Raw genomic sequence first — 55,234 nt, 5'->3', positions numbered from 1 at the left:
GCTACGCCGCGGCTGCTGTGCTCGCTGGTGCACAAGTTCGGCCGCAAGGACGTGGACGACTTCGAGGCCTTCATCAAGGAGCTGCAAGCCCAGCCCAGCCAGACGGTGGGCGAGGTGTTCGTGTTCGTCGACGAATGCCACCGCACGCAAAGCGGCCGCCTGCATCGGGTCATGAAGGCGATGATGCCCAACGCGGTGTTCATCGGCTTCACCGGCACGCCGCTGCTGAAGAAGGACAAGCAGACCAGCCTGGAAGTGTTCGGCGGCTACATCCACACCTACAAGTTCAGCGAGGCGGTGGAGGACGAGGTGGTGCTGGATCTGGTCTACGAGGCCCGGGACATCGACCAGCGGCTGACATCTCAAAAGAGCGTGGACGAGTGGTTTGAGCTTGTGTCCAAGGAGTTGAACGACTGGCAGAAGGACGAGCTGAAGAAGACCTGGGGCACGATGCAGCGCGTACTCAGCAGCGAGTCGCGGATGCGAAAGGTGGTTCAGGACATCGTGCTGGATTTTCGCAAGCGTCGCCGGCTCAATGATGGCCGTGGCAACGCGATCCTGGTGGCCTCGAGCATCTTCGATGCCTGCAAGTACTTCACCTTGTTCCAGCAGACCCCATTCAAGGGCCGCTGCGCGGTGGTGACGTCCTACAACCCGCAGGCGAAGGACATCACCAAGGAAGAGGTCGGCGCCAACAGCGAGACCGACAAGCAGTTCATCTACAACACCTACACCGAATTGCTGGCCGACGTGGACCCCTTGCCCGGGATGGGCAAGACCGAGACCTACGAGGAGCGCGCCAAGAAGCTGTTTGCCGACGAGCCGGCCAACATGAAGCTGCTGGTGGTGGTCGACAAGCTGCTGACCGGCTTCGATGCACCGCCCTGCACCTACCTGTATATCGACAAGTCGATGCAGGACCACGGCCTGTTCCAGGCAATCTGCCGGACCAACCGGCTCGATGGCGAGGACAAGGACTTCGGCTACATCGTCGACTACAAGGACCTGTTCAAGAAGCTGATCAACGACAAGGGCACCGGTGCCTTGCAGGTGTATTCGTCCGAGCTGGACCACAGCGCCGGTGGCGCCGACCCGGAGGTTCTGTTGCAGGACCGCATGAAGAAGGGGCGGGAGCGGCTGGACCAGGCGCTGGAGCAGTTGTCATTGCTGTGCGAGCCGGTCGAGCCGCCGCGGTCTGAGCTGCAGTTCATCCACTATTTTTGTGGCAACACCGAGATCCCGTCGGACCTCAAGGCGCGCGAGCCGCAGCGGGTGGCCTTGTACAAGGCGGTCGTGTCGCTGGTGCGTGCCTGGGCCAATATCGCCGACGAGCTGGAGTTGGCCGGCTATGACGCGGCCGACACGACGCGGATCAAGGCCGACATGGATCGATACATCGCCTTGCGCGAGACGATCCGTCGGGCCAGCGGCGAGTCGCTCGACCTGAAGCCGTTCGAAGCGGACATGCGCCACTTGCTGGACACCTACATCACCGCCGACGAGCCGCGGAAGATTTCGCCGTTCGAGGATGTCGGGCTGCTGGAATTGATCGGCCGGATGGGCATCATCGACGCAACGGCGACGTTGCCGGATGCGATCAAGGGCAACAAGGACGCGGTCGCCGAAACCATCGAGAACAACGTCCGCAGCCGGATCATCCAGGAACACCTCAACAATCCGGCGTTCTATGAGCGGATGTCGGCGTTGCTGGACGAGATCATTGCCGCACGCCGGGCCAAGGCGATCGAGTACGAGGAGTACCTGAAGAGGATTGGCGAGGTGGTTGGCAAGGTCAGGGCGGGGCATGACAGCAACGTTCCCGAGGCACTTCGCCGCAGTCCGGGATTGCGCGCGTTGTACGACAACCTGGGCGTTGACTCGTCCATGGCCGACGGCGCTCACCAGGGCGACACGCCCGCGAGCTATCCGGACACTCGGCTGGAACTGGCCTTGAACATCGACGAGACCATCAAACAGGTTCGCCACGCCAACTGGCGCGGCAATACCCCCAAGGAAAACGCGATCAAGCGTGCGCTGTGGGAAATGCTGGGCAACGATGAAGACGAGGTCGAACGGCTCTTCCGCATCATCGAACAGCAACCGGAGTACTGATGGCCGCGGGGTTCCAGCTCGGCGATATCCACGTGGCCGTGGTCCGCAAGGACATCAAGAACGTTCACCTGAGCGTTTATCCGCCATCGGGCGCCGTCCGCATCGCCGCACCCGAATGGATGACGATGGATGCCATCCGACTGTTTGCGATCAACAAGCTCGGCTGGATCAAACGGCAGCAGCAGAAGCTCCGTGGCCAGCCGCGCGAGACACCCCGCGAATATTTGGAGCGCGAGAGTCACTACGTTTGGGGACGGCGCTACCTGCTGCGCGTCATCGAAAAAGACACTGCTCCTCGCATCGAGTTGAAGTCGCGGCGTCTTGAACTACAGGTTCGACCGGGGACCGATCGGGCTCGGCGAGACGAACTGTTGGCCGATTGGTACCGCGCCAGTGTGAAACAGGCGCTGCCGGCGTTGCTCGAACAGTGGGAGCCACGGGTGGGCGTCCGGGCAAATCGGGTCTACATCCAGCGAATGAAGACCAAGTGGGGTAGCTGCAATCCGGTCGCTCGCAATATCCGGATCAATACCGAGTTGGCCAAAAAGCCCCCGGAGTGCCTCGAGTACATCGTGGTCCACGAACTGGTGCATCTGAAGCACCCCACGCACGACGCGAAGTTCCAGGCGCTCATGACGATGCTGTTGCCGCATTGGAGAGATTGCCGCGACATGCTCAATGAACTGCCGGTGCGCAGTGAAGACTGGGATACGGGGTTAGGTAGTCGCAGAGGAAGTTGAGTGTGACGTGTCGTTACTCCGCCCGCACGGGAGACCCTTCACGCGCCGCCACCTGCGCCAACAACTCCGCCAACCGGCTCCCATCCACCGGCTTGACGAAGTAAAGATCGAACCCCGCCGCCATCGCGGCGGCACGATCATGGTCCCGCCCGTACCCCGTGACCGCGACCAGCGTGGCGGTCGCGGTTTCCGGCTGCGCGCGCAGCCGGCGGGCGAGTTCGGTGCCGTCGATGTCGGGCAGGCCGAGGTCGAGCAGGCAGACCTCCGGCTTCTCCACGCGGGCGCGCTCCAGCGCGCTGAGCGGCGTGTGTTCGACCAGCGCGGCATGGCCGAGGGTCTGGATGAGCATCACCAGCATTTCCGCGGCGTCGTGGTTGTCGTCGACCACTAGCACCTTCAGGACGTTTTCGCCCGCAGCCTGGAAGTGGGGTGGCGCGTGCTCCTGGGCCGTGTCGGTCCCCGCGTCGACGCGGGGCAGACACAGCGTGAACCGGCTGCCGCGGCCCGGGCCGTCGCTGGCCGCCGAGACGCTGCCGTCGTGCAGTTTCACCAGCCGCTCCACCAGCGCCAAGCCGATGCCGAGCCCGCCCTGCGAGCGGTCGGCGGTCCGTTCGGCCTGCGAGAACAACTTGAACGCGTTCTCGACCAGGTCGGTGGTCATGCCGATGCCGGTGTCGTTCACCTCGACCTTCACGTGCTCCGGGTCGAGCGCGATGTCGACGGTGATGTCGCCGCCCGTGGGGGTGTACTTGGCCGCGTTGGTGAGCAGGTTGGCCACCACTTGCACGAGGCGCTTGCGGTCGCCGCGGACGATCGCCGGCCCGGGCGGCGTACGCACCAGGAGGCGATGGCCGCGCGCTTCGATCACCGGGCGGGTCTGCTCGAGCGCTTCTGCCACGACGCGCTTGAGGTCGAGGCGTTCGAGCTCAAGCCGGATGAGGCCGCGGGTCACGCGCGAGACGTCCAACAGGTCGTCGATGAGGCCGGTCATGTGCTTCACTTGGCGGGCGATGATGCTGCTGGTCTGCTGGACGCGCGCGGGATCGGACAGCCCCAGGGCGAGCAGGTCCGCGGCGGCGCCGATCGGCGCGAGCGGGTTGCGCAGCTCGTGCGCGAGCATGGCGAGGAATTCATCCTTGCGCCGGTCCGCCTGCCGCAGGCCTTCCTCCGCCTTCACCCGGTCGGTGATGTCCAGCTGCGCGACCACGACGCCGAAGATGCGGTGCTCGGCGTCGCGCACCGCCGCGGCGGACGAGAGGACGGTGCGGCGCGGACGCGAGTGATCGAACGGTTCGATCTCGATGATGGCGCGCGGGGCCGGTTCGCCCAGCAACGCCCGTGCGGCGGGCCAGTCGGCAGGCTCGACCGGTTGGCCCTGGCGTTCCGAACCGTCTGCCCAGCGACCGCTCCACTCCCGGTAGTCCGCCACGCTGTCGGGGTACGGGTGCTGCTCACCCCACAGTTCGCGGTGGGCGCTGTTGGTGAGCAGGATACGGCCCTGCGCATCGCTCAAGATCATGCCCACCGGCACCGCATCGACCACCGCCTCGAGGCGCCGGCGCTCCGCCTCGGCCTGCCGTGCCGCTTCGCGCGCTTCCTGTTCGCTGCGCCGCAGCGCCGTCTCGGCCTGGACCTGGCGGGTGATGTCGTTGGTGGTGTGGAAAATACAGACCAGGCGGTCTTCGCGATCGAAGATTGGCGTGTTGACCGCGTCCCAGAAGCGCTCCTCGAAATACGTATGGCCGTCGGGATGCCGTTTCTCGATGGGATAGCGTTGCGCCGGTAGGCGTTGCGGCGTGCGGGTCTCGATGACCCGGACGATCGCGCTGCGCAACATCGATTCGCCGTCGTCGGCCGGGTCATCGGGGTCGGCGGGAAATACCTCGAACAGGCTGCGCCCGACCATTTCCTCGCGCGTGCGGCCGGTGTTCTGCAGGAAAATGTCGTTGACCGCGAGCACTACGGCATCGGGGGTCGGCGTCAGCACGTACGCCCCGATTGGCGCTCGCAGGAAGATGGATTCAAACAGTGCCGGATCGAACATTTGCGGTCAGGCCTGCAGCCGGGCTTCGGGGTACCGGGCGGTCGCTTCGTCCCGCAGCGCCTCCACGATTCGCTGGATGCGACCGATGTCCGCCGGTTTGGCCAGGTGGTGGTCGAACCCGGCGGCGTGGCTGCGCTCGAGATCGCGCGGGTGGCTCCATCCGGTGATGGCCACCAGGACAGGCTGCCCGTAGCCGGGATCGCCGCGGATCCGACGGGCGACTTCGTAGCCGTCCATGCCCGGCATGCCGATGTCGAGCAGGACCAGTTGCGGGTGGTGCAACCCGGCCAGTTCCAGGGCTTCGGCGCCGCTGTGGGCGATGTACGGGTCCAGCCCGAGCGATTGGAGCACCATGACCAGCGAGGCGGCCGCGTCGACGTTGTCGTCCACCACCAGGGTGACGACACTGCCGGCGCGCGCGGTGCTGCGGGGCGGGTCGCAGGTGTCGGTGGCCGCGGCCGATGCTTCCCGGGCCAGGGGCAGTCGGACGGTGAAGCAGGCGCCGAGGTCCTTGCCATCGCTGCGCGCCTCGACGGTACCGCCGTGCAACTCCACCAGGTTGCGTACCAGCGCCAGGCCGATGCCGAGGCCCTCGCGGATGGCGCCCTGGGTGCGTTCGCCCTGGGTGAAAAGTTCGAACAAGTGCGGCAACAGTCCGGATTCGATGCCCTGGCCGTCATCGCTGACCTCGACCACCGCGTCGTCGCCGTCGGTGCGGGCGACGATCCGGATGTGGCCGCGGGCGTTGCCGTACTTGGCCGCGTTGTTGAGCAGGTTGCCGAACACCTGGGCGATGCGCACCGGGTCCGCGTCGATCTCGAGCGGGGCATCGGGCAGGTCCATCTCGACGTTGCAACGGGATTTCTGCAGTTGCGGCCGGCTCAACTCGACCGCCCCGCGCAGCGCGGCGCGCAGGTCGATGCGCTCGCTGTGCAGGGTGATCATGCCGCGCGACAGCCGCGAGGCTTCCAGCAAATCGTCGACCAGCCGGACCATGTGGGTGACCTGGCGCGCCATCATTTCCCGCAGATGCTTGCGGCGGGCGGGGTCGCTGTCGTCGATGGCGAGCACGTGCAGGGCGTTGTTGATCGGCGCCAGCGGGTTGCGCAGCTCGTGCGCGAGCATCGCCAGGAACTCGTCCTTGCGCTGCAACGCCAGCACCTCGGCGTCGTGAGCCTGCTCGAGCTTCCGCATCTGCGCGCGGATCTCGTACTGGCGGTTGCGTGCGCGCAGGGCGGTGCGCACCGCGCTGAGCAACGCCGCCACGCGCAGCGGACGCTCCAGCAGCGTCACGTTGCTGAGCATGGCGACCGCATCGCCGACCGCAGTGGAGTCGGCGCCGCCGTGGGTCAGCAGCAGCACCGGCAGATCGGACCAGGAGGGCTGCGCCTCCAGCGCCCGTGCGAGCATCGGCTGCACCCCGGCCGGGCCGAGGCTTTCCTCCGCCAGCATCACCGCGCCTGCCCCGGCCGCGATCTCGCGGCCCAACTCGGCGGTGTCGGCGCACACGTGGCCGACGATGTCGTGGCGCGCGAGCATGTCGCGGGTCAGGCCGGCGTCGCGGGCGGTCGGCAGCAGCAGCAGGAGCCGCTGCGGCAGCGCCTCCTGGTCGGGAGTGGTCACGACGTCGCCGGGCTGAACGCCGGTTGCCGGGCGGCGGAAGCCGGGTCGGACCCGCTGGCGCCGGTGTCCTCGGTTTCGTGCGGGACGCCGGTGAGCACGCCGCGGAACCGGCGCAGCGGCTCGCCGACCTTGAGCCCGTCGGCGCCGAGGGTGAGTTCGCGGATGGTGTGCTCGTGCGCGCCGGTGCGCTTCTTCAGGACCGACATCGCCTGGCGCACTTCGCCGCGGGTCTCGAAGTAGCGCAGCAGGACCACGGTATCGGCCAGGTAGCTGACGTCGATGCTGCTGGACATGTGGCCGATCAGGCCCTGCTGGGCATTGATCAGCAGGGTCACCACGCCGAGCTGGCCGAGGTAGGCCAGCAGCTCGTGCAGCTGGATCATCACGAAGTGCTCTTCCGGCATCGCATTGATGTAGCCGTTGAGGCTGTCGATGACGATCACCCGCGCGTTGTCGTGCTCGACGGCGTGGCGGATGCGCTGGATGAACTCGCCCGGCGAGAGCTCGGCCGGATCGATCGGATGGACCGCGACCGTGCCGGCCGCCGCGCAGCCCTCGATGTCCAGTCCGATGCCGTGCGATCGGGTGAACAGCGCGCGCGGGCTCTCGTCGAACAGGAACATCGCCGAACGTTCGCCGCGTTTGGCGGCGGCGATCACGAAGTGCGAGGCGAGCGAGGACTTGCCGGTGCCGGCCGCGCCGATCAGCAGGGTGCTGGTGCCGCGGTCCAGGCCGCCGCCGAGCAGCGCGTCCAGCGCCGGCAGGTCGCTGCCCACCAGTTCGTTGGCGCCGTCGCGGCGGAAGTTCGCCGCCACCAGCCGGGGATAGACCTGCACCCCTCCGGTGACGATGACATAGTCGTGGTTGCCGCTGCGGAACGGCCGGCCGCGCAGTTTGGTCACCCGCAGCCGGCGCCGGTCGCCGCCGTACTCCGGGCGCATCTGGTCGAGTTCGATCGAGCCGTGGACGATGGTGTGCACCGGCAGGCCGTGCTCGACGCCCTGGCGGTCGTCGAGCAGCAGCACCGTGGTGCCGCGGCCGGCGAAGTACTGCTTCAGCGCCAGCACCTGGCGCCGGAACCGCAGCAGGGTGCCGGCCAGCAGGCGGATCTCGGCCAGAGAGTCGAACACCACCCGGTCAGGCTGCAGCCGCTCCACCTGCTCGAGCATGCGCTGGGTGGTATCGCCGAGCTCCACCTCCGAGGGGTGGAACATCGTGTACTGGGAATCGGGATCGAGCTGGTCGCCCATCGGCAGCAGCTCATGGATGTGGATGCCCTCCAGCGACCAGCCATGCGAGGCGGCGGCTTCGCAGAGTTCAGCGCGCGTTTCCGAGAGGGTCACGTACAACACCGTCTCTCCACGGCGCACACCCTCGAGCAGGAACTGCATGGCCATCGTGGTCTTGCCCGAGCCGGGCACGCCTTCCAGCAGATACAGCCGGTGGGGCGTGTAGCCGCCGTTGAGCACTTCGTCGAGTCCGGCAATGCCACTGCTCACCGTGGCGGAGCCCACTGCGGCTTCTTGCATATCGCGTTCCTGGTCGATGTCACCCGGGCGGAAAGGCGCCCTCCTCAACCAAGCAAGATGTACCAAAAGGCGTGGGAATATCGTGAATCCCGGGCTCTTCACGGCCCCGGTTGCGGCCGCAGCCCCTGATAACGGCGGCCGGGTTGCTATCCTGCCAGCCCTCGTTCCCCCTGTGAGTCGATCCATGGCGGCACCTCCCCCGGCGCCCGAATCGGCGGTACCGACGCTGTCGCTGCGGCGCCTCGCCCTGCTGCTGGGCGGATTGGCGATGTTCGGGCCGTTCTCGATCGACACCATCTTCCCTGCGTTCCCGGCGATGGGCGCGGATTTCGGTGCCGACAAGCTGGCGATGCAGCAGACGATCAGTGTGTACCTGATCGCGTATGCGCTGATGAGCCTGGTGCACGGGCCGCTGTCGGATGCGATCGGGCGGCGGCGGGTGATCCTCGGCGGGCTCGGCGTGTTCACGCTGGCGTCGGTCGGCTGCGCGCTGTCGACCGACCTGGCCACGCTGCTGGCGTTCCGCGCGCTGCAGGGACTGTCGGCCGGCGTCGGCCTGATCGTCGGTCGCGCGGTGATCCGCGACGTGCTGCACGGCGACGACGCGCAACGGTTGATGAGCCAGGTGTCGATGATCTTCGGCGTCGCGCCGGCGATCGCGCCGATCATCGGCGGCTGGATCCTCGGCTGGAGCCAGTGGCCGGCGATCTTCTGGTTCCTGGTCGGGTTCTCGCTGGTGTTGCTGGCGGCGACCTGGCTTCTGTTGCCCGAGACCCATCCGCCCGAGGCGCGGATGGAGGTCGTGCCCCAGCGGCTGCTGCGCGATTATTTCGCGATCTTCCTCAATCCCCGGTTCCAGCGGCTGGCGGCGGCGAGCACGTTCAATTTCGCCGCGTTGTTCCTGTACATCGCCTCGGCGCCGGCGTTCGTGCTCGATCTCCTGCGGATCAACGGCCGCGCGCTGGGCGAGGCCGACTTCGGCTGGTTCTTCGTGCCGACGATCGGCGGCATGGTGCTGGGCGCGTTCGTCTCGGGGCGTGCGGCCGGGCGCATCAGCGGCGAGAAGCTGGTCGCGATCGGGTTCGGCTGCTCGGCGGTCGCGATGGCGCTCAACCTCGGCTACAACAGCTGGACCGACGTGCCGCAGGTGCCGTGGGCGGTGCTGCCGATCAGCCTCAATGCATTCGGGATCGCGCTGGTGTTCCCGATCGTGACCCTGGCGATCCTCGACATGTATCCGCGCCAGCGCGGCGCGGCGTCGTCGTTGCAGGCGTTCACCAGCCTGGTGGTGTGCGCGCTGATCGCCGGCGTGGTGTCGCCATGGCTGAGCGGCAGCGCGATGGCGCTGGCGGTCGGGGCGACGGTGCTGGTTGCGCTGGGGTGGCTATTCTGGCGCTGGGAGCTGGGGGTGTCGACGAACGGCCGCCGACATGGGGACAGCGCGAGCCCGCGCGTGCCGGGGGAGTCGATCTAGGCGCGCCGGCGTCCGGTTTCCCGTCGCCACTCCGGGCTTTTGTTGGAGCGGCTTCAGCCGCGATCGGATGTCGGATCGCCCGCGCCGATTCGGCGATCGCGGCTGAAGCCACTCCTATAGTCCGGGACAAGCGTTCAGCCCCGAACAGGCGTCAGAGCGCCGACTGCATCAATCGCCGCGGTAGGCGTCGCGCAGCAGCTCGTGGAAGTGGTGCACGGCGTTCTCGCGCAGCGGGTTGAGCCGGCCGGGTTGGTATGAGCCGGATGCCAGTCCACGCTGGACGTCTTCACAGATGGTCAGGTCCTCGACCTGCACTTCGTCGCTGAAGGCAAGGTCGGCCTCGCGACGCGCGCGGGCTTCGCCGGACTCGTCGGCGGTGTAGTAGAAGTCGAACTCGACCCGGCAACGGTCGACGCCGAGCGGCACCACGCGGTTGGTCTGCAGGCGACCGGGCAGGATGTTGAGCATGGTGTTCGGCCACAGCCAGTAGTACAGCGCGTCGCCGTCGCCATACAGGCCGTCGCCGCTTTCGAGTGGACTCCACTGGTACGAATACCACCGCGCGGTCTCGGTGATGTAGCTGCGATAGTCGAGCAGCTTGTTGAGGCCAGGGTGGATGTGGGGGACGTGGTAGCCCTCCAGGTAGTTGTCGACGTAGACCTTCCAGTTGCAGGCGACGTCGTAGCCGACCCGGTGGTGGTGGCCGTAATGCGCCAGCCCGCGGTCGGGGCCGAGGCGGGCGTCGATGCCGTCGATGAAGGCATCGAAATCCGGCGTGCGAGCCGCGTCGACGCAGGCGAACACCAGGCCCTGCCACACGCGTACCGCGAGTTGCGGCAGGCGCACGTCGGCGACGTTGAAGTCCGGCGCGGTGCCCATCTCGGGCGCCGACTTCAGTACGCCGTCGAGGCCGTAGGTCCAGCCGTGGTAGCGGCATCGCAGCGACTTGGCCGCGAGGCCGTCGCAACTGGCGATCGGCCCGGCGCGGTGGCGGCAGACGTTGTGGAAGACGCGGATGTCCTCCGGTGCGTCGCTACCGCCATTGCCGCGTACCGCGATCACCGGCAGGCCGGCGAAGTCGGAGATCACGTGGTCGCCGGGCGCGGCGAGCTGGCAGACGTGGGCGATCAGTTGCCAGCCGGGGTCGAAGGCGACGCGACGGTCGAGCGCGGCCATGGCCGAGTCTGTGTAGAAGCGCGCCGGCAGGGCGGTGGCGTGGTCGCGTGGTTGTGGTGCGAGGTCGGTGGCGGTGTCCATGGCGGCAGTATGCCGCCGGTGCATGGACACCGCATCCGCGCAAAACCTGTAGGAGCGGCTTCAGCCGCGATCTGAAACCGGCGCGTGCGCCCGATCCAGATCGCGGCTGAAGCCGCTCCTACAAAGGGCGGTCAGCCTTGGTTGGGGATCGGCTTCCCGGCCGGCTCTTCAGCAGTCGGCTCTTCAGCCGGCGCGGCCGCGGTCGCACTCGGCTGCCAGCCGCAGGTCTGGCCTTCGTTCTGCTGCACCAGCCACTCCTGCAACGGGCCGAAATATTCCAGCACCGCGCTGGCGTCCATCTTCTCGCCGCCGGTCAGTTCCTTCAGCGTGGCCTGCCACGGCTGGCTCGCGCCCTTGCTCAGCATCGCCTGCAGCTTCGCGCCTGCGGCCTTGTTGCCGTAGAAGCTGCACTGGTGCAGCGGGCCGGTGTAGCCGGCGGCGTCGCACAGCGATTTGTAGAACTGGAACTGCAGCACGTGGGCGAGGAAGTAGCGGGTGTACGGGGTGTTGCCCGGCACGTGGTACTTCGAACCCGGATCGAAGAACTCCTCGCCGCGCGCTTCCACCGGCGCCACGCCTTGGTACTTGGCCTTCAGGTCCCACCAGGCCTGGTTGTATTCGCCCGGCTCGATCGAGCCGTCGAACACGCCCCAGCGCCAGCGGTCGATCATCAGCCCGAACGGCAGGAACGCGATCTTGGCCAGCGCCATCCGCATCTGCGCGTTGATCAGCGCTTCCTCGGACTGCTGCTGGGCGTCGACCAGCTCGATCGACTCCAGGTACTTGGGCGTCATCGCCAGCACGATGGTGTCGCCGATCGCCTCGTGGAAGCCGTCGTGTGCGCCGGCCTGGAACAGCGGCGGCAGGTCGTTGTAGGCCAGGTAGTAATACACGTGGCCGAGCTCGTGGTAGATCGTGGTGAAGTCTTCCTCGTTGGGCTTGATGCACATCTTGGTGCGCACGTCGCCGCGCATGTTCATGTCCCACGCGCTGGCGTGGCAGACCACGTCGCGGTCGCGCGGCTTGATGAACTGGGTGTTCTCCCAGTAGCTGTCGGGCAGCTTGGTCAGGCCCAGCGAGACGTAGAAGTCCTCGGCGCGCTTGGTCATCTGCCGGGCGGCGGCTTCCTGCGCGTCCTGCTCGATCTGCGCCAGCGTCGCGGGGTCGCGGTCGCCGGTGTGCTGGGCCAGTTTCTGCGCATGGATCTGCTGGTAGCGCGACTCCAGCGCGCCGGTGATGTCGAGGCTGCCGGCGCCTTCGTACGGCGCCACCACGTCCCACAGGTTGCCCCAGTCCTGCTGCCACATGTTGCCCAGCAGATGCGCCGGCAGCATGCCGCCGGCGACCTGGGCCTTGTCGCCGTAGCGGGCGGTCAGGCGGGTACGGGTGTAGCAGTGCAACTGCTCGTACAGCGGCTTGACCTGGCTCCACAGCCGGTCGGTCTCGGCGGCGATCTCGACCGGGCTCATGTCGTAGGCCGAGCGCCACATCTCGCCGGCATCGGCGAAGCCCATCTCATCGGCGCCCAGGTTCACCAGCTCGACGAAGCGGGTGTAGTCCTTGCGCATCGGCGGGGAGATCGTGTGCCAGCCGCGCCAGGCTTCCAGTTGGGCGTCGTAGTCGCGATTGTTGCGCAGCACGTCCTCGAGCTCGCCGAGCTGGCGGCAGGTCGACTCGTCGGCGGGGTCGGTGCAGTACGTGCCGGAGCCGTACAGGCCTTCCATGCGGGTCACGATCTGGGTCAGCTCGGCCAGCTTGGCCGGATCGGTCGGCGCCGGCATCGCGGTCGCCAGCTTCAGCAACTGGATCGAGCGCGCGGTCTCGGCCGACATCTGCTGGCCCTCGAAGCGCTTGGACTGCTCGATCCAGCTGTTGAGCTGGGCGAGGTAGCGCTCGTTGGCCTTGGCCGACAGCAACTGGCTGTCGTCATTGATGTAGGTCGAGGACAGCCACTGCGCCGCGGTGAGCTGCGGGTACATCTCCATGAACTCGTCGTTGACCCGGGCGATGAACTGGTCGGCGGTCTCCTCCGCCGTGGCGGTGCCGGTGGCGGTCTCGCGTTCCGTGTCCGGAGTCGGCGACCGGTCGCAGCCGGCCAGGCCGATCACGGCCGCGGTGATGCTGAGCGCAAGAAGTGCGCGGACGGGTTTCATCGGGAAGGACTCCGTGTGTTGGAGCGCGTTCATCGCGCCGAATTCCGAAGGCTAGAGAGGGGGCGGGCGCGGTGCAAGCGAGCGGGGGAGGGCTAGGTACCGGGAGCCATGGCGGCGCGATTCGCGCGGAATCCGCGCATATGACGTCCTGCGTCACTTTTTCGCTGGCGGCGAAAAAGGCGGATCCGCCCGGAGCCCCAGTCAGGAATCCTTCAGGAACCAGCACCAAAACCGCCAAGTCGGTGTGTCCGAAAAGTGAAATCCAGCAAAAATTCGCTTGTTCGACGGGAATTTTCCTCGATCGCGCAGAAACGGCCATCAACGCGCCAAACGCTTGCGGTTGTCATCCTCGGCCGCTATTGGCGGCGGGGTCGTCACAAAACCTTGATTTGACAACACGATAGTCGCTCGAAAAAGTGACGCTCTACGGCAGGTTGTCCCGACCGCCTGCCTTGGCGAAGGACCACGACAATCCATGGGGAACGGCATGAACAAGACGCATCGAATCCTGGCAGTTTCCGCAGTGCTGGCCCTTTCGGCCTCCGGCGGCGCCTTCGCCCAGGAGCGCGTGGTCATCAGCGGCGGCAACTCGCAGACGGTCCACGTCTCGGGAAGCATCACCAACGAGGCCAATTCCGGCGCCACCGCCAAGGTCAACATCGGCTCGGTCAGCGGCGCCAGCGTCGGCAGCAACAGCCAGTCGGTGTCGGTCGACGGTTCGATCCACAACGAGGCCTCCGGCTCCGGCTCCAAGGCCATCATCAATATCGGCTCGGTCAGCGACGAGTAGACCGGCCACGACGAGGCATCCGACTCGCGTGTCCGGCCCGCACGCGAGTGTGCATTTTCCCTTTCGGGCCAGACGACGAGGAACCATCCGATGAAGAAGTCCCCCCTGCTGCTGGTCGCCGCCGCCACCCTGATCCTGTCGGGCACCGCGCTCGCGGAAGTCAAGATCGGCGGCAACAACAACCAGGAAACCACCGTCAACGGCGCCATCGCCAACACCGCGGTCGGCGCGATGACCACGGCGACCCAGAACGTGTCGTCGAACAAGGGCAACGTCGATATCGGTGGCAACAACAACCAGGCCACCACCGTCAACGGCGCGATCGCCAACACCGCGACCGGCGCGATGGCGGAAGCCACCCAGAACGTCTCGTCCAACGAAGGCGAGTAAGCCTTTCCGGAGTCACGGGCGCGCCTGGCGTGCGCCCGTGGCCTCTTGCGAGGCTGCAATGAAGGGGCAAACCGCATGAAGATGCTCGCAACACGCTGGTCCGTACCGGGCTTGTCCGCCGCCGGCGCCCGCATCGCCGGGCTGGCACTGGTCCTCGCGGTGCTGGCGCCGTTGGCGCAGGCGCAGCAGAAGGACGTCACGCCACGCCGCGGGATCGATCCGTGGGATCGCGCCAAAGTCAGCCAGGTCCAGGCCAAGCGCTGGATCGCCGGCGCCACCAGCCAGACCCCGCAGGACACCACCGTCATCGACAGTGGCCCGGGCGGCGGCAAGACCTGCATCACCAATGTCGGCACCACCGCGCAGACGCCGACCACCGTCGGCAGCTTCACCCCGCGTTACGGCCCCAGCCCGCGCGGACAGCAGCAGGAACGCGTGGTGGTGGTCAACGGCAGCGTGATCAACGTCTGCAAGTAACACCGACTGCAGCACTCCAGAGGGTGCCGGACGCGTGTCCGGATGGATGCTGTCGGCCGAAATTCAATCTCATACGGATACACACGACGGATGACCAACCAGCGTAGGCGGGCGTGTTCGGCACGGCTTGGGGTGAAGGGTGAGGGGAACAAGGGCGCGAGGAACAAGAGCGTGGGGATGAAGGTGCTGGCGATCGCGGCGGCGGTCACCGTGCTGGCGGGATGCGGCACGCTGGGCAAGAACGGCACCCGCAAACACGCCGAGTTCTATGACCAGGCCACGGTCGAGAACCGCCCGGTGGTGTGGCCGGTGCGCTCGGTCAGCAGCTTCAACGACTCGCTGGCCTGCATGGACCGGATGCTGCGCGACAACCACATCAACCAGGTCACGATCACCTCCAAGGACATCCCGGACGCGTCGGGCAAGGTGTACGTCTCCGCCACCGACATGCTGATCACGTCGCTGTCGGAAATGTCGCGGCTGAGCAACACCTTCCGCTTCGTCGACTACGAGGTGAACCCGCTCAACCAGGACACGGTCCAGACCCTCAGCGGGCTGATGTTGCAGAGCAACCAGATGCTGATCCAGATGCCGCAGCTGTACGTGTCGGGTGCGATCAGCTTCCTCGACCAGAACGTCATGATCGACCGGCGCGGCTTCGGCGCGGCGTCGGAGGACGCGGAGATCGGCTGGTCGCGCGACCTCGCCGGCAGCGTCATGGGCATGGACTTCCACTTGGGCGACTTCATCACCCGCACGCTGCTTCCGGGCGTGCATTCGGCCAACGAAATCACCATCGCCGCCAAGGGTTCGGGCATCGACATCGGCGGCCGGATCAAGAAGGCCGGCGTGCAGATCGAGGTCGGCGGCGACTATTCGCAGGGCGTCGGCCCGGCGGCGCGCACCCTGATCGACCTGAGCATGATCGAGCTGGTCGGCAAGTGGGCGCGGGTGCCGTACTGGCAGTGCCTCGCGCTCGACCAGGCGCATCCGGAGTTCCAGCGCCAGCTTCGCCAGTGGTTCCTGGAGATGGACGAAGGCGAGCGCGTGGGGTTCATCCAGCGCGGCCTGCGTGCCAAGGGCTACTACGCCGGCGACGCCAGCGCGACGCAGATCACCCCGAAGCTGCGGCTGGCGATCCAGCGGTTCCAACTGGACCAGGGCCTGCTGGCGACCGGCCAATCCGGCTTCGAGACCTACGAGCACTTGGCGCGCGATTACGTCCGCACCGACGGCGACGGCAACTTCGTGCAGGTCGGATGGGGCGAGGCCGGATCGACCGACAGCCGCCTGCCACCGGCGTTGGCCGTCGAGCCGCGCAACGGCAGCCCGGCGCTGGATTCGACCAAGCCGCGCCTGCCGCGAGTCGAGATCACCCTGCCCACCGCCGGCAAGGCACGGCCGCTGGGCGAGTTGCTGTCGTTCAACATCAGCGTCGACCGCACGTCCTACCTGCAGTGCTATTACCGCGATGCCAAGGGCGCGATCGCGCAGGTCTATCCCAACCCGCTGCAGCCGACCGCGCTGGTCGAAGGCAATCGCGCGCTGCTGGTGCCCGATGTCGGCAACCCGCAGAGCTTCGCGATCGCGCTCACCGCGCCCGGCATCGAGGAATTGCGCTGCCTGGCCAGCCCGGTCGATCCGTCGGCGCTGTTGCCGGCGGCCCTGCAGGCACCGGCGCTGACGCCGCTCGACGTGCGTTCGCTGGATGCGCTCGAGCAGGACTATCGCCGCTCGGTGGGCGGTGGTGTCGGCAGGGGCCGGGTCGAGTGGTCGGTGACCCCGTGAGGCGCGGCTGATGCCCTGGCTGGATTCGGGCCGTTCGCTGGCGGTGCGTACCGCGATGCTGGCGGGGTTCGGCCTAGTGGCCGGGTTGTCGACGGTGCCGGTACGGGCGGAGATCGTCCCGATGACGCCGCCAGTGGTGCTGGCACCGGTGCCGGTGCCGGCGCCGGATGGCGGGACCCCGGCAGATTCCGTGTCAGAAGTCGTGCCGGCCGGCGGCGAGGCCGCGGAGATTGTTCCCGCGAAGCCATCGTCGCCAGTCCCGCCGGAGTCCACGCCGACCGGATTGCCCGAGTCGGCCCCCGGTTCTGCCGCCCCCGAACCGCCGACCGGCAACATCCGCTGGCCATCGGTGCCGGCGACCACGCCGGCGGCGACCGGGCAGGTTCCAGCGAGCGATCCCGCTCAGGGCCAGTTGCTCCCCGACGCCGAGGCCGACGCCAACACCGGGGAGGTCGCCCCCGATCCGCTGCAGCGTGGGCTGGAGGCCTACCGCGGCGACGGCGATCCGCGCAGTTATGCCGAGGCCGCGCGCTGGTTCCGGACCGCGGCAGAGGCGGGCGACCGCCGGGCGGCGATGGCGTACGCCTATCTGCAGGGACTGGGCCTGGGCATCGCCCGGGATCCGGTTGCCGCAAGACGGCTGCTGCAACAGCTGAGCGAAGCCGGCTTCGCCCGCGCCGACTATCTGGCCGCGTTGCTGCTGGCGGCCGACCCACGGCCCGGTGCGAGCCGTCGCGAGGGCGAATTCCGCGAGCGTGCCGCGCGCGGCGGCGATGCCGTGGCGCAGAACGCGATGGGCGTCCACTACCAGTTGCAGGGCGACCGGACCACCGCGCAGATGTGGTACCGCCGCGCCGCCGACAGCGGCAGCGCGGCGGCGAAGGGCAACCTCGCCAGCCTCGTGCGCAGCGAGCAGGCGCGTGAGCAGGAAGCCACGCCGGCCATCGCGGCGGACGATGCGGACGCGTTGTTCGAGCAGGCGCGTCGCCACCATCGCGGCGATGGCGTGGCGGTCGACTACGGCAAGGCCTTGCAGCTGTATCGCCGGGCGGCGGCGAATGGCAGCAAGCCGGCCCAGCAGATGCTGGGGCTGATCCAGTCGCGCAGCCTGCCCGGCGGCGGGTTCGATCCTGGATGGATGCGCCAGTTGGCCTTTGCCGCGGTGGGCGACTCCGGCACGAGCCCGGTGTCCAGCGTGGCCGCCGCCGCGCAACCGCAACTGGATGACCCGCTCAGCGGCCTGTCCGCACTAGAACCTTGAACCGCCTGCCGTTGAACCACCCATTCCCTCCCGCGTCACCCATCCCCCACAGGAGCGCGCCATGACCCTTCGCAGATCACGTCTCATGCTTGCCGGCGGCGGCCTGCTGCTCGCCTTTCTGGCGACGCCCGCATTCGCGCAAAGCGTCGATGTCGATGCCAACGGCAACGTCCGCGTCGACAGCGGCAACGGCACCGTCGTCCGCGCCGGCCAGGACGGGGCCGACGTCCACACCAACGGTGCACGGATCGAAGCCGACGGCCGTCAGGATATTTCCTCGCGCAGCGGCGACTACCGCAACGACGGCGACAACGTGCAGCGCGGCCGGGTCGATGTCCGCGCCGACGGCGGCGTGCACGTGACCGGTGCCGACGGCGGTCGCGCGACCACCACCGTGGGCGGGCGCACGATCACCTCCGGTTCCGCCGCCGGCGGCACGCTCAGCTACGTCAACCAGGACCTGGACGAAAGCAATTTCTCGGGCCGGCGGATGGCCGGTGCCGCGTTCGTCAACTCCGAGCTCAATCGCACCGACTTCCGCAACACGATCCTGGTCGGCGCCAACTTCGCCAATGCCGAACTCGTCGACGCCGACTTTCGCGGTGCCAACCTGCGCAATGCGAACCTGGTCAATGCCGAGCTGTCGGGCGCGCGATTCGATGGCGCGACTTGGGTCGATGGCCGCGTCTGCAACAGCGGTTCGGTCGGCGGCTGCCGCTGAGCCGGGGCGCCGCCGAGGTCGCCTCGGCGGCAGAACCACCGCGAATGCTCAATCGTGATCGCTTCGCTGGGCCTCGTTCCGGCGTGCGGCCGGCTTGCGCCCGGCGTGTGCTTCGAGAAACAGGTACAGCATCGCCGCCAGCAGCAGCGGCCCGATATGGAACAGCGCCCGCCAGGTCAGTACCGCGGCGAGCACCTGCGCGGTTCCCAGTTGCGCGCCCAGCAGGGCGACGAACACCGCTTCCATCACCCCGAGGTTGGCGGGGACGCGGATCACCAGGTTGGCCAGCACGCTCAACAGCAGGATGCCGGCAACGGTGACGAAGGCGACGTCCGCAAGCAATAACAGGTAGAGGATGGTCGCGATCGCGAGCCAGCTGGCGCAGGCCAACACCAGTTGCGACAGCGCGATCGCCAGCGATGGCAACTCGATCCGGTGACCGCGGGGCGACCAGCTGCGTCGCGGCGAGAACGCGCACAGGCCCAGCCATGTGGCCAGCGCGGCCAGCATCACCGACCCGGCCACGGGCAATACCCACGGCGCCACCGGCCACTGCGCCGGCAGCGCTACCGGAGCGAACGCCAGGCTCAGCCCACCTAGCAGCAGGAACCCGGACCAGTTGCTGGCAATGGTGAAGGCGACCACGCGAGAGATCGTCGACAACCGCAACCCGGCATGCGAGTACAACCGGTAGCGAAAGCCGATGCCGCCGACCACCGCGCCGAGGTTGAGGTTGAACGCATAGCAGACGAAGGCGATCGCCAGCACCCGTCGCAACCGCAACGCGTGCCCGGTGTAGGCGCGGGCCAGTACGTCGAAGCTGCAATAGCATGAGTACGCCAGCAGCGACGCGGCCGCTGCCAGCGCCAGGCGCGATGCCGGATAACCGGCGATCGCGGCCACGACCTCGTGCCAGTCGACCATTCGCGCATACCGCCACAGCAGGAATGCCGCCACCAGCAGGAACCCGGCGACCAGCGCCCGTCGCAACCACGGCAGTCGCGCCCGCCATTTCATTGCTTTTGCACCGGCGTTGCCCGCCGCGGCCGCAACAATGTGACGTGCGGCGTGTGCGCCGGCCACAACCCGGCCCAGGCGGGAAGATGTCGCACCGTGTGGAATACCAGCAGGCTCCACAAGGTGCGCAGCGGCGTGCGCGGCGGGAGGTCCTGTCGACGCACGCGATGGCAGTGGACGTCCATGAGCTGTTGCAATCGTTCGCGCACCACGGCGTTGAACGCGCGGTCGCGGATCAGCACGTTGGCCTCCAGGTTCAGCGACAGGCTCAGCGGATCCAGGTTGCTCGAGCCCACCGTCGACCAGTTGTCATCGATGACCGCCAGCTTTCCATGCAACGGCCGCTCGCAATATTCGTAGATGTGCACGCCGCCACCGATCAGGTAGGGGTACAGCCGGCGCCCGGCATTGGCCACCATCGGCATGTCAGGTGCGCCCTGGAGGATCAGCGACACGCGCACCCCGCGGCTGGCGGCGCGGTGCAGCGCGTGCAGCAGGCGATAGCCGGGCAGGAAGTAGGCGTTGGCGATCAGGATCTCGTCCTTCGCCGCGCGGATACCCGCTAGGTACTGGTCTTCGATGTCGTTCAGATGTCCGCCGTTGTCGCGGGTGACGAAGCGGACCTCGGCATTGCCCACGGCAGCCGGTGCCTTGTCCGCGGGCCGCGTCCAGTCGCGCGGTGCGGCCGGCGCCAGCAACGCGGCGATCGCGAACGCCCGTATCTCCGCGACCACCGGCCCGTCGATCCGGACCGCGTAGTCCTGCTTGGCGCCGTCGCCATAATCGGCGAGATGGTCGGCCGAGAAGTTGATCCCGCCGACGAATGCGCACTGGCGGTCGACCACCACGATCTTGCGATGCAGACGGCGGAACAGGTTGGTGCGGAAGCCGAACAGGCGCGGCTTCGGATCGAACACGCGCAGGCACACGCCCGCGTCGGTCAGCGCCGAGATGAAGGCCGGCGACAGGTCGGGCGAGCCGTAACCGTCCACGCTAAGTTCCACCCGCACCCCGCGTTGCGCGGCGGCGACCAGGGCGGCATGCAGCCGCTTGCCGACCTTGTCCTCGAACAGGATGAAGGTCTCGATCATGACTTCTTCGCGCGCGCCGTCGATCGCGTCCAGCACCGCCGGGAAGAAGGTCTCGCCGTTCTCCAGCAACCGCACACGATTGCCCTGGCTCCAGGCGCGGCTCATGCGCGGACATCCACCAGCAGCGGCGCGTGGTCGGACAGGTGCGACCACGGCCGCCCCGACAGGATCCGGGCGCGCTCGACCTGCACGTTGCGCGAGTACACCCGGTCCAGCGCCAGCACCGGCCAGCGCGCCGGGAACGTACGCGCCGCCCGCCCGGTCGTCGCCACGAATGCCTCGCGCAGATTGCAGGGGGCGAGGAGGCGGTCCGCGCGCCGGCGCCAGTCGTTGAAATCGCCGGCGACCACCAGTGGCGCGTCGGTCGGGATCTGCTCTTCGATCAGCCGGCACAACGCCTGCAGTTGCCGCTGCCGGTGCGACTCGCGCAGTCCGAGGTGCACGCATACCGTGTGGATCTGTTGGTTCCGGCCCGGCACGTCGAGCACGCACCACAACATGCCGCGTTGCTCGGTGTCGGGGATCGAGACGTCGTGGTTCAGGTAGCGTGCGATCGGGAATTTAGACAGCACCGCGTTGCCATGGTGGCCGTGCGGGTACACCGCATTGCGGCCGTAGGCGAACTCGGGCCAGAGGGTGTCGGCGATGAATTCGTAGTGCGGGGTGGATGGCCAGTCGCCGTGCCGGCGCGACAGCGGCTCGTGGGCGCCGAGCACTTCCTGCAGGCACACCACGTCGGCCGACACCTCATGCACGGCCTCGCGCAATTCGGCCAGGATGAAGCGCCGGTTGAGCGCGCTGAAGCCCTGGTGGATGTTGACCGTGAGCAGGGTGAAGGCGACCATGCGGAAAGGCACTCCGGCGCCGGCGACGGGCCCGACGCAGCACGGCCGACTGTAGGCGCCAATCCGTGCAGGCCACGTCGCCGGTGGGTCACACGAGATCGCGATTTTTGTGCGTCTCGGCGCAGCCGGACTATTGCAGGAGGCGTGTGTCCGGGTCGACCAGCCCGCGTTGCGCCAGCCATTGCCACGCCGCCTCCGCGTCGTGTTCGAAATAGGCTTTTGCCGAACCGAGCCGGAACGTGTAGCCCCACACGTCCATGTCGGCCAGCACCCGCTCGCGACCGACCCCCGGCAGGGCATCGCCGAGCAGCGCCTGCAGCACGCAGACCGCGTCCTCTTCCTCGACCGAATCGGTGGCGTCGGTATGCACCGTCGCGCGGCGCTCCGACGGCAGCACGATCAGGTGGGCAGCTTCGTGCAGCAGCGAGTGCACCGGGGTGTCGGCGCGGGCGTGGACCCGCTCGCCGATCAGGCCGGCTTCGGATTCGCCCCAGTAGCTTCCGGGAATCGCCGCGCCGTCGGCGACCCGGACAAGTTGCAGGCCGTAGCGGGCGAGCAGGGCGGTTGGCGCGTCGAAACCGATATCGGCAAGGGTGAGCATGGAAGATCGGGATTGTGTAGGAGCGGCTTCAGCCGCGATCGGAAGTCGGCGTGGGCGAACGATTCCAGATCGCGGCTGAAGCCGCTCCTACAGGAGTGCGGTCGTGTGCTTAGGCGTACCGGGTGCAGTCAGCCGTTGGCGACCGCGCGCGCCTCGCGCTGGTCCGGCAGCGACACCGAGATGTCCAGCACCTTGTTGTCGCCATCGCCCATCAGGTCGACCTTGACCGCCTCGGCATCGACGCTGACGTACTTGCGGATCACCTCCAGCAACTCGCGCTGCAGCATCGGCAGGTAGTCGGGACCGCCGCGAGTGGCGCGCTCGTGGGCGACGATGATCCGCAGTCGGTCCTTGGCGACCGATGCGGTCTGCTTCTTGACCAGCAGGAAGTCGAACAAACCCATGTCTTAACCTCCGAACATCTTGCTGAAGAAGCCCTTTTTCTCGGGCACCACGAAGCGCATCGGGCGCGTGTCGCCGAGCAGGCGGGCGACGGCATCGTCGTAGGCCTGGGCGGCATCGGACTCGGCATCGAGGATCACCGGCTCGCCCTTGTTGGAGGCGTGCAGCACGTCGGTGGATTCCGGGATCACGCCGACCGTCTTGAGGCCGAGGATCTCTTCGACATCGCCGACGCTGAGCATCTCGCCCGACTCCACCCGCTTGGGGCTGTAGCGGGTCAGCAGCAGGTGCTCCTTGACCCGCTCGCCGTTCTCGGCGCGCCGGGTCTTGGACGACAGCAGGCCGAGGATGCGGTCGGAGTCGCGCACCGAGGAAACCTCGGGGTTGACCACCACCACCGCCTGGTCGGCGAAGTACATCGCCAGGAACGCGCCCTTCTCGATACCTGCGGGGGAGTCGCAGACGATGTAGTCGAAGCCGTCGGCGGCGAGGTCGTCGAGCACCTTCTGCACGCCCTCGGTGGTCAGCGCGTCCTTGTCGCGGGTTTGCGAGGCGGCCAGCACGTAGAGGTTCTCGAAGCGCTTGTCCTTGATCAGCGACTGCTTGAGGTTGGCCTCGCCGTTGACCACGTTGACGAAGTCGTACACCACACGGCGCTCGCAACCCATGATCAGGTCGAGGTTGCGAAGGCCGACGTCGAAGTCGATGACGGCCACCTTGTGGCCACGGCGGGCGAGGCCGCAGGCAAGGGAGGCGCTGGTCGTGGTCTTGCCGACGCCGCCCTTGCCCGAGGTGACTACGATGATTTCGGCCAAGTTCAGATCCTCCGGATATTTGGGGTAGTGCCGCGCTCGCGGGGGCGGCGCGGCGGGACAGGCGACAGCATGCCCGGTTTCTTGCTCACGGTGTGTCCAGCGCGGCGATATGCAGTTGTTCGTCCTGCAGCCAGACCTGCACGGCCTTGCCGCGCAGTTCCTTCGGGATGTCCTCGAGCACCTTGTAGTGGCCGGCGATCGCGACCAGCTCGGCGTGGAATTCGCGGCAGAAGATGCGGGCCTGCTCGTTGCCCTGGGCGCCGGCGAGGGCGCGGCCGCGCAACGGACCGTAGATGTGCACCGAGCCATCGGCGATGACCTCGGCGCCAGCGCCGACCGCGGTCAGTACGGTCAGGTCGCGGTTGTCGGCGTAGATCTGCTGGCCCGAGCGCACCAGCGGGACGTGGATCATTCCGGGGTTGCCGTTGGTGGCGGCACGGGCGGGCGCGCTGCGCGCAGGCGCCGTGTCGGGCGCGGTCTCGCGAGGCCGCGGCGGTGCCGGCTGGGGTGGGGCCGTCTCGGGCGCACCGTCGGCGCGCTCGTACTGCGCACGGAACTTGGCCAGCAGCGGCAACCCGAGAGCCTCGGCCAGGCGCTCGGTGTCGCTGGAGCCGTAGGCCAGGGCGACCGGCAATACCCCGGCCTTGCGCAGGCCATCGAGCAATGCCCGCGCGGTGTCGGTATCGGGCGTATTCGCCAGGCCACCGAAATCGATCACCACCGCGGCCCGCAGGAACAGCTTGGGCGCGCGCTGCACGCGGCCGCGCATCTCCTCGACCAGCTTGTCGACGTCGAGGGTGCGGATGCGCAGGTTGGCGATGCCGACCTGGCCGATCTTGAGCTCCCCTGCCGGTTCGTAGTCCATTGCCGCCGCGCTCATTCGGAGGTTCCGGTCGAGCGTGGAGCCTGCAGCGGATCGCGGACGCGGGCGATCCACGGCACGTCGGGCAGGGTCTTGCCATAGGTCTCCTCGACCCAGGCGTGGCTGCACAGTTCCTTCATCAGCATCGCCGCGCGCGTGCCGTTGCGGACCAGCACGCGCTGGCCGATCTCGCGAAAGCCGAAGCTGCCATGGAACAGCAGCACCGGATCGGTGACGCCCTCGAGGAATACTTCGCAGGCCATCTGCGGGTAGCGCAGCTCGGCGTAGCTCTGGGCGTCGGCATAGAACGCCCGGCCGACGCCACCGCCGCGGCGCCGGCTGGCGACGACGATGCGGTCGATATAGAAAAATTCGGGGAAGCGCTCGCGGAACCACTTGAAGTTGCGGCTGTCGTGGTCGGCACTGCTGCCCATGCCGATCAGGAACCCGACCAGGGTGCCGTCGCGCTCGGCGACGCGGAAATACTCGGCGGTATCGAAGAAATGCCGCATTCGCGCCGCGTCCAGCGGCAGGATAGCGGGGCCAGCGGCATTGTTGAGGGCAAGGACGGAATCCAGCTCGTGCTCTCGCACGTCGCGGACAACGATCGACATTCCGGGCTCCAAAGGCTTTTTCGTGCGTCGCGCGGGATTCCGCGGCAGCCGCGATTATCGCACGTGGCCCGGCGGCCGGCGACCGTCGGGCCGGGGCGCGCGACGCTAGCGGGTCGCATTCAGGCATGACTTTCGGGTGCCACGGCGGGGCGCCGATGCCAGTAGCATTCGGGGATGCTAGCCCGTCTGAACCATAGCCGACTGTTGCGTTACGCCGGTCTCTTTACCTGGGCCATGGTCGGCTGCTGGCTGGTCAACGTACTGGTCACGCTCCGGCTCGATCCGAGCCAGATAGAGCAATTGCCTGGCGGCGCCGAGCACCCGGTCGAACTGCTGATCGCGCGCTGGGTGGCGTTGTACCTGAGCTTCGGCGCGGTCTACTGGTGGATCACCCGCGACCTCGGCCAGCGCCGGCCGGACTATGTCGACCACGCCCTGCTGCTGGTGCTGACGATCTGCGCGATCGGGGTCAGCTTCTTCTCCGGCTCCGGCCTGGGCAGCGTGCTGCTGATGGTGATGGCGGGCCTGTTGCCGTGGTTGCTGCCGCTGCGGATCGGGGTGGTCTGGCTGCTGGCGGGCAACCTGGCGATCATCCCGGTGTTCGTGGCATTGCTGAACTTCCCGGTGGTGCTGGCGGTGGTGCAGTCGCTGCTGTACGCCGGCTTCTCGATCTTCGTGTTCGTCACCGCGCTGGTGGCGATGCAGCAGGCGCAGGCGCGCGAGGAGCAACGCCGGCTCAACGCCGAATTGCGCGCGACCCGGTTGCTGCTGGCCGAGAGCGCGCGGATCAACGAGCGCACCCGCATATCCCGCGAGTTGCACGACCTGCTCGGCCACCACCTGACCGCGCTGAGCCTGAACCTCGAGGTCGCCGGCCACCTCGCAGAGGGCCGCGCCAGGGAGCATGTCAGCCAGGCCCACACCCTGGCCCGGCTGCTGCTGACCGACGTCCGCGAAGCGGTCAGCCAGTTGCGCGAGAACGGCGCGATCGACCTCGCCGCGGCGCTGCAGCCACTGGCCGAGAACGTCCCCGCGCTCGACATCCACATGGACATCGACGGCCCGCTGACCCTGGACGACCCCGAGCGCGCCCATGTGCTGCTGCGCTGCACCCAGGAGATCATCACCAATGTCGTGCGCCACGCCGGCGCCGACAACCTGTGGATTCAGGCCCGCCGCGAGCAGGGCCGGATCGTCATGACCGCCCGCGACGACGGCCGCGGCGCGGAAAAGCTCGCCGCCGGCAACGGCCTGCGCGGCATGCGTGAACGACTGGCCCAGTACGGCGGTCAACTGGATATCGAAACCCGGCCGCAGGCAGGCTTCCGCCTGCACCTGACGTTGCCGGCCACGGCGGCCGAGGCCGTCGCCAGCGAAGGAGTTCCACCATGAGTTCCGCTCCGATCCGCGTCCTGCTTGTCGACGACCAGACCCTGGTCCGGCAAGGGGTACGTTCGTTGTTGGCCCTGGCCGACGGCATAGAAGTGGTGGCCGAGGCCAGCGACGGCAAGCAGGCGGTCGAGGTCATCCCGCAACTCAATCCGGACGTGGTCCTGATGGACATGCGGATGCCGGTGATGTCGGGCCTGGAAGCACTGCAGGCACTCGCCCGGCTCGGCCAGCTGCCGCCGACGATCATCCTGACCACCTTCGACGACGACCAGCTGGTGCTGGCCGGGATCAAGGCCGGGGCCAAGGGCTACCTGCTCAAGGACGTGTCGCTGGAGCAACTGGTCGACGCGATCCAGACCGTCGCCGCCGGCGGCTCGCTGATGCAGCCGGCGATGACCCAGCGCCTGCTGTCGGGGCTGGAGCACATGCGCAACGATTTCGTCAGCCTCGACCGGCCCGACCCGCTGACCGAGCGCGAGACCGAGATCCTTCGGCTGATGGCGGGCGGCTTCTCCAACAAGGAGATCGCCAACTCGCTGGGCGTGGCGGAGGGCACGATCAAGAACCACGTGTCCAACATCCTCAGCAAGCTCGGCGTGCGCGACCGTACCCGGGCGGTGCTCAAGGCGTTCGAACTGCAACTGGTGTGACGGCGCGCTGGACTTTGCGAAATCCGGGGCATCGGTCCGCCCAGCCCCGGTATCCGTCACGATTTTTGATCGAAGGAGGCTGCGCCGGGCGCGGCTTCCTTGCTAGGATTACCGGTCTGCGCCCAGTCCCGCCCCGGGCCCGGCCCTGGAGAACCTGAATGACCCGTCTGATCGAGCTCCTGATTTCACTGGCGATCGTCCTCGCCCTGTTCCTGGTTGTCGGCTTCCTGCTGCCGTCGAGTCGCCACTTCCAGACGTCGGTGGAGACCAACCGCAAGATGACGATCGTGTACGACACGTTGAACAGCCTGCGCCGTTTCGACGAGTGGAACGCGCTGGTCGCGCGCGACCCCCGCATGGACATCAAGCTGGTCGGCCCGGCCGAGGGCGTCGGCGCGCGGCTCGAGTACAGCTCCGACGAGCGTGGCATCGGCGATGGCGCCTGGGAGATCACCGATACCCAGAAGAACCGCAGCGTGACCTACTCGATCACCAACGAGCGTCGCGGCAAGAACAAGCGCACCAGCTTCATCCTCGAGCCGACCGGTCGCAACGACCGCAACGTCAAGATCACCCAGATCTACGACGTCGACTACGGCATGAACCTGCTCGGCCGCTACGCCGGCATGTACGTGAGCAGCAACATGGGCCAGGACATGAAGCTGAGCCTGTCGCGCCTGAGCAACATGCTGGCGGCGGTGCCGAACTACGACTATGCCGAACTGAGCAAGGACGACCCGTCGATGGCGCCGAGCCTGTCCGAGCGTCCGGCGCAGAACCTGCTGGTCGTGGGCGCGGCGGTGGAGCGCAACAACGACATCGTGCAGCGCACGATGAAGAACAACATGCAGTGGATCGACAAGGTCATGAAGGCCAACGGCCTCGTCGCCGACGGCCCGGTGCAGATCATCACCAACGAGTTCGGCGCCGAGACCTACTCGTTCGAAGTCGCCCAGCCGGTCCGCAAGGTCGCTGGCGGGTCCGACGAGGAGAGCGACGAGGAAGTCGCGGCCGAAGGCGAGGATGAGGCGGCTGACGAAGCGGCGACCGAGGTTGCGGCCGAAGCAGCGCCGGCCGGCAAGCTCGACATCGAACTGCAAGGCCCGGTGGAGCACGTGTACCGCGAGGCCAGCAAGGTCGCCACGGTGCCGTTCAAGGGGCACATGGCCAACCTGTCGAACGTGCGCGATGCCCTGCGTGGCTGGGCGATGACCCGCGGCTACCAGACCATCGAGCGCCCGTACGAAGCGTGGAACTCCGGTATCGACGACAGCTTCACCGAGGAAGGCGAGTTCGTCGTGTACTGGGCCATCAAGTAACGCCCGACACGGCAACCCGAACCATCGAAGCGCGCCGCGGATTCCGCGGCGCGTTTTTTTGTGGGCGGTTGCGTCGTCCTGATATCGTGCGGCAACTGCCACGAACCGGTTCCCGATGAACGCCACGACTGCTGCTGATCGACCGGATCGCTCCGCCTTGCCGTCGCGCGCCATGGCCGCCGGCGGCGGCGTCCTGGCGGGCGCCGCGGTCGCGTTGTTTGCCTATGCCGCCCACGCCGCCGAGCCGCAGGTGCAGGCGAGCCTGCATTCGGCCGCGCTGTTCGCGTTCGGCCACGGCATCGCGCTCGCGGCACTGGCGCCGCGGGCCGCGCGGCGGCTGGCGCTGGCGGCACTCGCCGGCCTGCTGCTGGGCACGCTGCTGTTCTCGGGCAGCCTCGTTTGCGCCCACTTCTTCGGCACGTCGACGCCATTGGCGCCGTGGGGCGGCAGCCTGATGATCCTTGCCTGGCTGCTGTGGGCGGCCGACGCGACGAGGCGCTGAGATGCCACGCCACTCGCGCGGATTCGACACCGAAGTGGCCCACGCCCACCTGTCCCGGCGTGACCGCAAGCTCGGCACCTGGATGCGTCGGATCGGCGCGATCGACGCCGATCCGCGCTGGCGCAAGCCGTTCGACCCGGTCGATGCGCTCGCCCGCGCGATCCTCTACCAGCAGCTCAGTGGCAAGGCCGCGGCGACGATCGTCGGCCGGGTCGAGGCGGCGATTGGCAGTGACCGCTTCCATTGCGACACCCTCGGCCGCTGCGACGACGCGACCCTGCGCGGTTGCGGGGTGTCGGGCAACAAGCTGCTGGCGCTGCGCGACCTGGCGCTGCGCGAGTCGGCCGGCGAGATCCCGACCCTGCGACGGATGGCGACGATGGACAACGACGCGATCATCGCCGCGCTGGTGCCGGTACGCGGGATCGGCCGCTGGACGGTGGAGATGATGCTGATGTTCCGCCTTGGTCGGCCCGACGTGTTGCCGATCGACGACCTCGGCATCCGCAAGGGCGCGCAGATCGTCGACAAGCTCGACGCGATGCCGACGCCGAAGCAACTGGCGCAGCGCGGCGAGCGCTGGGGGCCGTATCGCAGCTATGCGAGCTTCTACCTGTGGCGGGTTGCTGACTTCGCGATGGAAACGAAAGCGCCGACCAAGCGTTCGCAGGACTGAGGCGGCACGACGACGACTCGTTTTGCCCGGGATGGTTCGGGCTCTTGTAGGAGCGGCTTCAGCCGCGATCGGATGATAGGTCGCCCGCGCCGGCTCCACGATCGCGGCTGAAGCCGCTCCTACAGAAACACCGACATCTGCGATCCAGAGCCACCGCTTCTAGTGCGCTGCGTCGGCAGGATTCCAACGCCAGTGCCACGGTTCGTAGACGATGCCGTGGGGGTTGTCGCGCGGGTAGCTCATGGCGAAGCCGTAACCGCCGGCGTTGGCGGTCAGCCAGTCGAACGCGGGGGTCTGCTCGAACGTTTCCTCGGCCGGCAGCTCGCCGGGAGTGCCGATGTCGAGCGCCAGACCGGAGTGGTGCTCGCTGTAGCCGGGCGCGGCGTTGACCGCGAGGATCTCGTCGACGCCAAGGCCGCGCGCCAACTTCCGCTCGAAGATCCCCAACTGGTAGTCGTGGCTGCGGTAGCCGGAGATCGCCTCCAGCACCACGCTGTCGCGCAGGGCCGCGGCTTGCAGGTGTTTCCACGCGCGCGCGGCGTTGACATGCAGCCACAGCGGGCGACGGTAGCGGTCGAAGCCGGCGAACGCGAGCCAGTCGGGCTCGGCGACCAGCGCAAGGCCGGTGCGCTCGGCGTAATCGCCGTCGATGCCGAGCTGGTCGAGCCGCTCCTGCAGCCGGTCCAGGGGCAATTCGCCGACCCGCTCGATCCCGGGGCGGCGGCGCGCGGGATGCAGCTCGAGCGCGTCCAGCGCGGCATCGATGCCGGGTTCGTGCATCAGCCGATGGACCAATGGCAGCACGCCCTCGCGCAGGTCGACCGCGAGGTATCGGCCATCACGCTTGCGCCGCAGCACGTGCCGCGCGCGCGACAGGGCGCGCGCGTCGTGATTGCTGCGCGCGCGCAGCAAGCCGTGTGGCCAGAGTTCGATCTCCGGCGTATTGATCAGAATGTCGGGCTGGCCACGCATGCGCTCAGGTTAGCCGCAGCCGGAGCAGGGCGCCACGCGCGGCAACCGACCGGTTCACGTGGTGCAGGCGGTCAGGCCTCCTTCTTGAGGATCAGCCGCACCTGGTCGAATGGATTGACCTGGTTGGCCGACACCAGCTCCCAGCCATCGCGGCCGAGGCGGTCGAGTTCCTCGCGCAGGCGTTCTGCCATCGATGGGCCGAGCATGTTGGGGCTCAGTTCCACCACTTCATAAATCCATCGGCTACTCATGGCGTGTCGTCCTTATTGGGCGATGGGCGGGGGGAGGCCGGCAGGCGCCCGGCCTTGCGCAGGGCATCGCGCAGCACATATTCGATCTGCGCGTTGAGGCTGCGCAACTCGTCGTCGGCCCAGCGCTGCGCCGCGGCGAGGACCTCGGCGTTGATGCGTAGCGGATAGGCTTTCTTTTCGGCCATGAATGCTTGGTTCCCTGTAGGAGCGGCTTCAGCCGCGATCTGGAATCGGTCGCCGGCCAGGCAGCCGATCGCGGCTGAAGCCGCTCCTACAAAGGCGGGTCAGTAAAGCGAGCCGGTATTGACGATCGGCTGGGTCGCGCGGTCGCTGCACAGCACCACCAGCAGGTTGCTGACCATCGCCGCCTTGCGCTCCTCGTCGAGCTGGACGATGTCGTTCTTCTGCAGCTCCTCCAGTGCCATCTCGACCATGCCGACCGCGCCGGCGACGATCCGGGTGCGCGCGGCGATCACCGCGTTGGCCTGCTGCCGCTGCAGCATCGCACCGGCGATTTCCGGGGCGTAGGCGAGGTGGCTGATGCGCGCGTCGATGACGTCGACGCCGGCGGTGGTCAGGCGCTCGTCTAGTTGCTGCTTGAGGTGATCGGAGATCTCGACCGGGTGGCTGCGCAGCGAGACCTGGTCCTCGTGGCTGTCGTACGGATAGCTGGTCGCCATCGCCCGCAGCGCGGCCTCGGACTGGATGGTGACGAAGCTCTCGTAGTCGTCGACGTTGAACACCGCCTCGGCCGAGTCGACCACCTTCCAGACGATCACCGCGGCGATCTCGATCGGGCTGCCTTCCAGCTCGTTGACCTTGAGCTTGCCGCTCTCGAAGTTGCGCACCCGCAGCGAGACCTTGCGCTTGATGTAGAAGGGGTTGTTCCAGCGCAGGCCGCTTTCGCTGACGGTGCCGACGTACTTGCCGAACAGGCTCAGCACCGCGGACTGGTTGGGCTCGACCATGTACAGGCCGACCAGGCAGAAGATGGAGATCGCGGCGATGGGCACGGCGGCGATGATCGGGGTGATGCTGGCGTCGCGGGCGCCGCTGAAGAACAGCCAGGCCGCGCCCAGCAGGGCGACGATCAGCACCAGCAGCAACGGGATGCCGGGCAGCGAACGGATCGGGTTCTCTTTCATGGCGGGTTCTCGCGGTCAGTTGCGATTATTTGATATCAATTTGATATCAAATACAAGCGACCGCCGGTCAGGGAGTGATCCGGTACAGCGGCGCCGGGATGAATTCGCCGGTCGCGTAGAGGCTGCCCCCGTCGGCGGCCCAGCCCAGCGCTTCGGCCTGCGGCAGCCACGGCAGCACGCTGACCCTGGGCGCCTGCGCGACCGCGTCGGCCCAGTTGGCACCTTCGGCCCGCGGGAACAGCAGCAGGTGGCGGTAGGTCATCACCGCTAGGGTGCGGCCATCGGGCGATAGCGATGCCGCGGTGACCTGACTGTCGATCCGGGCGCGCCGGGGTGCGCGCTTGAGCCGCTCCGGATCCGGTGCCGGCACGCCGCTGAGGGTGCCGAGGCGCTGGGCGGTCAGCAATTCGCCGGCGGGCGGGCGCAGCGGCAGCGAGAACAGCTCCGGCGGCTGGCGCTTCTTAGACACCAGCAGGATCTCGCCGCGGCGCGCGTCGACCGCCACCGCCTCGCAGTCGCGGGCGCCGTCGGGCCAGCGGAACGCGATCGACCAGGCCGGTTGCAGGCGTGCGTTCTCGAGCGTCGCCGGCTCTTCGACCACGTGCAGTTGCAGGGTCCGGCGCAGGCCGCCGTTGTCGCCGGTGTCGGCGATCAGCAGGTAGCGCTTGCCGTCGAACTCGAACGCGGCCAGATCCTCCCAGTCGGTCTTGGTCACGCCCTCGACGCGGAACGTCGCCAGCCGGCCGCCGCGGTCGTTGACCGCGAACAGGCGCGGCGGGTTGCCGCCGTCATCGTGCAGCCACAGCACGTCGTCGTGCCGGTGCGAGGCGGCCAGGCCGCTGATCTCGTCGAGCTGCAGGTCCAGCAATACCCCGGACAACTCGGCATGGGGTTGACCTTCGTCCTCCACGTCGTCGGAACGGGCACAGCCGCCGGCGACGAGCGCCAATACCGCCGGCATCGCGATGGCAACAATGGATCGGGACAGCGAGGCGGGCAGGCGTCGGCGCATCGGCGAAGCATCGCACGCGGCCCGCCGCGCCCGAAACCTCGGCGCCGATCCCGTTGGCCCGGAAGCTAAACTAGGCAACGACCTCGAAAATCGATTGGAACCTGCATGACCACCCTTGGCACGCCGCTGTCCCCGCATGCGTTTCGCGTCCTGCTGCTCGGTTCCGGCGAGCTCGGCAAGGAGGTCGCGATCGAGCTGCAGCGCTTCGGCGCCGAGGTCATCGCGGCCGACCGCTACGCCGACGCCCCGGCGATGCAGGTCGCCCACCGCAGCCACGTCATCGACATGCTCGACGGCGCCGCGATCCGCGCGCTGGTGGCGCAGGAACGGCCGCAGCTGATCGTGCCGGAGATCGAGGCGATCCACACCGAAACGCTGGTCGCGCTGGAGCACGAGTTCGCCGAGCGCGGCAGCGATACCCGGGTGATCCCGACCGCCCGCGCCGCGCGGTTGACGATGGACCGCGAGGGCATCCGCCGGCTCGCGGCGGAAACGCTGGGCTTGCCGACCTCACCCTACCGTTTCGTCGACACGCTGGAGGATTACCGCGCCGCCGTCGCCGAGATCGGCCTGCCGTGCGTGATCAAACCGGTGATGTCGTCATCGGGCAAGGGCCAGTCGCTGGTGCGCACCGAAGCGGACATCGACACCGCTTGGCAATACGCCCAGACCGGTGGCCGCGCCGGCGCCGGGCGGGTGATCGTCGAGGGCTTCGTCGACTTCGACTACGAGATCACCCTGCTGACCGTGCGCCACGCCGGCGGCACCAGTTTCTGCGCGCCGATCGGTCATACCCAGGCACACGGCGACTACCGCGAGAGCTGGCAGCCGCAACCGATGTCGCCCCGGGCGCTGGAGCGCGCGCAGCAGGTCGCGCGTGCGGTCAGCGACGACCTCGGCGGCTGGGGCGTGTTCGGCATGGAGTTCTTCATCAAGGGCGACGAGGTCTGGTTCAGTGAGGTCTCGCCGCGGCCGCACGACACCGGCCTGGTGACGCTCATCGGCCAGGACCTCAGCGAGTTCGCCCTGCATGCGCGCGCGATCCTGGGACTGCCGATCCCCGTGATTCGCACCCATGGTGGCGCTTCGGCGTCCTGCGCGGTGCTGGCCGAAGGTCACGGGGTGCCGGTGTTCTCCGGTGTCGATGCCGCGCTGGACCGGCCCGACACCCAGTTGCGCCTGTTCGGCAAGCCGCGGGTCGAAGGCCAGCGCCGGGTCGCGGTGACGCTCGCGTTGGGCGAGGATGTCGAGCAGGCGCGCGACAAGGCTTGTCGCGCCGCCGCCAAACTGAAGATCGAACTGCGCTGAAAACGCGTCCATCCGTTTTGCCCACGCAAGGAACCACGATGCCCGACAACAATGGTTACGCCGTGTTCTTCTACCCCAAGGCGCTCGAGGCGCTGGGCGAGGGCATCAAGCCCTACCTGCAGGACGGCCCCGCCGGCGTGCACATCGTCTGCCGCGAAGTCGATACCGGCGGCGCGCTGGTCAAGATGACGCTCGACGCGCGGACCACCGCCGGCGACACCATCCAGCTGGAGTTGCTGGTGCCGACCAGCATGGTGCTGATGATCGTGTCGGCGCGGACCGACGAGGCGTTCGGTTTCGGGCCGCGGATCGCGGTGGAGGCGGCGCGTCCGGCCGGTGAGGGCACTGGCGCGCAGGTCGAGGTGAAGGCTGGCGGCGCGGCGGCGAAGAAGCCGTCGAAGAAGATGCCGCCGAAGGCTGCGAAGAAGGCGAAGCCGGCCAAGTCCAAACCCGCCGGCGCGCCGCGCAAGCGTTCGAAGAAGAAGTAGGTCGCCGGCCGCTCAGCGCACCGGCGCGACGAGGTCGAGCCAGACCAGGTGGTGATCGCTGGCGCCGGCGATTGCCGCGTCGGGATCGCCTTCGTCCGGCCAGAACACCCCGCCGTCGCGCACCCGCAAGTTGGCGGACGGCAGCACGTAATCCAGCCGCAGGGTGCCACCCTTGGGCCCGAAATCGCCGGTGTGGCTGCCGACGTCGCCATCGCGCGGCAACCCGCGTTCGGCGGCGCGCTCTACAGCACCGGCGCTGCGCGGCACGAAGCCGGCGTTGACCCGGGGATGCTCGAGCAACTGCGCGATCGCGCCGTGCACACCGTCGCCGTCGTCGGGGTCGGCGTTGTAGTCGCCGGCGATCACGAACCGTGCCTCGGTCGGCAAGCCGCCGCAGCGGCCAGCGTCGTCGCACAACCACTCGTGGGCACCGGGGCTGATGTACTCGGCCCACAGCCGGATCTCGTCGAAGTTGCGCAGGCCGTTGCGGTTCTCGGCGCCGTCGAACACCGGCGGGGTCGGGTGCGCCGCGAGCAGGTGGACGATGCCCAGCGGTGTCGCGATCGGCACGTCCCAGTGCGATTTCGACGACAGCCGCAATTGCGACCACACCTGTGGCGGATACCAGGCGGCGCCGGTCGCCGGGTCGCGCGGTTGCCGTGCGTCCGGCAGCGCGCTCCATTTCAGCTGCTGGAAAGTGCGCACGCCCGCTCGGTCGATCGGGTAGCGCGACAGCACCAGCATGCCGTACTGGCCAGGATGCAGGCCGTAACCCCAGGCGTCGTTGCCGCGGTCGCGATCATTGCCGCCGGCGCGGCCGTTGCGGTCGAGATCGAGCCCGCTGGGCACGCCGGTGTTGACCGGGGCGAGGTAGCGGTACGGGTAGTGCAGCGGCTCGCCACCGCCGGTCTGGGCGACCTCGAGGTAGTCGCGCTGGAACAGGTCGGCCGCGCGCGCCTGCGGGTCGTAGTCGAACTCGTTGAGCAGGACCACGTCCGGCCGTACCCGCTGCAGCACCGCGGCAATCTTGCGCGCGTCGGGGTCGCCGGCCTGCAGTTGCGCGACCAGGCCACCGTCGGCGTCGTCGTACAGCGAGGTGTTGTAGGTGGCGATGCGCAACGGCGGGATCAGGTTCATCGATTCGGCCATGCGGTCGGCCCAGGCTTCGGGATCGCCCTGGACGTTGATCCGCACGCAGCCGGCGAGGGCGGTCGCAGCCAGCACGGTGACGGTGGTCGCGATGGCGACAAGACGCGTGAACGAACGCAGCAGGGTCAAACCGGATCTCCGACATCGAGGTCGCGCCAGTTGCGACCGTCAAACGCTTCCAGCGGGCGGAACCGTCGTTTGTAATCCATCTTGCGGTGGCCGTCGATCCAGTAGCCCAGGTACAGGTGCTGGCGGCCCTCGCGACGGGCCCATTCGAGCTGCTTGAGGATCGCCAGGGTACCCAATCCGCGGGCGTCGGCGTCGGGATCGTAGAACGTATACACCGCCGACAGCGCGGTTTCGATGACATCGGTGACCGCGACCGCGAGCAACCGGCCGCCGCGGGCGGCGGGCTCGCGCAACTCGATGAACCGGCCCTCGCTCCAGCGCCCGATCAGGAACTGTTCGAATTCGTTGGCGCCATGCCCGTCCATGCCGCCGCCCGGATGGCGCGCGGCGAGATAGCGGCGGTACAGCGCGAGCTGCTCGTCGGTGCGTTCGGCCGGCAACACCCGCAGTACCAGGTCGGCGTTGCGGGCCAGGCAGCGGCGCTGGCTGCGGTCGGGAACGAAGCCCGCGACCGGGATGCGCACCGCCACGCAGGCCCGGCAGCCGTGGCAATGCGGCCGGTAGACGATGTCGCCGGAGCGGCGGAACCCCCAGCCCAAGGCGAGCGGATACCAATGGGCGAGACGGGGGTCGCGCGGGTCGAGGACGAGGTCGCGGGCAAGACGATCCGGCCAGTAGCCGCACGGGTGCTCGCCGGTGTGGAACAGGCGCAGGTCGTCGAGGTCTTGGCCGGGGTCGGTGCCCATGGCGCCAGCATAGCGCCGCCGGTCGTGATGCTGGCGCGTGTGGGCGGTCACCCTGTCAACCGCGCTGCCATCCCCGCGTTGTCATTGGCACCGGCGCCATTCCGGCGCACGCGCAGGAGTTCCCCACGATGAATCGACGCATTGCCGCCCGTATTTCCGTCCTCGCGCTGGGCGTTGTCCTGGCCGGCGCGGCCCTGTCCATGCCGAAGGGCGATACCCGGGGTCCGGCGGCGACCACGCCGGCGACAGACCGCGACGGCGACCGCCGGCTGGAGAGGGCCGAACACCGCCGCCACGGGCATCACCGTCGTCACGGGATGGCCCGGGCGATCCGCCTGGATACTGATGGCGACGGCCGGGTCAGCACGATCGAGGCGAAATCGTCGCGCTGGGGCGAGCATTTCGCCGACATCGACCGCAACCGTGACGGCTACCTCGTGCGCAGCGAGCTGGGCGCGGCCGCCGAACAGCGCCGCCGCGAGTTCGCGGCGAAGCGTGCGCAGCGGTTCGAATCGAAGTTCAGCAGCGCCGATGGCAACCGCGACGGCCGCCTGAGCCGCGCCGAGGTCGAAGCCAACTGGCCGCATCGCGCGCGCGCGTTCGCCTTCCTCGACGAGGACCGCGACGGCTACCTCGTCCGCGCCGACCTGATGCCCCAGCGCCGACGCTGAGCCAGCCGCCAGCCGCCAGCCGCGGCAGCGCAAACCGACCCCCTTGCCCGTGCCGGTATCTCCGCGGCACGGGCTCTTTTTTCGAAAGCTCGAACCCGTCTTCAGAGCCGCCCCGAGCTGACGACTCCGAACACCAGCCCCCCGAAACCGGCAACGAACCCGATCGTCGCGCCGAGCCAACAGGTCCAGCGCTCGCGCCGGCGGCGGGCGGCGGCGGCCACCGGATCGCGCCGGGCCTCCAGCGCGTGCCGGCGGCGCAGGATGCGCGGCTGCACCACCATGGCCTGGTGGAAAACGATCGCCATGAACACCAGCGTCAGCAGCGTCGCCGAGACCCAGCCATCGTCGTAACGCACGATCACGATCAAGCCGATCATGAACCCGACCGATGCCAGTGCCGAAACCACCGAGCTGCGGACCAGGGCGAAACGCTCGACGTCGTCGATCGCACCCTTGAGCTGGCTGCGCAGGCCGAGCCAGATGCCGGCGAACGCCGCGACCAGGCCGATCCCGGTGCTGCCGGCGGCGCCGACCAGGATCTTGCCCAGGGTGCTACCGCCACCCGCTGTCGCCGCGCTGCCGAGGATGCCGGCCGCCGCGGCGGGCGGGCTGGCGACGGCAAGCGCGGTGGCGACCGTGCTAGCGAACCCGACCGACGGCGCCGAGGTGCGTGCGAACTCGCCGAACCGCACCAGCAACTCCGCGCGCACCGTCGCCCGGGCGCGAGACAGGCGCTTGCGCACGGCGGCGTCCGACAGCCCGAGCAGGTCGGCGACCTGTTGCGAGCGCTGGCCTTCGCGGTAATACAGCAGCAGGACTTCGCGGCTGTCGGCGGGCAGCGCCGAGATCAACTCGCTGGCGACCAACGCGCGCTCGTGCTCGATCAGTTGTTCGAACGGTTGCGGCTGCGGGTCGGCGGCGGCTTCGATCAGCTCATCGGCATCGCGCACCTCGCGCGGCAGTCGCTGCCGCTCGCGCAGGTGGTCGCGGGCGAGGTTGCGGGTGATCTGCCGCAACCACGGCAGGAAACTGGCCGGGTTCTGCAATCGCTTGAGGTTTTTCCAGGCGCTGAGGAAGGCTTCCTGGGCGATGTCCTCGCTGGCCGGCACATCGCGCACGATCGCCAGCGCGATCGCGGTGACCGGATTCTGGCAGGCGGCGACGATCCGACCGTAGGCATCGCGGTCGCCATTGGCGGCGGCCGGCAGCAGGCCGTGGATCAGGTGTTCCAGCGGCGGCCGGTCGAACGGCAGGGGTGCGACGGTGTTCATGGCATTCGATTCCCGTGGCCAAGCAAGTGCCCATCGATCAGGACGTCGCGGCGCACGGAATGTGACCGGAGCTACCTAGAACCCGGCCACCCCGCGGCTGCGCACGTGCTTGACCACGTCCACCACCTGCCAGCGCCCTTCGACCCGCGCGACCTCCAGGGTCTTGTAGCTGGCCCACATGCGGTGGTGGTAGGCGCTGTACTCGATGGTGCCGCGATCCGGCGCGGATGGCTTGAAGCCGCGGACCTCGACGATCATCGCCGGCTGCCCGGAGCGGCGATGGAAACTGCCGCGGTCCTCGTCGGCCAGCTCGACGCAGGCGGAGGCCTGCACCAGCTCCGCCTGCAGCGCCGGCAGCGCGTCGTGCAACGCCTGGATCAACTCGATCGAGGCATCGTCGTCGTCGACGCCGAGGCAGGCGACCTCGGTGTCCACCTCGGCCAGCTCGCTGGCGAACACCGCGTGCGCGACCGGCCGCAACGTCGCCGCGACCGATCCGTCGAACGGGCCTGCGGCCAGTTGCGGCACCGGCACCGGCGCGTTGAGGCTGCGCCACATCGCGATCCCGGCGATGGCGACGATCAGCACGATCAGGCCGACCTTGAACCGCCGCGCACGTTTCTGCGCCGGCGAGCGGTCGTCGGCGGTGGCTTCGGACTGGAAGCGGAAATTCGCGCTGGCATAGCCGTCCTCGGGCCGGGTCGAGTCGAGCAGCCCCGCCTCGCGCAGCAGCTCACGCGCCTGCATCTGCTGCTCCGAGCGCACCACCCACACCGCCGGCATCGGCTTGTTGCTGCGGTCGCTGTAGCTGAAGGTGCCGCGACGGTTGCCGTGGTAGGAGCGGCCGTCGGTGATGCGCACCTCGATCCCGGCATCGCCCAGCAGCCTGGCCACGCCTTCGACGTTTTCCAGCCGCTGGCTGCTGAAGACCTTGCGCATCGCTCAGTCCTTCGCCGGCACGAGGGCGGCGGCCCTGGCGTCGTCGACGACCCGGATCAATCCTTCCTGCGCGGTGCTGGCGACCAGCCGGCCCTCGCGGTCGTAGATCTGCCCACGGGCGAGGCCGCGCGAACCCTGCGCGCTCGGGCTGTCCATCGAGTACAGCAGCCAGTCGTCGGCGCGAAACGGGCGGTGGAACCACATCGCGTGGTCGAGCGAGGCCATCTGCACGTTCGGCTGGTAGTAGCTGATCCCGTGCGGGAAGGTCGCGGTGCCGAGCAGGTGGAAGTCGGACGCGTAGGCGAGCAGGGCGCGGTGCAGCTCCGGCGCATCGCCGACGCGCTCGTTGAGGCGGAACCAGAACTGCTGGTACGGCGGCCGCTTGGGTGGCTTGAGCTCGTCGCGCGGGTAGACGTGGCGGAACTCGAACGGGCCTTCCTTCGACAGCCAGCGCTGGATCTTCTCCGGCAACTCGGCCATGACCTTGTCGGGGACCGCGTGGCCGGCCTCGATGTCCTCCGGTTGCGGCACCTCGGGCATCGACAACTGGTGTTCGGCGCCGTCCTCGTCGCGCTGGAACGAGGCGGCGAGGAAGAAGATTGGCTGGCCGTGCTGGATCGCGGTCACCCGCCGCACCGAGAAGCTGCCGCCGTCACGCGTGCGGTCGACCTGGTAGACGATCGGCGCGGCGATGTCGCCGGCCTTGAGGAAGTAGGCGTGCAGCGAGTGCGCAGTGCGCGCCTCCCTCAGCGTCGCCTGCGCGGCCGACAGCGCCTGCCCGAGCACCTGTCCGCCGAACACGTACTTGGTGCCGATGTCACGGCTCTGGCCGCGGAACAGGTTGTCTTCGAGACGTTCGAGCGAGAGCAGTTCGATCAGCTCGGAAACGGGGGTGCTCATGCGCGGGGACGGCCGGTGCGGACAAGCTGGCGATTATAGCGGCCGGGATCGGGGAGCCGTCCCGCAGGCGCGGGTCCGCGCAATTGTAGGAGCGGCTTCAGCCGCGATCTGAAGTCGGCGCGGGCGGACAATTCCACGATCGCGGCTGAAGCCGCTCCTACACGGGCAGGCGCTGCAGATCGACCGCTGCCAACACCCGCGCCCACGGAAACCGCGGCCCCGGGTCGCGCTTGCGACGCACCTGCCGCGAAGCGTCGTCGCTGGCGGCGACCTCGATAGTGTCCAGGTCTTCGTGCCCGGCGATCCACCGCAAGGACGGCAGCCCGGCCTGGAGCTGCCGCAGCAGCGCGACCAGCGCAACCATCTGCGCCTCGGAATACGGCTCGTCCATCGCCTGCCGCCGTGAATCCAGCCAGTCCGGATAACGCCCGGTGTTGACCAGTTCGATGCCGACCGAGCGAGCGTTGTAGCCGCGGACGTGGTGGGCGACGCGGTCGAGGCCGACCCAGCGGTGCACGCTGCCGTCGCGGTCGATATAGAAATGGCCGCTGTTGCCAGTCCCGCCACCACCATCGGCGCGGACCTCGTACAGCACCCGCTCGCCGTACTCGCGCGCGGTGGCCAGGTCGGGCAGCTCGGTGCAATGGATCACCACGAGGTCGACCTGCGCCAGCTCGCGCGGCTCCAACCGGACCTCGTAGGGCAGCGGCTCGACCCGAATGTCGGGCGGGGTGGACGGCGACGGCGACTCGGGCGGCATGGCGCGGATGCTAGCATCGCGCGCATTCCCCACTGCGCGACGCGCGTGATGCGCCTCCGCGGCGCACCGGCGCCGCGCGCATTCTCCAGCGGACACCTTTAATGCGCGGACACTGCATCCTCTCCCACGGCTTCGAAAGCGGCCCCGACGCGACCAAGGTCACCGCCCTGGCCGAGGTCGCCGAGCGCCTGGGCTGGAGTTGCGAGCGGCCCGACTACACCGACCTGGACGGCAAGCGCGAGGTCAGTGATCTCGGCGACGTGCCGGCGCGGCTGCAGCGGCTGCAGGCCCTGGCGAGCGCCGCCGCCGCGCGCGGGCCGCTGGTGCTGGCCGGATCGAGCCTGGGCGCCTACGTCTCCGGCTTGGTGTCGCTGCAGGTGCCGGTCGCCGGCCTGTTCCTCATGGCGCCGCCGATCCGCATGGGCGAGGCCCATCCGTTCGATGCCGCCGGCGTGCCGACCAGCATCATCCACGGCTGGGACGACGAGCTGTGCCCCGGTGCCGAGGTCATCGAGTGGGCACGCGCGCGCCGCGCCCGGCTGCTGCTGGTCGACGACGGCCACCGCTTGTCCGACCACGTCGCCACCAGTGCCGGCGCCTTCGAACAACTGCTGGCGGGCCTCTGAGATGAAATTCTTCGCAAGCTGCGGCAAGGGCCTGGAATACCTGCTGGCCGACGAGTTGCTCGCGCTGGGCTGCGCCCGCGCCACCGCGACCATGGCCGGGGTCAACGTCGAGGGCAGCCTGCTCGACGCCCAGCGCGCGGTGCTGTGGTCGCGGTTGGCCAGCCGGGTGCTGTGGCCGATCGCAGAGTTCGACTGCGCCGACGAGCAGGCGCTGTACGCCGGTGTCGCCGCGCTGCCGTGGCCGGAGCACCTCGACGATGGCGACACCATCGCGGTCGACGCCCATGTCTCCGGCACCGCGCTGACCCACGCGCGTTTCGCCGCCCAGCGGGTCAAAGACGCGGTGGTCGACGTCATGCGCGATGCCACCGGCGCGCGCCCGGACGTCGATGTCGACACCCCGGACCTGCGCATCAACCTGGTCGTGCGCAAGGACCGCGCGATCGTCTCGATCGACCTCGGCGGCGGCCCGATGCATCGCCGCGGCTGGCGCCAGCAACAGGGCGAGGCGCCGCTGAAGGAGAACCTCGCCGCCGCGGTGCTGCTGCGCGGGCGCTGGCCGCAGGTCTACGCCGACGGTGGCGGCCTGCTCGACCCGATGTGCGGCAGCGGCACCTTGTTGATCGAGGGCGCGCTGATCGCCGCCGACGTCGCCCCGGGGCTGTTGCGCCATGGCGGTTTCGTGCCGACGCGCTGGAAAGGTTTCGACGAGGCGCATTGGCAGGCGCTGCTGGACGAGGCTCGCGCCCGCGAGACCGCCGGCCGCGCCGCGCTGCGGCCGGCGTTCTTCGGTCGCGACCTCGACCCGCATGCGATCGGCTCGACCCGCGACAACGAGGTGATGGCAGGCCTGGCCGGGACCATCGACCTAAAGGCGGCCGGCATCGAGGCGCTGCAATCCGACGGATTGCCCGAGCGTGGCCTCGTGGTCAGCAATCCGCCTTACGACATCCGTCTCGCCGCCGACCCGGCGCTGTACCGCGGCCTCGGCGACGCGCTCAAGCGCGCGGTGCCGCAATGGCGGGCGAGCCTGCTGTGCGGCGACGCCGAACTCGCCCACTCGACCGGCCTGCGCGCGCAGAAGAAGTACCAGCTGTTCAACGGCGCGATCGAGTGCACCCTGATCGTCGCCGACCCGGTCGCGCCGCCGCAGCGCGAGCGCAGCGAGCAGCCGCAGGCCCTCGGCGAGGGCGCACAGATGGTCGCCAACCGCCTGCGCAAGAACCTGCGCAAGCTCAAGGCCTGGCGGCGCCAGGAGGGCGTCACCTGCTTCCGCGCCTACGACGCCGACCTGCCCGAGTACTCGGCGGCGATCGACGTCTATGAGACCGACGAGGCCACCCCGCAACGGTTCCTGCACGTCCAGGAATACGCCGCCCCCGACGAGATCCCGGAGGCGACCCAGCGCCGCCGCCTCAACGAATTGCTGGCGGCGGCGCGCGAGGTGTTCGAGGTTCCGCACGAACAGGTCGCCCTCAAGACCCGCGCACGTGGCAAGGGCGGTTCCAAGTACGGCCACTTCGACAAGCGCGGCGAATTCCTCACGGTGCGCGAGGACGACGCCCGCCTGCGGGTCAACCTGTTCGACTACCTCGATACCGGCCTGTTCCTCGATCACCGGCCGATGCGCCTGCGGATTGCCGCCGAGGCCGAGGATGCACGCTTCCTCAACCTGTTCGGCTACACCGGCGCGGCCACCGTGCACGCCGCGGTCGGCCGCGCCCGCGCGACCACCACCGTCGACCTGTCGGCGACCTACCTGCAATGGTGCGCCGACAACCTCGCCGAGAATGGCTTTGCCGGCGCCCGCCACAAGCTGGTGCAGGCCGACGCGGTGTCGTGGCTGGCCGCCGATCGCGGCGAGTACGACCTGATCTTCTGCGACCCGCCGACGTTCTCCAATTCCAAGCGTGCCGACGACTTCGACATGCAGGGCGGCCACGTGGCGCTGCTGCGCGCCGCGGTCGCGCGGCTGGCGACAGACGGCGTGCTGTATTTCTCCAACAACTTCCGCCGCTTCCGGCTCGACGAGGACGCGGTCGCCGGCTTCGCCCGTTGCGAAGAGATCAGCGCCGAGACCATTCCGCCGGACTTCGCCCGCCACGCCCGCATCCACCGCTGCTGGCGGCTGCGGCGTCGCTGAATCAAGACACCGTCGTCCCCCATCCTGCGGTTCACCTGATCTTGGCCTCCCGTCAGGCAGCCTCGCGTTTCCAAGTTGAACTCGTCTTGAACCCGGACTACGGAGCGTCGCGATGAATCTTTCGGCCGATTCGCTAAAGGATGTTGGAATCGAGGTTGCAACCAACGTCGCCAACGAGGTTCGCCATATTCGCTCCAACCAGCGTGCACGGCTGGCGTTGAAAGGTGTGGAGAACCAGCGGGGGCGGACCGACAGCGCCCTCATCGGCCGGTGCAACGAGTACGCCCAGGAGGTTCTCGGGAGCCGCAAGTTCGCGCCCTGGCTGCACGTCTATGCAGCGGTCAGCGGCGAGTTCAGGGAGGGCTGGATCCCGGACAACTACTACGGCGTGATCGTCTACCCGCGCAAGAACCCGGTCGCAGTGAAGTTGTCGGTGCTTAAGACCTTCACCAACAGGATCCTCAATACCGACGCGCTGCCCGACCTCGCCTATGCCATCGACGGGGTGTATTTTTCCAGGGACTTCCGGCCGATCCGCGAGTCGGAACTGGTCGACATCCTTTTCGATCGGCACGACCACACCTACTTCAAGTCCGACTACTCCAACCAGGGGCGCGGCACCGTCATCATGACCCGCGAGGACTTCCTCGCCGAGGGACGATCGATGCTGCCCGACGGCGTGTTCCAGACGCCGATCCGGCAGCATGATTTCTTCGAGGCCATGTGCACGGATGCGACCGCCACCGTGCGAATCACCACCGCCCGGGAGCTGGATGGATCGATCGGGGTGAAGGCGGCCTATCTCAGGGTGGGGCGCCGTAACGACGACATCGTGCGCAGCGCCAACGCAGTCAAGATATCGCTTGATATCGACAGCGGCGCGCTGGACGCATTTGGCTACCTACCCGACTGGCATCGGATCGAGGCCCACCCCGACACCGGTTTCCGGTTTGCCGGTAGTGCGGTCCCCCATTTCAACGAGGCGGCGGCCCTGTGCAAGTCGCTGCATGAGAGCTGCCCGCACATGCCCTGTGTCGGCTGGGACGTCTGCGGCGAGCAGGACGGCAAGGTCAAACTCATGGAATGGAACGCGTTCCACAACGGCATAAAGTTTTCCGAAGCCACCGCCGGCCCGTGCTTCCGTGGGTTGGGATGGGAAGACCTGTGGCGGCGCAAGACACTGATCGTTTGATCCGACCACGCGGAGCGCCACGATGAACCTTTCGGGGGATTCACTGAGGGATGTCGGACTCGATCTGGCAACGGGTTTCGCCGACGAGCTGCGCCATCAGCTCTACAACCAACGCGCGCGCGCGAACCTGGAAAGGGTGGAAAGCCAGCAGGGGGTGACCGACCGCGCCCTTCTCGATCGTTGCAACGAGTACGCGCAGGATGTCCTTGGCAGCCGGAAATTCGCGCCGTGGCTGCGCGTGTACGCCGCGGTCAGCGGAGAGTTCAAGGAAGGCTGGATCCCGGAAAACTACTACCACGTAGTCGTCTACTCCAGGAAGAACCCGGTCGCGGCGAAGGTGGCGACCCTCAAGACATTCACCAACCGGATACTCGACACCGAGGCCTTGCCGGACCTCGCCTACGTCCTTGACGACGTCTACTTCTCGAGAGATTTCGTTCCGATCCGGCAACCGGAGCTGGTCGCCACCCTGTTCGATCGGCATGACCGCGTCTACTTCAAGTCCGATAGTTCCAAGCAGGGCAGGGACGTGGTCATCATGACGAGGGAGGATTTCCCGGGGGAAGGACGATTACGGCTCCCCAATGGCGTCTTCCAGGCTCCGATTCGGCAGCATGACTTCTTCAAGGCGTTGAGCCCGCAGGCGACCGCGACCGTGCGAATCACTACGACGCGGGAGCTGGACGGATCCATCGGCGTGAGGGCGGCCTACCTGAGAGTGGGGCGCAAGAGCGATGACCTCGTGCGCAGCGCCAACGCCATCAAGGTGCCGCTGGACCGGAGTTCCGGAGCTCTGGGGACGTTTGGCTACCTGCCCAAATGGCAGAAGGTCGACGCGCACCCGGACACGGGGTTCCGCTTCTCGGGTAGTTCGGTCCCGCATTTCGGCGATGCGACTGCGCTGTGCAAGTCACTGCATGAGCGTTGCCCGCACATGCCTTGCATCGGGTGGGACGTCTGCAGCGAGCAGGACGGTCAGGTGAAACTCATGGAATGGAACGCTGGCCACAACGACATCAAGTTTTCCGAGGCCACGGCAGGCCCGTGCTTTCGCGGGCTTGATTGGGAATCCCTGTGGAGACGCAAGCCCGTGGCGTGAGCCGCGTCGTCGTCGGCCGATCTGACGCGTCCGACGGCCGGTTTCGGGCCATCGGACATGAGCGTCACTCGCCCGCGGCGACCTGCTGCGGCGGACCGAACCGCAACTGCCGGGTCAGCTCGAACGCCTGGTTCAGCTGCGCGCCCGCAGGCGCCTGCAGCCACAAGTGCGCGACCCGGCCATCGTCGAGCTGGATCAGCGTTTCGCGCGCCTCGATGTCGGGTTTGGTGACCAGTTCGGCGCGGTACCACTGGACCGGCCGGCCATCGATGAGATCGTTCTCCTCGCGGTTGTCCCGCTTGGGCTCGAACGACGCCTCGGCGGCGATGTACAACCCGAGTGCCTCGCTGCCATCGGCCCGCAGCGCGCGGCAGAAGTCGGAACCCCCGTTGGCGCGGTGCTCCCAGGTCAGACCGGTGTCTGCGGGCAGTTGCGGACAGCCCAAGGTTTCCTGCGCTTGCGCCGCGGACGCGGCCAACAACAGGAATGACAGGCTCAAAGCCGTCTTGTTCATTGCATTTCCCCCGTGTGCGGCCGTTCCCATACGGCTACGGATCCGACGATAGTCCAGTTTCGGGGGATTGACAAATCCCGGGGAATCAGAGGCCGTTTTCCTGGTTTGGCGAGTCGTGGTTGATGTCTTTGCTCAATCGGTCGGATCGATCCTCACCGTCGCCGCGGGAGCCTCGCCGAACTCCAGCGACAGCAAGCGAAGCTTCCATTCGCCGACCGTCGCAGCCGGCGACTCGGGAATGTTGACGCCGACGGCGACCGGCGTGCCGCCGGCGGGGGTGAACTCGAAGGCGACGTCCGCATCGCCGGCGCGAATGCACTGCACCCCGGGCGGGCAGCGCGAGTCGGTCGTGACCCCCACATAGCGCAGCGCCGCGTCACCGGGCAGGGTGACCCGTTCGCCGACCTGCAAGGTCATTGGCTGGCCCGGCGTGGCGGCGCGCACGTCGCCGCTGGCACAACCGGGCAGGGTACCGGCGGCGCAGGAGACCAGGCAGGCGAGGGCAAGGGATCGGGTCATGGCGGTTCCATCCGTACGGGCGACGCGAGGCGCGACCGGGCGAGCCTAGCGCCGCCGGCGTGAACGGCCGATGCGGGTCAGGGCGACGGCTGCGACGCGGTCAGCAGGGTGATGTCGCCGTCGCCATCGATGTGGACGGTCATCCGGCGGTCGTACTCGGCCTCGGTCATCGGTTCGACCTCGCAACCGCACAGCGCCGCGGCGATGGCAGGCGCGGTGTTGCTGTGGCCGACCACCAGCACGGTGCCGGCCGGATGCGCCTTTCGAAGCTGCGCGGCGAATGCATCGGCCGACTGGCCGCCGTCGTAGAGCGTCACCGGAAGGTCGTGGGACTGCGCGGCCGGTTCGGCGGTCTGGCGGGTGCGACGGGTATCGGTGGAGTACACCGCGACCACGTCGGAGTCGGCCAGCCATTCGGCGATCGCCCGCGCGCGGGCCTGGCCGGCGGCGGTCAGCGCCGGGTCGTCGGAGCCGTCGGGCACCTTCTCGGCGTGGCGCACGATCACGAAGTCGCTCGAATCGTCGACGCCCGGCCAACTGGCGCAGGCGGCAAGCAGGGCCAGCGAGGCGACGGTGGTGGCACGCAGCAGCGGGCGGATCGACGGCATGGACAACTCCGGTGGATGCGACCTGCACGATAGTGCGCCGCCGTCAGTGGACTTTGCCAGACGCGGCGCAGCAAAGCCGGCCGAACCGGCTCAGCCTGGCGCGAGCGCGATCATCAATCCGCGCGCGGCCGCCAACCGTGCGGGTGCATCGGGAAGGTCGAGCTTCAGGCGCAGCTTGTTCGGCCCGTCCATCTGGTAGAGCTTGGGCTGGCCCTGGATCAGCTTGATGATCGCCATCGGGTCGACGTTGGGCTTGTCGACGAACTGCACGCGACCGCCCTTCTCGCCGAGATCGAGCTTGCTGATGCCCAGCGCGGTGGCCTGCAGTTTCAGTTCGGCGTCCGCGAACAAGTGCTTGGCTGGATCGGGCAGCAGGCCGAAGCGGTCGATCATCTCGACCTGCAACTCGCGCAATCCATCGGCGTCGCGCGCGCCGGAGATGCGCTTGTAAAGCGTCAGGCGGGTGTGGACGTCGGGCAGGTAATCCTCGGGAATCAGGGCCGGCACGTGCAGCTCGACCTCGGCGCCGCGGACGCTCTGGCCGTCGACGTCGGGCAGCTCGCCACGCTTGATCGAGCGCACCGCGCGCTCCAGCAACTCGGTGTAGAGGCTGAAGCCGACCTCGGCCATCTGCCCGCTCTGGTCCTCGCCGAGTAGTTCGCCGGCGCCGCGGATCTCTAGGTCGTGGGTGGCCAGGGTGAAACCGGCGCCGAGCTCGTCCATCGCCGCGATCGCGTCCAGTCGCTTCTTGGCATCGCTGGTGATCGAGCGGTGGTCGGGCACCACCAGGTAGGCGTAGGCACGGTGATGGCTGCGGCCGACCCGACCGCGCAACTGGTGCAGCTGCGCCAAGCCGAACTTGTCGGCGCGGTTCATGATGATGGTGTTGGCGTTGGGGATGTCGATGCCCGACTCGATGATCGTCGTGCACAGCAGCACGTTGAAGCGCTGCTTGTGGAAGTCGAGCATCACCCGCTCCAGCTCGCGCTCGGGCATCTGGCCATGGGCAATCCCGATGCGCGCCTCCGGCACCAGTTCCTGCAACTCGCGCTGCATCCGGCCGATGCTTTCGACGTCGTTGTGCAGGAAATAGACCTGGCCGCCGCGCGAGATCTCGCGCTGGAACGCCTCGCGTAGCTGGCTGTCGTCCCACGGCACGACGAAGGTCTGCACCGCCATCCGGTGCGCCGGCGGGGTGGCGATGATCGACAGGTCGCGCAGCCCGGCCATCGCCATGTTGAGCGTGCGCGGGATCGGGGTGGCGGTCAGGGTCAGCAGGTGGACGTTGGCGCGCAGCGCCTTGAGCGCCTCCTTCTGGCGCACGCCGAAACGCTGTTCCTCGTCGACGATCACCAGCCCGAGGTCCTTGAAGCGCACGTCCTTCTGCAGCAGCCGATGGGTGCCGACGATGACGTCGATCTCGCCGCTGGCGGCCTTCTCCAGTTCGGCCTTGATCTCCTTGGCGGTCTTGAAGCGCGACAGCACTTCGACCTTGAGCGGCCAGTCGGCGAAGCGGTCGCGGAAGTTGCGGTAGTGCTGCTCGGCCAGCAACGTGGTCGGCACCAGCACCGCGACCTGCTTGCCGGCCGCGGCGGCGGCGAACGCGGCGCGCACCGCGACCTCGGTCTTGCCGAAGCCGACGTCGCCGCAGACCACCCGATCCATCGGCTGGCTGGATTGCAGGTCGCGGATGACCGCCTCGATCGCGGCCAGCTGGTCGGGGGTTTCCTCGAACGGGAAGCCCGCGGCGAACGGCTCGTACATCGCCCGGTCGAGGTCGATCGCCAGGCCGGCGCGGGCCTGGCGCTTGGCCTGGATCTCCAGCAGCTCGGCGGCGACGTCGCGGACCTTCTCCTGCGCCTTGCGCTTGGCCTTGCTCCACTGCTCGCCGCCGAGCGAGTGCAGCGGCGCGGTCTCGACCGAGGCGCCGGAGTAACGGTTGATCAGGTGCAGTTGCGCGACCGGCACGTACAGGCGGTCGCCCTTGGCGTACTCGATCTCGACGTATTCGTTCTTCTCGCCGCCGGCCTCGAGCGTGATCAGTCCGCGGTAGCGGCCGACGCCGTGGTCTTCGTGCACGATCGGCGCGCCCTCGGACAATTCGCCGAGGTCGCGGATGATCGACTCGGGCTCGCGGCCGACGCGCTTGCGTCGGCGCGGCTGGCTGGCGCGCTCGGGGAACAGCTGGCGTTCGGTGAGGGTGGTCAGTTGCGGCTGATCGAGGGCGAAGCCGTCGTCGAGCGGCGCGACCGCGATCGCGAACCGCGACGAGCCCGCGGCGAACGCGGGCCAGTCGGACAGAACCTCGGGCGCCAGGGCGGCCGCCTGCAGGATCTCCAGCAGCGCCTCGCGTCGGCCTGGCGAATCCGCCGCCACCAGCACCCGGCCGGGATAGCTGCCGAGGAACGCCTTCAGCGCCTCGGCCGGGACGTGGTCGCGCGCGGTAATGGGCAGGTCTGGCGCCGGCTGAGTGGCCAGCACATGGGCGCGCTCGCGCTGCGGATGGCCTTCCCCGCAGACCTCGATCCGGTCGCCGCGGTTGAGCTGCTCGCGCAGCGCGTCGGGCGACAGGTACAGCGCGTCCGGTGGTAGCAGCGGGCGTTCGAGGTCGTGGCGGCGCTGCTCATAGCGATCGCCGGTGTGGGTCCAGAACTGCTCGGCCGCCTCCAGTGCGCCTTCGCCGAGCAGGGGCAATGTCGTGTCGGCGAGGTAGTCGAACAGGGTCGCGGTCTGCTCGAAGAACAGCGGCAGGTAGTACTCGATGCCCGACGGCGCGGTGCCGGCCTTGAGGTCCTGGTACAGCGCGCTGCGGCGGGTGTCGAGGTCGAAGCGGTCGCGCAGCGCGTCGAGCGCGCGTTTCAGCGAGGCCTCGTCCAGCGGCAGCTCGCGGCCCGGCAGCAGGTGCACCGCATCGATCTTGTCGAACGAGCGCTGGGTCTCCGGGTCGAAGCCGCGGATGGTGTCGATCTCGTCGTCGAGCAGTTCGACCCGGAACGGCTGGTCGGCGCCCATCGGGTAGACGTCGAGCAGGCCGCCGCGCACCGCGAAGTCGCCGGGGTCGAGCACCTGCGGGACGTTGCGGTAGCCGGCCGACTCCAGCCTTCTTTTCTCGGCATCGAGATCAAGCCGCTGGCCGACCTGCACGTCGAAGCTGCCGCCGACCACATGCCTCAGCGGTGCCAGGCGTTGCAGCAGGGTCTGCACCGGCACCACCACGATGCCGCGCTTGAGCGTCGGCAACCGGTGCAACGCCGACAGGCGCTGGCTGACGATGTCCGGATGCGGGCTGAAGTGGTCGTAGGGCAGGGTCTCCCAGTCCGGAAACGGCAGCACCGGCGTGGTACCCGTGGCTGCGCCGGCCTCGCCGAGCAGGGTACGCAGGTCGGCTTCGAGCTGGTGCGCGGCGTGGTTGTCGCGCGCGATTGCCAGCAGCGGGCCGTCATGGCTGGCGGCGGCGCGGGCGACATGGAAGGCGAGGGCCGAGGGCGAGGCCGGTGCGCGCCACCAGGCGCGCTGCTGGCCCGCTTGCGGCAGCGGCGGAGAGGGGAATGTGGGGGAAGGCATCAGCCGGCGATTTTAGCCGATGCGGGGGCGGCAGGCCCGTTGCGGTTTGTCCGGCGAGTCGCCCTGCTCTTGTAGGAGCGGCTTCAGCCGCGATCTGGAATCGGCACGGGCGAACGGTTCCCGATCGCGGCTGAAGCCGCTCCTACAGGGGCTTCCGGAGCTGGAGGACGACCCGGACCAGGCCGTCCTGCTGCGACTCGCGCTCGAACCCCAGCGATTGGGCCAGCGACAGCATTGGCTGGTTGTGCTCGAACACGTCGCCATAGACCCGTTCGAGCTTCTTGCTGCGGGCCCACTTGACCAGCCGGGTCATCAGGTAGCGTCCCAGCCCCATGCCGTTGATGTAGCGGCTGATCAGGATCGCGAACTCGCCGGCGCGACCGTCGGGGTCGACCACGATCCGGGCCACCGCGCCGACCAGCGCCTCGCCGGGCGGCAGCGGTTCGGCCGCGACCAGGGCGAACTCGGTCTTGGGGTTGATCCTGCTGAAGCGCTCGGCCATCTCCGGGCTCAGCTCCTGCATCGAATGCAGGAAGCGCTGGCGGACTTCCTCCGGCTGCAGCAGGCCGAAGCCGGCACGCAGCGGTTCGGCGTCCTCGGGCCGGATCGGGCGGATCAACACTTCGCGGCCATTGGGCAGCGTTTGGCGTTCGTGCCAGGGCGGGAGTCGTTCGCGCGCGGTCATGGCGGCGATAGTGGCACACCGGATGTAAACGACTTCTTCATTCGGCAGTCACGCCAATTCGGGCGCCGATGCCGCCAGACACGGCGGTCGCATGGGCCGGTGCTAGACTCGCGCGGCTCACAACAACAGGGATCAGCACATGGCCGGTGGCGGTGATTCGACCCGCGCGATCTTCTTCGCGCTCGGTGCCAACTTTTCGCTCGCGGTTGCCAAGGGCGTGGCCGCGTTCTTCACCGGCTCCAGCGCGATGCTGGCCGAGACCGTGCACTCGTTCGCCGACTGCGGCAACCAGGGCCTGCTGCTGCTCGGGATGAAGCAGTCCAAGCGCCCGGCCACGCCGGAGTACCCGCTGGGCTACGGCAAGGCGATCTATTTCTGGTCGTTCCTGGTCGCGTTGATGCTGTTCACCGTCGGCGGCATGTTTTCGCTCTACGAAGGCATCCACAAACTGCAGGCGCCCGAAGCCGTCGATACCGGCAAGCTGTGGTGGGCGGTCGGCGTGCTGGTGTTCGGCATCGTGGTCGAGTCGATCTCGATGCGCGCCTGCGTGCAGGAGGTCAACAAGGCCCGTGGCGACCGCGGCATGTGGCAGTGGTTCCGCGAAAGCCGCCAGGCCGAACTGGTGGTGATCTTCGGCGAGGACCTGGCGGCGCTGCTGGGCCTGGTGTTCGCGCTGGTCGCGGTGGCGGCGACGATGGTCACCGGCAACCCGATGTGGGATGCGATCGGCACCATCGGCATCGGCGCGTTGCTGATCATCGTCGCGGTGTTCGTGGCGATCGAGGTCAAGGCGCTGTTGATCGGCCAGAGCGTCGACCCCGAGCGCCAGCAGCAGATCCACCAGTTCCTCGACGGCCGTCCCGAGGTCGCCGAGACCATCAGCGTGCTGACCCTGCAACTGGGCAACGACGTGATGGTGTCGGTGCAGGCGCGGATGCGCGAGCGTGAGCGCGCGTTGGTGTTGATCGAGGAGATCAATACGGTCGAGATCGCGCTGAAGCAGGCGTTCCCGGAAGTGCGCTGGAGCTTCTTCGAGCCCGAATCGCGCGGCGGCGCGGGCGCGCCCTGACGGTCGTGCCCGGTCCTGTGGCGGGCGTCCTCAGGCCGCCTGCTTCAACCACTCCAGCCGCGACGACGCGCCGGTCTCGCCGAGCGCGGTCTGCAACCGCGGCAACACCGACTGCAGGCTCTGATCGAGCTGCCACGGCGGGTTGAACAGCAACATGCCGCTGCCGTTCATGCGCAGCGGCGAGTCGTCGGGGTGGATCATCAGCTCGACCAGCAGCGACGACTTGGCCGGAACGGTGGCCGCGCGGCGCAGGAACGGCTGCAGCGCCCGCCGGCGCTTGATCGGATACCAGACCGCATAGGTCGCCTGCGGCCAGCGCGTCAGCGCCTCGCGCACCGCGCCGATGATGTGGTCGAATTCTTCGAGCTGGGCCTCGTACGGCGGGTCGATCAGCACCAGTCCGCGGTTCAACCGGACCTGGCCGAACTTCGGCGGCAGCAGCGCCTTCATCGCCGCGTAGCCGTCGCGCGCGTGGATCGCGACCCGCGGGTCGCGGTCGAAGTTGGCCTTGAGTTGGGCGGCTTCCTCCGGCAGCAGTTCGCAGGCGGCGATGCGGTCGTCCTCGCGCAGCGCGTGCGCCAGCAGCCACGGCGATCCGGGGTAACTGGCGTGGCCGTGCTCGGCGCGGCAGGCGCGGACGGCGGCGAGGTAACGGTTGATGGCCGGATGCTTGGGCGCCTCCGCCAGCAGCCGGCCGATGCCGCCCTCGGCCTCGCCGGTGCGCTGCGCGGAGTTGCCATCGAGCGCGTACAGGCCGCGCCCGGCGTGGGTGTCCAGCGCGAACAGCGGTGCCGGCTTGGCGGTCAGGGCGTCGCAGACGGCCAGCAGCACGACGTGCTTGAGGACGTCGGCATGGTTGCCGGCATGGAAGGCGTGGCGATAGTTCATCGCACTAGCTTAGCCCGGCGCGGCCCGCGGTAGCCCGGCGCGGCCGCGACCGGCTGGCTTATCCTGTCGCGACTTCCTCGCGCCCCGGCCGCCATGCCCCGCATCCTCCTGGTCGAAGACGAACCGGCGATTGCCGACACCGTGCAGTACGCACTGCGCGCCGAGGGCTTCGACCCGGTGCATTGCCTGACCGGCGGCGAGGCGCTGCGGCGGGCGGCGTCGGAAGACTTCGCGCTGGCGGTGCTCGATGTCGGCCTGCCCGACATCGGCGGCTTCGCGCTGTGCCGGGAGCTGCGCCGCGGACGCGAGCTGCCGGTGATCTTCCTGACCGCGCAGGGCGCCGAGGCCGACCGCATCCTCGGCCTGGAGATCGGCGCCGACGATTACGTGACCAAACCGTTCTCGCCACGCGAGCTGGTCGCGCGGGTGCGGGTGGTGCTGCGGCGGGTGCAGGCGGCGCCCGTCAGCGCGCCGGTTGCCGACGGCTTCGAGCACGATCCCGAAGGCAAGCGCGTCCGCTTCCGCGGCCAGCTGCTCGAACTGACCCGCTACGAATACGGCCTGCTGGCGGCGCTGCTGCAACGGCCCGGCGCAGTGCTGTCGCGGTCGCAACTGATGGACCGGGTGTGGGGCGACGCGCTCGACAGCGGTGACCGCACCGTCGATACCCACATCAAGACCCTGCGGGCCAAGCTGCGCGAGGTCGAGCCCGACGCCGACCCGGTCCGCACCCATCGCGGGTTGGGGTATTCACTGGACGTGCCGTGAGGACGCCCGGCTTGAGGACAGACTGTTGAAAATCGGCCTGCGGATATTCCTCGGCTACTTCCTCATCGTCGCGCTGGCGGCGTTGTTGCTGGCCCAGGTGTTCGTCGCCCAGGTCAAGCCGGGCGTGCGCCAGGCGATGGAAGACACGCTGGTCGACACCGCCAACGTACTGGCCGAGTTGGCGACCGACGACCTCGTTGCCGGCCGGATCGCGACGGGCGCATTCGCCCGGCGCGTGCGTGAGGTCGCCGGGCGGGACTTCGGCGCCGAGATCTGGGGTTTCGACAAGCGCGGCGCCAGCTATCGGGTGTACGTCACCGATGCACGTGGCATTGTCGTGTTCGACAGCAGCGGGCAGGCACTCGGCGCCGACTATTCGCGCTGGAACGACGTCTACCTGACCCTGCGCGGTCGCTACGGCGCGCGCTCGACCCGGTCCGATCCCGATGATCCCGATTCCACCGTCATGCACGTCGCCGCGCCGATCCGCGGCGCCGACGGCGCAATCATCGGGGTGCTGACCGTGGCCAAGCCCAACCGCGCGCTGCAACCCTTCATCGAGCGCAGCCAGGCGGTGGTGATGCGTTGGGGCGCGGTGTTGCTGGGGGTGGCGTTGCTGGTCGGACTGGTCGCGGCGTGGTGGCTGTCGCGCCAGCTCGGTGGCCTGCGCCGC

The 55,234-nt window shown here is 68.4% G+C and carries 54 protein-coding genes (2 of these 54 only partly in view); 24 read left to right on the top strand and 30 right to left on the bottom strand.

Features of this window, described 5'->3' with window-relative positions; all coding sequences use genetic code 11:
* Window positions 1-2,112 carry the 3' portion of a type I restriction endonuclease subunit R gene (locus SNE34_RS05215; protein WP_332615339.1) on the top strand. It extends 1,020 nt beyond the left edge of the window, so the window shows 2,112 of its 3,132 coding nt (coding positions 1,021-3,132); the start codon falls outside the window, past its left edge; its stop codon occupies window positions 2,110-2,112.
* Entirely contained in the window at window positions 2,112-2,852 is a 741-nt protein-coding gene (locus SNE34_RS05210; protein ID WP_332615338.1) for a M48 family metallopeptidase, read from the top strand. The genes SNE34_RS05215 and SNE34_RS05210 overlap by 1 nt, the downstream gene beginning before the upstream one ends.
* A gap of 13 nt (window positions 2,853-2,865) precedes the next feature.
* Here the strand turns inward: SNE34_RS05210 and SNE34_RS05205 are convergent, their stop codons facing one another.
* From SNE34_RS05205 to SNE34_RS05195, 3 genes are read right to left on the bottom strand one after another with little or no spacing between them, the layout of a single operon-like run.
* Window positions 2,866-4,896: a PAS domain-containing hybrid sensor histidine kinase/response regulator gene (locus SNE34_RS05205; RefSeq protein ID WP_332615336.1), complete on the bottom strand. Its 2,031-nt coding sequence runs from the start codon at window positions 4,894-4,896 to the stop codon at window positions 2,866-2,868.
* A gap of 6 nt (window positions 4,897-4,902) precedes the next feature.
* On the bottom strand, window positions 4,903-6,519 hold the full coding sequence (locus tag SNE34_RS05200; RefSeq protein WP_332615334.1) for an ATP-binding response regulator: 1,617 nt from the start codon (window positions 6,517-6,519) through the stop codon (window positions 4,903-4,905).
* The gene (locus SNE34_RS05195) at window positions 6,516-8,048 is read right to left on the bottom strand and encodes an ATPase domain-containing protein (protein ID WP_332615332.1); all 1,533 of its coding nucleotides are present in this window, start codon (window positions 8,046-8,048) and stop codon (window positions 6,516-6,518) included. Before SNE34_RS05195 ends, SNE34_RS05200 begins: the two co-directional genes overlap by 4 nt.
* Window positions 8,049-8,232: 184 nt before the next feature.
* On the opposite strand from SNE34_RS05195, the gene SNE34_RS05190 reads away from it, so the two are divergent.
* Complete coding sequence (locus SNE34_RS05190) at window positions 8,233-9,522, top strand: multidrug effflux MFS transporter (RefSeq protein WP_332615330.1); 1,290 nt, start codon at window positions 8,233-8,235, stop codon at window positions 9,520-9,522.
* A 168-nt stretch (window positions 9,523-9,690) separates the two neighbouring features.
* Here the strand turns inward: SNE34_RS05190 and SNE34_RS05185 are convergent, their stop codons facing one another.
* Together SNE34_RS05185 and SNE34_RS05180 are read right to left on the bottom strand one after the other, a co-directional pair.
* A complete protein-coding gene (locus tag SNE34_RS05185; protein WP_332615328.1) occupies window positions 9,691-10,779 on the bottom strand; it encodes an aromatic ring-hydroxylating oxygenase subunit alpha in 1,089 nt (362 codons plus the stop codon).
* A 131-nt stretch (window positions 10,780-10,910) separates the two neighbouring features.
* Complete coding sequence (locus SNE34_RS05180; RefSeq protein WP_332615326.1) at window positions 10,911-12,932, bottom strand: M2 family metallopeptidase; 2,022 nt, start codon at window positions 12,930-12,932, stop codon at window positions 10,911-10,913.
* 487 nt (window positions 12,933-13,419) lie between these two features.
* Here SNE34_RS05180 and SNE34_RS05175 point away from each other — a divergent pair, with 487 nt between their 5' ends.
* The 6 genes from SNE34_RS05175 (at window position 13,420) to SNE34_RS05150 (ending at window position 18,359) form a co-directional block, all read left to right on the top strand.
* A complete protein-coding gene (locus tag SNE34_RS05175; RefSeq protein ID WP_332615324.1) occupies window positions 13,420-13,722 on the top strand; it encodes a hypothetical protein in 303 nt (100 codons plus the stop codon).
* A 90-nt stretch (window positions 13,723-13,812) separates the two neighbouring features.
* The gene (locus SNE34_RS05170) at window positions 13,813-14,112 is read left to right on the top strand and encodes a hypothetical protein (protein ID WP_332615322.1); all 300 of its coding nucleotides are present in this window, start codon (window positions 13,813-13,815) and stop codon (window positions 14,110-14,112) included.
* Between the two features lie 75 nt (window positions 14,113-14,187).
* Complete coding sequence (locus SNE34_RS05165; RefSeq protein ID WP_332615320.1) at window positions 14,188-14,589, top strand: hypothetical protein; 402 nt, start codon at window positions 14,188-14,190, stop codon at window positions 14,587-14,589.
* A gap of 177 nt (window positions 14,590-14,766) precedes the next feature.
* Window positions 14,767-16,377 (top strand): DUF4384 domain-containing protein, encoded by a 1,611-nt coding sequence (locus SNE34_RS05160; protein WP_332615708.1) that lies wholly within the window; start codon window positions 14,767-14,769, stop codon window positions 16,375-16,377.
* A 10-nt stretch (window positions 16,378-16,387) separates the two neighbouring features.
* Window positions 16,388-17,638 carry a tetratricopeptide repeat protein gene (locus SNE34_RS05155; protein ID WP_332615318.1) on the top strand — a complete coding sequence of 417 codons (1,251 nt, stop codon included), beginning with the start codon at window positions 16,388-16,390 and terminating at the stop codon, window positions 17,636-17,638.
* Window positions 17,639-17,699: 61 nt separating this feature from the next.
* Window positions 17,700-18,359: a pentapeptide repeat-containing protein gene (locus tag SNE34_RS05150; RefSeq protein WP_332615316.1), complete on the top strand. Its 660-nt coding sequence runs from the start codon at window positions 17,700-17,702 to the stop codon at window positions 18,357-18,359.
* 48 nt (window positions 18,360-18,407) lie between these two features.
* Here SNE34_RS05150 and SNE34_RS05145 read toward each other — a convergent pair whose 3' ends face one another.
* The 8 genes from SNE34_RS05145 to SNE34_RS05110 all read right to left on the bottom strand — a co-directional run bounded on the left by SNE34_RS05145 (window position 18,408) and on the right by SNE34_RS05110 (window position 24,606).
* Window positions 18,408-19,376 (bottom strand): lysylphosphatidylglycerol synthase transmembrane domain-containing protein, encoded by a 969-nt coding sequence (locus tag SNE34_RS05145; protein ID WP_332615313.1) that lies wholly within the window; start codon window positions 19,374-19,376, stop codon window positions 18,408-18,410.
* Window positions 19,373-20,572 carry a cardiolipin synthase ClsB gene (clsB, locus tag SNE34_RS05140; RefSeq protein WP_332615311.1) on the bottom strand — a complete coding sequence of 400 codons (1,200 nt, stop codon included), beginning with the start codon at window positions 20,570-20,572 and terminating at the stop codon, window positions 19,373-19,375. Before clsB ends, SNE34_RS05145 begins: the two co-directional genes overlap by 4 nt.
* A complete protein-coding gene (locus SNE34_RS05135; RefSeq protein ID WP_332615309.1) occupies window positions 20,569-21,312 on the bottom strand; it encodes an endonuclease/exonuclease/phosphatase family protein in 744 nt (247 codons plus the stop codon). Before SNE34_RS05135 ends, clsB begins: the two co-directional genes overlap by 4 nt.
* Before the next feature lie 130 nt (window positions 21,313-21,442).
* A complete protein-coding gene (locus SNE34_RS05130) occupies window positions 21,443-21,913 on the bottom strand; it encodes a hypothetical protein (protein ID WP_332615307.1) in 471 nt (156 codons plus the stop codon).
* A gap of 128 nt (window positions 21,914-22,041) precedes the next feature.
* Complete coding sequence (gene minE, locus SNE34_RS05125) at window positions 22,042-22,317, bottom strand: cell division topological specificity factor MinE (RefSeq protein WP_332615305.1); 276 nt, start codon at window positions 22,315-22,317, stop codon at window positions 22,042-22,044.
* A 3-nt stretch (window positions 22,318-22,320) separates the two neighbouring features.
* Window positions 22,321-23,130, bottom strand: a complete 810-nt coding sequence (gene minD, locus SNE34_RS05120; RefSeq protein ID WP_332615304.1) for a septum site-determining protein MinD — start codon at window positions 23,128-23,130, stop codon at window positions 22,321-22,323.
* A gap of 85 nt (window positions 23,131-23,215) precedes the next feature.
* Window positions 23,216-24,010, bottom strand: a complete 795-nt coding sequence (gene minC, locus SNE34_RS05115) for a septum site-determining protein MinC (RefSeq protein ID WP_332615302.1) — start codon at window positions 24,008-24,010, stop codon at window positions 23,216-23,218.
* A complete protein-coding gene (locus SNE34_RS05110; protein WP_332615300.1) occupies window positions 24,007-24,606 on the bottom strand; it encodes a GNAT family N-acetyltransferase in 600 nt (199 codons plus the stop codon). The genes minC and SNE34_RS05110 overlap by 4 nt, the downstream gene beginning before the upstream one ends.
* Before the next feature lie 174 nt (window positions 24,607-24,780).
* Here SNE34_RS05110 and SNE34_RS05105 point away from each other — a divergent pair, with 174 nt between their 5' ends.
* The 5 genes from SNE34_RS05105 (at window position 24,781) to SNE34_RS05085 (ending at window position 29,145) form a co-directional block, all read left to right on the top strand.
* On the top strand, window positions 24,781-25,998 hold the full coding sequence (locus SNE34_RS05105; RefSeq protein WP_332615298.1) for a sensor histidine kinase: 1,218 nt from the start codon (window positions 24,781-24,783) through the stop codon (window positions 25,996-25,998).
* Entirely contained in the window at window positions 25,995-26,648 is a 654-nt protein-coding gene (locus tag SNE34_RS05100; RefSeq protein WP_332615296.1) for a response regulator transcription factor, read from the top strand. Before SNE34_RS05105 ends, SNE34_RS05100 begins: the two co-directional genes overlap by 4 nt.
* Before the next feature lie 158 nt (window positions 26,649-26,806).
* Window positions 26,807-27,967: a polyketide cyclase gene (locus tag SNE34_RS05095; protein ID WP_332615294.1), complete on the top strand. Its 1,161-nt coding sequence runs from the start codon at window positions 26,807-26,809 to the stop codon at window positions 27,965-27,967.
* Between the two features lie 157 nt (window positions 27,968-28,124).
* Window positions 28,125-28,469 (top strand): DUF423 domain-containing protein, encoded by a 345-nt coding sequence (locus tag SNE34_RS05090; protein WP_332615292.1) that lies wholly within the window; start codon window positions 28,125-28,127, stop codon window positions 28,467-28,469.
* Window position 28,470: 1 nt separating this feature from the next.
* Complete coding sequence (locus tag SNE34_RS05085) at window positions 28,471-29,145, top strand: DNA-3-methyladenine glycosylase family protein (RefSeq protein ID WP_332615290.1); 675 nt, start codon at window positions 28,471-28,473, stop codon at window positions 29,143-29,145.
* Window positions 29,146-29,304: 159 nt separating this feature from the next.
* Here SNE34_RS05085 and SNE34_RS05080 read toward each other — a convergent pair whose 3' ends face one another.
* From SNE34_RS05080 to SNE34_RS05060, 5 genes are all read right to left on the bottom strand, one after another.
* Window positions 29,305-30,117, bottom strand: a complete 813-nt coding sequence (locus tag SNE34_RS05080; protein WP_332615288.1) for a M15 family metallopeptidase — start codon at window positions 30,115-30,117, stop codon at window positions 29,305-29,307.
* Between the two features lie 71 nt (window positions 30,118-30,188).
* The gene (locus SNE34_RS05075) at window positions 30,189-30,368 is read right to left on the bottom strand and encodes a DUF4177 domain-containing protein (protein WP_332615286.1); all 180 of its coding nucleotides are present in this window, start codon (window positions 30,366-30,368) and stop codon (window positions 30,189-30,191) included.
* Window positions 30,365-30,553 (bottom strand): type II toxin-antitoxin system antitoxin, encoded by a 189-nt coding sequence (locus SNE34_RS05070; RefSeq protein ID WP_332615284.1) that lies wholly within the window; start codon window positions 30,551-30,553, stop codon window positions 30,365-30,367. Before SNE34_RS05070 ends, SNE34_RS05075 begins: the two co-directional genes overlap by 4 nt.
* Before the next feature lie 99 nt (window positions 30,554-30,652).
* Window positions 30,653-31,513, bottom strand: a complete 861-nt coding sequence (locus tag SNE34_RS05065; protein WP_332615282.1) for an SPFH domain-containing protein — start codon at window positions 31,511-31,513, stop codon at window positions 30,653-30,655.
* A 67-nt stretch (window positions 31,514-31,580) separates the two neighbouring features.
* Window positions 31,581-32,525 (bottom strand): hypothetical protein, encoded by a 945-nt coding sequence (locus SNE34_RS05060; protein ID WP_332615280.1) that lies wholly within the window; start codon window positions 32,523-32,525, stop codon window positions 31,581-31,583.
* A 105-nt stretch (window positions 32,526-32,630) separates the two neighbouring features.
* On the opposite strand from SNE34_RS05060, the gene purT reads away from it, so the two are divergent.
* Entirely contained in the window at window positions 32,631-33,833 is a 1,203-nt protein-coding gene (gene purT, locus SNE34_RS05055; protein WP_332615278.1) for a formate-dependent phosphoribosylglycinamide formyltransferase, read from the top strand.
* Window positions 33,834-33,871: 38 nt separating this feature from the next.
* Window positions 33,872-34,321 carry a hypothetical protein gene (locus SNE34_RS05050; RefSeq protein ID WP_332615276.1) on the top strand — a complete coding sequence of 150 codons (450 nt, stop codon included), beginning with the start codon at window positions 33,872-33,874 and terminating at the stop codon, window positions 34,319-34,321.
* A 12-nt stretch (window positions 34,322-34,333) separates the two neighbouring features.
* Here the strand turns inward: SNE34_RS05050 and SNE34_RS05045 are convergent, their stop codons facing one another.
* A complete protein-coding gene (locus tag SNE34_RS05045) occupies window positions 34,334-35,470 on the bottom strand; it encodes an endonuclease/exonuclease/phosphatase family protein (protein ID WP_332615706.1) in 1,137 nt (378 codons plus the stop codon).
* A gap of 125 nt (window positions 35,471-35,595) precedes the next feature.
* Window positions 35,596-36,345: an arginyltransferase gene (locus tag SNE34_RS05040; protein ID WP_332615275.1), complete on the bottom strand. Its 750-nt coding sequence runs from the start codon at window positions 36,343-36,345 to the stop codon at window positions 35,596-35,598.
* Window positions 36,346-36,473: 128 nt separating this feature from the next.
* On the opposite strand from SNE34_RS05040, the gene SNE34_RS05035 reads away from it, so the two are divergent.
* Window positions 36,474-37,016: an EF-hand domain-containing protein gene (locus SNE34_RS05035; protein ID WP_332615273.1), complete on the top strand. Its 543-nt coding sequence runs from the start codon at window positions 36,474-36,476 to the stop codon at window positions 37,014-37,016.
* A gap of 101 nt (window positions 37,017-37,117) precedes the next feature.
* On the opposite strand, the gene SNE34_RS05030 is transcribed toward SNE34_RS05035, so the two are convergent.
* The 4 genes from SNE34_RS05030 to SNE34_RS05015 form a co-directional block, all read right to left on the bottom strand.
* Window positions 37,118-38,287 (bottom strand): RNA polymerase sigma factor, encoded by a 1,170-nt coding sequence (locus SNE34_RS05030; RefSeq protein ID WP_332615271.1) that lies wholly within the window; start codon window positions 38,285-38,287, stop codon window positions 37,118-37,120.
* Window positions 38,288-38,362: 75 nt separating this feature from the next.
* Window positions 38,363-39,226, bottom strand: a complete 864-nt coding sequence (locus SNE34_RS05025) for an efflux RND transporter periplasmic adaptor subunit (RefSeq protein WP_332615269.1) — start codon at window positions 39,224-39,226, stop codon at window positions 38,363-38,365.
* Window positions 39,227-39,229: 3 nt separating this feature from the next.
* Window positions 39,230-40,126, bottom strand: coding sequence for an acyl-CoA thioesterase II (gene tesB / locus SNE34_RS05020; protein WP_332615267.1), 897 nt, complete (start codon window positions 40,124-40,126; stop codon window positions 39,230-39,232).
* Between the two features lie 157 nt (window positions 40,127-40,283).
* Window positions 40,284-40,886, bottom strand: coding sequence for an N-acetylmuramoyl-L-alanine amidase (locus SNE34_RS05015; RefSeq protein WP_332615263.1), 603 nt, complete (start codon window positions 40,884-40,886; stop codon window positions 40,284-40,286).
* Between the two features lie 101 nt (window positions 40,887-40,987).
* On the opposite strand from SNE34_RS05015, the gene SNE34_RS05010 reads away from it, so the two are divergent.
* From SNE34_RS05010 to SNE34_RS04995, 4 genes are all read left to right on the top strand, one after another.
* On the top strand, window positions 40,988-41,512 hold the full coding sequence (locus tag SNE34_RS05010; RefSeq protein ID WP_332615260.1) for an alpha/beta hydrolase: 525 nt from the start codon (window positions 40,988-40,990) through the stop codon (window positions 41,510-41,512).
* A gap of 1 nt (window position 41,513) precedes the next feature.
* Window positions 41,514-43,655: a bifunctional 23S rRNA (guanine(2069)-N(7))-methyltransferase RlmK/23S rRNA (guanine(2445)-N(2))-methyltransferase RlmL gene (rlmKL, locus tag SNE34_RS05005; protein WP_332615258.1), complete on the top strand. Its 2,142-nt coding sequence runs from the start codon at window positions 41,514-41,516 to the stop codon at window positions 43,653-43,655.
* 112 nt (window positions 43,656-43,767) lie between these two features.
* Window positions 43,768-44,847 carry a sugar-transfer associated ATP-grasp domain-containing protein gene (locus SNE34_RS05000; protein ID WP_332615255.1) on the top strand — a complete coding sequence of 360 codons (1,080 nt, stop codon included), beginning with the start codon at window positions 43,768-43,770 and terminating at the stop codon, window positions 44,845-44,847.
* 22 nt (window positions 44,848-44,869) lie between these two features.
* On the top strand, window positions 44,870-45,946 hold the full coding sequence (locus tag SNE34_RS04995; RefSeq protein ID WP_332615253.1) for a sugar-transfer associated ATP-grasp domain-containing protein: 1,077 nt from the start codon (window positions 44,870-44,872) through the stop codon (window positions 45,944-45,946).
* Between the two features lie 64 nt (window positions 45,947-46,010).
* Here SNE34_RS04995 and SNE34_RS04990 read toward each other — a convergent pair whose 3' ends face one another.
* The 5 genes from SNE34_RS04990 to SNE34_RS04970 form a co-directional block, all read right to left on the bottom strand.
* Entirely contained in the window at window positions 46,011-46,460 is a 450-nt protein-coding gene (locus SNE34_RS04990) for a hypothetical protein (protein ID WP_332615251.1), read from the bottom strand.
* A gap of 132 nt (window positions 46,461-46,592) precedes the next feature.
* Window positions 46,593-46,979, bottom strand: a complete 387-nt coding sequence (locus SNE34_RS04985; protein WP_332615249.1) for a hypothetical protein — start codon at window positions 46,977-46,979, stop codon at window positions 46,593-46,595.
* A 77-nt stretch (window positions 46,980-47,056) separates the two neighbouring features.
* Window positions 47,057-47,587 carry a SixA phosphatase family protein gene (locus SNE34_RS04980; RefSeq protein ID WP_332615247.1) on the bottom strand — a complete coding sequence of 177 codons (531 nt, stop codon included), beginning with the start codon at window positions 47,585-47,587 and terminating at the stop codon, window positions 47,057-47,059.
* A 90-nt stretch (window positions 47,588-47,677) separates the two neighbouring features.
* Window positions 47,678-51,151, bottom strand: coding sequence for a transcription-repair coupling factor (gene mfd / locus SNE34_RS04975; protein WP_332615245.1), 3,474 nt, complete (start codon window positions 51,149-51,151; stop codon window positions 47,678-47,680).
* A gap of 142 nt (window positions 51,152-51,293) precedes the next feature.
* Window positions 51,294-51,836 (bottom strand): GNAT family N-acetyltransferase, encoded by a 543-nt coding sequence (locus SNE34_RS04970; protein WP_332615242.1) that lies wholly within the window; start codon window positions 51,834-51,836, stop codon window positions 51,294-51,296.
* Between the two features lie 139 nt (window positions 51,837-51,975).
* On the opposite strand from SNE34_RS04970, the gene SNE34_RS04965 reads away from it, so the two are divergent.
* Entirely contained in the window at window positions 51,976-52,905 is a 930-nt protein-coding gene (locus SNE34_RS04965) for a cation diffusion facilitator family transporter (RefSeq protein WP_332615241.1), read from the top strand.
* A gap of 30 nt (window positions 52,906-52,935) precedes the next feature.
* On the opposite strand, the gene SNE34_RS04960 is transcribed toward SNE34_RS04965, so the two are convergent.
* Entirely contained in the window at window positions 52,936-53,793 is an 858-nt protein-coding gene (locus tag SNE34_RS04960) for a 23S rRNA (adenine(2030)-N(6))-methyltransferase RlmJ (RefSeq protein WP_332615239.1), read from the bottom strand.
* A 93-nt stretch (window positions 53,794-53,886) separates the two neighbouring features.
* On the opposite strand from SNE34_RS04960, the gene creB reads away from it, so the two are divergent.
* Together creB and creC are read left to right on the top strand one after the other, a co-directional pair.
* Entirely contained in the window at window positions 53,887-54,561 is a 675-nt protein-coding gene (gene creB / locus SNE34_RS04955) for a two-component system response regulator CreB (protein WP_332615238.1), read from the top strand.
* Between the two features lie 25 nt (window positions 54,562-54,586).
* Window positions 54,587-55,234 carry the 5' portion of a two-component system sensor histidine kinase CreC gene (creC, locus tag SNE34_RS04950; RefSeq protein ID WP_332615236.1) on the top strand. The gene runs 783 nt beyond the window's last position, so 648 of the gene's 1,431 nt are visible here — the first part of the coding sequence; its start codon is at window positions 54,587-54,589; its stop codon lies off the right edge, out of view.

Origin of the sequence: Novilysobacter erysipheiresistens (genome assembly GCF_036663935.1) — a bacterium.
Classification (GTDB): Bacteria; Pseudomonadota; Gammaproteobacteria; order Xanthomonadales; family Xanthomonadaceae; genus Novilysobacter; species Novilysobacter erysipheiresistens.
This window is presented reverse-complemented; position numbering and strand designations above follow the sequence as displayed.

Excerpts from the sequence above, each read along its gene's own strand:
- SNE34_RS05210 (WP_332615338.1), top strand. The coding sequence starts at position 2,112 with ATGGCCGCGGGGTTCCAGCTCGGCGATATCCACGTGGCCGTGGTCCGC.
- SNE34_RS05205 (WP_332615336.1), bottom strand. The coding sequence starts at position 4,896 with ATGTTCGATCCGGCACTGTTTGAATCCATCTTCCTGCGAGCGCCAATC.
- SNE34_RS05195 (WP_332615332.1), bottom strand. The coding sequence starts at position 8,048 with ATGCAAGAAGCCGCAGTGGGCTCCGCCACGGTGAGCAGTGGCATTGCC.
- SNE34_RS05190 (WP_332615330.1), top strand. The coding sequence starts at position 8,233 with ATGGCGGCACCTCCCCCGGCGCCCGAATCGGCGGTACCGACGCTGTCG.
- SNE34_RS05185 (WP_332615328.1), bottom strand. The coding sequence starts at position 10,779 with ATGGACACCGCCACCGACCTCGCACCACAACCACGCGACCACGCCACC.
- SNE34_RS05180 (WP_332615326.1), bottom strand. The coding sequence starts at position 12,932 with ATGAAACCCGTCCGCGCACTTCTTGCGCTCAGCATCACCGCGGCCGTG.
- SNE34_RS05175 (WP_332615324.1), top strand. The coding sequence starts at position 13,420 with ATGAACAAGACGCATCGAATCCTGGCAGTTTCCGCAGTGCTGGCCCTT.
- SNE34_RS05170 (WP_332615322.1), top strand. The coding sequence starts at position 13,813 with ATGAAGAAGTCCCCCCTGCTGCTGGTCGCCGCCGCCACCCTGATCCTG.
- SNE34_RS05165 (WP_332615320.1), top strand. The coding sequence starts at position 14,188 with ATGAAGATGCTCGCAACACGCTGGTCCGTACCGGGCTTGTCCGCCGCC.
- SNE34_RS05160 (WP_332615708.1), top strand. The coding sequence starts at position 14,767 with ATGAAGGTGCTGGCGATCGCGGCGGCGGTCACCGTGCTGGCGGGATGC.
- SNE34_RS05155 (WP_332615318.1), top strand. The coding sequence starts at position 16,388 with ATGCCCTGGCTGGATTCGGGCCGTTCGCTGGCGGTGCGTACCGCGATG.
- SNE34_RS05150 (WP_332615316.1), top strand. The coding sequence starts at position 17,700 with ATGACCCTTCGCAGATCACGTCTCATGCTTGCCGGCGGCGGCCTGCTG.
- SNE34_RS05145 (WP_332615313.1), bottom strand. The coding sequence starts at position 19,376 with ATGAAATGGCGGGCGCGACTGCCGTGGTTGCGACGGGCGCTGGTCGCC.
- clsB (WP_332615311.1), bottom strand. The coding sequence starts at position 20,572 with ATGAGCCGCGCCTGGAGCCAGGGCAATCGTGTGCGGTTGCTGGAGAAC.
- SNE34_RS05135 (WP_332615309.1), bottom strand. The coding sequence starts at position 21,312 with ATGGTCGCCTTCACCCTGCTCACGGTCAACATCCACCAGGGCTTCAGC.
- SNE34_RS05130 (WP_332615307.1), bottom strand. The coding sequence starts at position 21,913 with ATGCTCACCCTTGCCGATATCGGTTTCGACGCGCCAACCGCCCTGCTC.
- minE (WP_332615305.1), bottom strand. The coding sequence starts at position 22,317 with ATGGGTTTGTTCGACTTCCTGCTGGTCAAGAAGCAGACCGCATCGGTC.
- minC (WP_332615302.1), bottom strand. The coding sequence starts at position 24,010 with ATGAGCGCGGCGGCAATGGACTACGAACCGGCAGGGGAGCTCAAGATC.
- SNE34_RS05110 (WP_332615300.1), bottom strand. The coding sequence starts at position 24,606 with ATGTCGATCGTTGTCCGCGACGTGCGAGAGCACGAGCTGGATTCCGTC.
- SNE34_RS05105 (WP_332615298.1), top strand. The coding sequence starts at position 24,781 with ATGCTAGCCCGTCTGAACCATAGCCGACTGTTGCGTTACGCCGGTCTC.
- SNE34_RS05100 (WP_332615296.1), top strand. The coding sequence starts at position 25,995 with ATGAGTTCCGCTCCGATCCGCGTCCTGCTTGTCGACGACCAGACCCTG.
- SNE34_RS05095 (WP_332615294.1), top strand. The coding sequence starts at position 26,807 with ATGACCCGTCTGATCGAGCTCCTGATTTCACTGGCGATCGTCCTCGCC.
- SNE34_RS05085 (WP_332615290.1), top strand. The coding sequence starts at position 28,471 with ATGCCACGCCACTCGCGCGGATTCGACACCGAAGTGGCCCACGCCCAC.
- SNE34_RS05080 (WP_332615288.1), bottom strand. The coding sequence starts at position 30,117 with ATGCGTGGCCAGCCCGACATTCTGATCAATACGCCGGAGATCGAACTC.
- SNE34_RS05075 (WP_332615286.1), bottom strand. The coding sequence starts at position 30,368 with ATGAGTAGCCGATGGATTTATGAAGTGGTGGAACTGAGCCCCAACATG.
- SNE34_RS05070 (WP_332615284.1), bottom strand. The coding sequence starts at position 30,553 with ATGGCCGAAAAGAAAGCCTATCCGCTACGCATCAACGCCGAGGTCCTC.
- SNE34_RS05065 (WP_332615282.1), bottom strand. The coding sequence starts at position 31,513 with ATGAAAGAGAACCCGATCCGTTCGCTGCCCGGCATCCCGTTGCTGCTG.
- SNE34_RS05060 (WP_332615280.1), bottom strand. The coding sequence starts at position 32,525 with ATGCGCCGACGCCTGCCCGCCTCGCTGTCCCGATCCATTGTTGCCATC.
- purT (WP_332615278.1), top strand. The coding sequence starts at position 32,631 with ATGACCACCCTTGGCACGCCGCTGTCCCCGCATGCGTTTCGCGTCCTG.
- SNE34_RS05050 (WP_332615276.1), top strand. The coding sequence starts at position 33,872 with ATGCCCGACAACAATGGTTACGCCGTGTTCTTCTACCCCAAGGCGCTC.
- SNE34_RS05045 (WP_332615706.1), bottom strand. The coding sequence starts at position 35,470 with ATGGCCGAATCGATGAACCTGATCCCGCCGTTGCGCATCGCCACCTAC.
- SNE34_RS05040 (WP_332615275.1), bottom strand. The coding sequence starts at position 36,345 with ATGGGCACCGACCCCGGCCAAGACCTCGACGACCTGCGCCTGTTCCAC.
- SNE34_RS05035 (WP_332615273.1), top strand. The coding sequence starts at position 36,474 with ATGAATCGACGCATTGCCGCCCGTATTTCCGTCCTCGCGCTGGGCGTT.
- SNE34_RS05030 (WP_332615271.1), bottom strand. The coding sequence starts at position 38,287 with ATGAACACCGTCGCACCCCTGCCGTTCGACCGGCCGCCGCTGGAACAC.
- SNE34_RS05025 (WP_332615269.1), bottom strand. The coding sequence starts at position 39,226 with ATGCGCAAGGTCTTCAGCAGCCAGCGGCTGGAAAACGTCGAAGGCGTG.
- tesB (WP_332615267.1), bottom strand. The coding sequence starts at position 40,126 with ATGAGCACCCCCGTTTCCGAGCTGATCGAACTGCTCTCGCTCGAACGT.
- SNE34_RS05015 (WP_332615263.1), bottom strand. The coding sequence starts at position 40,886 with ATGCCGCCCGAGTCGCCGTCGCCGTCCACCCCGCCCGACATTCGGGTC.
- SNE34_RS05010 (WP_332615260.1), top strand. The coding sequence starts at position 40,988 with ATGCGCGGACACTGCATCCTCTCCCACGGCTTCGAAAGCGGCCCCGAC.
- rlmKL (WP_332615258.1), top strand. The coding sequence starts at position 41,514 with ATGAAATTCTTCGCAAGCTGCGGCAAGGGCCTGGAATACCTGCTGGCC.
- SNE34_RS05000 (WP_332615255.1), top strand. The coding sequence starts at position 43,768 with ATGAATCTTTCGGCCGATTCGCTAAAGGATGTTGGAATCGAGGTTGCA.
- SNE34_RS04995 (WP_332615253.1), top strand. The coding sequence starts at position 44,870 with ATGAACCTTTCGGGGGATTCACTGAGGGATGTCGGACTCGATCTGGCA.
- SNE34_RS04990 (WP_332615251.1), bottom strand. The coding sequence starts at position 46,460 with ATGAACAAGACGGCTTTGAGCCTGTCATTCCTGTTGTTGGCCGCGTCC.
- SNE34_RS04985 (WP_332615249.1), bottom strand. The coding sequence starts at position 46,979 with ATGACCCGATCCCTTGCCCTCGCCTGCCTGGTCTCCTGCGCCGCCGGT.
- SNE34_RS04980 (WP_332615247.1), bottom strand. The coding sequence starts at position 47,587 with ATGCCGTCGATCCGCCCGCTGCTGCGTGCCACCACCGTCGCCTCGCTG.
- mfd (WP_332615245.1), bottom strand. The coding sequence starts at position 51,151 with ATGCCTTCCCCCACATTCCCCTCTCCGCCGCTGCCGCAAGCGGGCCAG.
- SNE34_RS04970 (WP_332615242.1), bottom strand. The coding sequence starts at position 51,836 with ATGACCGCGCGCGAACGACTCCCGCCCTGGCACGAACGCCAAACGCTG.
- SNE34_RS04965 (WP_332615241.1), top strand. The coding sequence starts at position 51,976 with ATGGCCGGTGGCGGTGATTCGACCCGCGCGATCTTCTTCGCGCTCGGT.
- SNE34_RS04960 (WP_332615239.1), bottom strand. The coding sequence starts at position 53,793 with ATGAACTATCGCCACGCCTTCCATGCCGGCAACCATGCCGACGTCCTC.
- creB (WP_332615238.1), top strand. The coding sequence starts at position 53,887 with ATGCCCCGCATCCTCCTGGTCGAAGACGAACCGGCGATTGCCGACACC.